Source organism: Streptomyces atratus (assembly GCF_900119365.1).
Lineage (GTDB): Bacteria > Actinomycetota > Actinomycetes > Streptomycetales > Streptomycetaceae > Streptomyces > Streptomyces atratus_B.
This window is the reverse complement of sequence record NZ_FPJO01000012.1, coordinates 1-56,312: the sequence shown is the minus strand read 5'-3', so window position 1 is coordinate 56,312 and position 56,312 is coordinate 1. Positions and strand designations below refer to the sequence as shown.

The window sequence follows — 56,312 nt, the reverse complement described above, 5'->3', positions numbered from 1 at the left end:
AGCGCCGTCATCCGGCCGAAGTCGCCCCGGTGCGCCGCCTCGACCGCGTGCCAGCCGAAGCGGGTGGCGAGCACCCGGTCGTACGCGGTCGGCGTGCCGCCCCGCTGCACATGGCCGAGAATGACCGGCCGGGCCTCCTTGCCGAGCCGGGTCTCCAGCTCGATGGCCAGCCGGTTGCCGATGCCCTGGAAGCGCTCGTGGCCGTACTGGTCGATCTCGCCCTTGGCGTACGGCATGGAACCCTCGGCCGGGTGCGCGCCCTCGGCCACGCAGATGACCGCGAACTTCTTGCCGCGCGCGAAGCGTTCCTCGACCATCTTCACCAGGTCCTTGACCTGGAAGCGGCGCTCGGGCAGGCAGATGCCGTGCGCGCCGCCCGCCATCCCGGACTCCAGCGCGATCCAGCCCGCGTGCCGGCCCATCACCTCGACGACCATGACCCGCTGGTGCGACTCGGCGGTGGTCTTGAGGCGGTCTATGGCATCGGTGGCGACGCCCACCGCGGTGTCGAAGCCGAATGTCCGGTCGGTGGCGGAGATGTCGTTGTCGATGGTCTTGGGGACGCCGACGACGGGCATCCCGGCGTCCGACAGCATCCGGGCGGCGGTGAGGGTGCCCTCGCCGCCGATCGGGATGAGGGCGTCCATGCCGTAACGGCGGCTCAGCTCGGCGCAGTTCTCGGCGGCCTCGCGCAGCCGGTCGCGCTCCAGCCGGGCCGAGCCGAGGATGGTGCCGCCGCGGGCGAGGATGCCGCTGACCGCGTTGAGGTCGAGGGGGCGGAAGTGGCCGTCGAGGAGTCCCTTGAACCCGTCCTCGAAGCCGATGACTTCATCGCCGTGCCCCACGACGGCGCGGTGCACGACCGACCGGATCACTGCGTTCAGGCCCGGACAGTCGCCGCCTGCGGTGAGAATTCCGATGCGCATCGTGCTGTGTCTCCTGCTCGCTAGTGTCGTGCATTTCGGGGGATGTCCACTGATTCCCCCTTACCGTGAGCCACAACGATTGTGGCACGTCAGGTCTGGACCTCGCGCTCCCCTCGGCTCCGGTACGGAGGCTGCGCCCGGCGGGCGGCGTCTCGACCCCCGCGGGTATCGTCAACATGGCAATACCATCCCAAACCGAAAGTGGACGGGAGAGCACGCGTGACGCGCAGCGTGTACGTGACCGGGATCGACCGGGGAGACGGCCGTCAGGTCGTCGATCTGGGAGTCATGGAGCTCCTGACACGTCAGGTGGACCGGGTCGGGGTGTTCCGGCCGCTCGTCCACGACGGACCCGATCGCCTGTTCGAGCTGCTGCGGGCCCGTTACCGGCTCCCCCAGGACCCCGATTCGGCCTACGGGCTGGACTACCACGAGGCGTCCGCGTTCCAGGCGGAACAAGGCACGGACGAGCTGGTCTCCCGGCTCGTCGACCGGTTCCACCAGGTGGCACAGAAGTACGAGGTGGTGCTGGTCCTCGGCACCGACTTCGCCGCCACCCAGCTGCCCGACGAGCTGGCGCTCAACGCCCGCCTGGCCAATGAGTTCGGCGCCTCGGTGATCGCGGTGGTCGGCGGGAAGGGACAGACCGCGGAGTCGGTGCGGGCCGAGGCCCGCAACGCCTACCGCGCCTACGCCGGACTGGGCTGCGACGTCGTCTCGGTGATCGTGAACCGGGTGGCGTCCGAGGACCGCGACGACATCGCGGAGCGGCTGACGGCCACTCTCCCCGTCCCCTGTTCGGTCCTGCCCGACGACGCGGCGCTCTCCGCGCCGACCGTCGCCCAGATCACCTCGGCCCTCGGCGGCACGGTCCTGCTCGGCGACGACTCCGGGCTGGCGCGGGACGCCCTGGACTTCGTCTTCGGCGGCGCGATGCTGCCGACCATGCTGAACGCGCTGACGCCGGGCTGCCTGGTGGTCACGCCCGGGGACCGGGCGGACCTGGTGGTCGGCTCGCTGGCCGCGCACAGCGCCGGCACCCCGCCCATCGCGGGGGTGCTGCTGACCCTGGACGAGCGCCCCGGCGAGGAGATACTCAGGCTGGCCGCGCGACTCGCACCGGGCACCCCGGTCGTGTCGGTGGCCGGCGGATCCTTCCCCACCGCGGCCCGCCTCTTCGCCCTGGAAGGCAAGTTGAACGCCGCGACGCCCCGCAAGGCGGAGACCGCGCTGGGCCTCTTCGAGCGCCATGTGGACACCGGCGCCCTGCTGGAGCGGATCTCGGTGGCCCGCAGCGGCCGCGTCACCCCGATGATGTTCGAACACGAACTGCTGGAGCAGGCCCGCGCAGACCGGCGCCGGGTCGTCCTGCCGGAGGGCACCGAGGAACGGGTGCTGCGCGCCGCCGACGTACTGCTGCGCCGCGACGTCTGCGACCTCACTCTGCTCGGCGACCCCGACGTCATCCGCAAGAAGGCCGCCGACCTCGGCATCGATCTCGTCGGCACCCAGCTCATCGACCCGCAGACCTCCGAGCTGCGCCAGACCTTCGCCGAGCGGTACGCGCAGCTGCGGGCGCACCGCGGGGTCACGGTGGAGCTGGCGTACGACGTCGTCGCGGACGTCAACTACTTCGGCACCCTGATGGTCCAGGAGGGGCTCGCGGACGGCATGGTCTCCGGAGCCGTGCACTCCACCGCGGCGACCATCCGCCCGGCGTTCGAGATCATCAAGACCGAGGCAGCCGGGCGAAGCTCGTCGGGCAGGGCGGTGGCGGGCGACGGGAGGGCGAAGCCGGACGCCTCGATCGTCTCCTCCGTCTTCTTCATGTGCCTGGCCGACAAGGTGCTGGTGTACGGCGACTGCGCGGTCAATCCGGACCCTGACGCGGAGCAGCTCGCCGACATCGCGGTGCAGTCGGCCGCCACCGCCGCCCGCTTCGGGGTGGACCCGCGGATCGCGATGCTGTCGTACTCGACGGGCACCTCCGGCTCGGGCGCCGATGTCGACAAGGTGCGCGAGGCGACGGACCGGGTACGGGCGAGCCGGCCGGACCTCAGGATCGAGGGCCCGATCCAGTACGACGCCGCGGTGGAGCCGAGCGTCGCCGCGACGAAGCTGCCCGGCTCCGAGGTGGCGGGCCAGGCGACGGTGCTGATCTTCCCGGACCTGAACACCGGCAACAACACCTACAAGGCCGTGCAGCGCTCGGCGGGCGCGGTGGCCGTCGGGCCGGTGCTCCAGGGGCTGCGCAAGCCCGTCAACGACCTGTCCCGCGGCGCGCTCGTCCAGGACATCGTCAATACCGTGGCCATCACGGCGATCCAGGCGCAGGGCAAGGAGTGAACGGATGACCATCCCGACCACCGAGGGCTCCGCCGGGACGGGCGCGTACCGCGTGCTGGTCCTCAACTCGGGCTCCTCGTCGGTGAAGTACCAGCTGCTGGACATGAGCGACCGCACCCGGCTCGCGGTGGGGCTGGTCGAGCGGATCGGCGAGGAGACCTCCCGGCTGGTGCACACCCCGCTGGTCGGCGGTGGCGCCGAGCGGCGCGAGCGCACCGGCCCGATCGCCGACCACGAGGCGGCGCTCAAGGCGGCGGCGGAGGAACTGGCGGCCGACGGGCTCGGCCTGGACTCCCCGCAGCTCGCGGCGATCGGCCACCGGGTGGTGCACGGGGGGCTGCGGTTCACCGAGCCCGTGGTGATCGACGACGAGGTGCTGAAGGAGATCGAGCGTCTGATCCCGGTGGCCCCGCTGCACAATCCGGCGAACATCACCGGTATCCGTACCGCCCGGGCCATGCGGCCGGACCTGCCGCAGGTGGCGGTCTTCGACACGGCCTTCCACACGACGATGCCGGAGTACGCGGCGCGGTACGCGATCGACACGGAGACCGCCGACGCGCACCGCATCCGGCGCTACGGATTCCACGGCACCTCGCACGCGTACGTCTCCCGCAGGACCGCCGAGCTCCTCGGGCGCACCCCCGAGGAGGTCAATGTCATCGTGCTGCACCTGGGCAACGGCGCCTCGGCCTCGGCGGTGGCCGGTGGCCGGTGCGTGGAGACCTCGATGGGGCTGACCCCCCTGGAGGGGCTGGTGATGGGCACCCGCTCCGGGGACATCGATCCGGCCGTCACCTTCCACCTCATGCGGGTCGCGGGGATGTCGGCGGACGAGATCGACGCGCTGCTCAACAAGAAGAGCGGTCTGGTCGGCCTCTGCGGCGACAACGACATGCGGGAGATCCGGCGCCGGATCGACGAGGGCGACGAGCGCGCGGCGCTGGCGTTCGACATCTATGTGCACCGGCTGAAGAAGTACATCGGCGCCTATTCGGCGGTCCTCGGCCGGGTGGATGCCGTGGTGTTCACGGCGGGGGTCGGGGAGAACTCGGCACCGGTGCGGGAGGCTGCCGTCGCCGGTCTCGAGGAGCTCGGCCTGGCAGTGGACGCGGACCTGAACGGCGTGCGGTCCGACGAGCCCCGGCTGATCTCGCCGGACTACGCGCGGGTCGCGGTCGCCGTGGTGCCGACGGACGAGGAGCTGGAGATCGCCGTCCAGACCTTCGCGCTCGTCGGACAGGCCCGCGGCGCCCTGGGACAGGTCCACAACTGAGCACCCCCGCGCCCCTTTGTACCTTCCACCAGACGGAATATTCCGTAGCGAAACAAACCGATAGGATCCGCCGCATGCGCCGTTCCAAAATCGTCTGCACACTCGGTCCCGCCGTCGACTCCCACGAGCAGCTCGTCGCTCTGATCGAGGCCGGCATGAGCGTGGCCCGTTTCAACTTCAGTCACGGCAGCCACGAGGAGCACCAGAGTCGTTACGACCGGGTCCGCAAGGCCGCCGCCGAGACCGGCCGCGCGATCGGCGTGCTCGCCGACCTCCAGGGCCCGAAGATCCGCCTGGCCAAGTTCGCCGAGGGCCCGGTCGAGCTGGTCCGCGGGGACGAGTTCACGATCACCGCGGAGGACGTCCCCGGTGACAAGTCGGTCTGCGGTACGACCTACAAGGGCCTGCCCGGCGACGTCACCAAGGGCGACCCGATCCTGATCAACGACGGCAACGTCGAACTGAAGGTCGTCGCGGTCGAGGGCCCCCGGGTGAAGACCATCGTCATCGAGGGCGGTGTCATCTCCGACCACAAGGGCATCAACCTGCCCGGCGCGGCGGTCAACGTCCCGGCCCTGTCCGAGAAGGACGTCGACGACCTGCGGTTCGCCCTGCGGATGGGCTGCGACCTGGTGGCGCTCTCCTTCGTGCGGGACGCCAACGACATCAAGGACGTCCACAAGGTGATGGACGAGGAGGGCCGCCGGGTCCCCGTCATCGCCAAGGTCGAGAAGCCGCAGGCCGTCGAGCACATGGAGGGCGTCGTCATGGCGTTCGACGGTGTGATGGTCGCCCGTGGCGACCTGGCCGTCGAGTACCCCCTGGAGAAGGTCCCGATGGTGCAGAAGCGCCTGGTGGAGCTCTGCCGGCGGAACGCCAAGCCGGTGATCGTCGCGACCCAGATGATGGAGTCGATGATCACCAACTCGCGGCCGACGCGCGCCGAGGCGTCCGACGTCGCCAACGCGATCCTGGACGGCGCGGACGCGGTCATGCTGTCGGCCGAGTCCAGCGTGGGCGCGTACCCGATCGAGACGGTCAAGACGATGTCGAAGATCGTCGTCGCCGCCGAGGAGGAGCTGCTCTCCAAGGGCCTGCAGCCGCTGGTGCCGGGCAAGAAGCCGCGCACCCAGGGCGGTTCGGTGGCCCGCGCGGCCTGCGAGATCGCGGACTTCCTGAACGGCAGGGCGCTGGTCGCCTTCACCAAGTCCGGTGACACCGCCCGCCGGCTCTCCCGCTACCGCGCGGCGCAGCCCATCCTGGCGTTCACCACGGACGAGTCCACCCGCAACCAGCTCGCGCTGAGCTGGGGCGTCGAGGCCCACGTCGTGCCGCACGTGGACAACACGGACGCGATGGTCGACCTGGTCGACGGCGAGCTGCTGAAGCTGGGCCGCTACAACGAGGGCGACACCATGGTCATCACGGCCGGCTCGCCCCCCGGCATCCCGGGCACGACCAACATGGTCCGGGTGCACCACGTCGGCGGCGGCGCACGCGACTGACGCGTCCGGCACCTGTGAGCACGACTGTGGGCCCCCGGACAGGCTCCAGAGCCTCTCGCTTGGATCATGCCGGGCTCGCGGGGTCCGGCCTGATCCAAACGAAAGACCCTACCTGTTGCCGCCGGTGAAGTAGTTGTGCAGCCCGGGGACCTTGAGCGTCCCGCCGAACTGGCCGGCCTGGGTCACCTTGACCTTGGTGAAGAAGGCGAAGGGGACGTTGAGCGGAGGCGGTGTCTCCGGGCTGAACGTCACCGGGATGAGACCGAAGAGGTTGCCCTTCAGCTCCTCCGTGTACATCGTCACCGTGCCGTTGCGGATGGTGGACTTGGAGCCCTTCCGCGCCTCGACATGGGCCGTCGTACCGGCCGGACCGACGGTCTTCTGGTGGAGGTTGTCGATGTCGATGGAGCTCGCGGTGAACTTCAGCGCCTTCTTGACGGTGCCGTCGTACGTCTTCACCTCGACGATGCCCTTGTAGTCGAGCCCGTTGAGGGTGAGCATCGAGCTCTCCAGGATCCACGGGTCGTTCGGGAGCAGCGGGATGCCCGTCTCCAGATCGGCCGCGGCGAGCGCCTTCGGGTCGGCGGTCGGACACGGGAAGCGCTCCTTGGCGCCGTCCGGGATGTCCTCGTCCTTCTTGGCGTCGAGCCCCTTGACGCTGTCGTCGAGCTCCTCGACCGTCTTGCCGGCCTTGCCCGCGGCCTCGCGGATCGCGGAGGCGGTCTTGTCGGCCGTCTCCTTCGCCGCGTCGGTGGCCTTCTCGACGGGCTTCTCGGCGGGCTTCTCGGCGGGCTTCTCGGCGGGCTTCTCGGCGGTGTCGGTTGCCGACGGCTTCGGGGTCGCGGTGCTCGCGCTCGGGGACGGGCTCGCCGTCTCCTTGTCCGGTCCGTCGAAGAGGTCCCTGAGCGCGTCGCCGACGCCCAGCGGGTCGAGCGGGTTCCTCGTCTCCGTGGGAGTGGGCGAGGCACTCGGCGTGGCAGCGGGGGCCTCGGCCGCGGCGGCCTTCGTCTGCGGCTCGGCCTTGTCGCTCGCGGACGGGGTCGCCGAGGGCTTCGGGGTCGCCGCGTCGCCCTTGTCACCGGAGTCGGTGGCGGACGGGGACGGGCTCGGCGACTTCGACACGGACGGCGAGGGCTCCTCGCTCGGCTCGTCGGAGCGGGTCACACAGGGGCCGGGCGCGAAGGGGATGTCCGAACTGTCGTCGGCCAGCGCGAGCTTGGGGGTGAGCCCCATGCCCACGAAGACGGCCGTCGGCATCGCGGCGAGCGCGAACGCCTTGCCCGCGGGAATGTGCAGCTTCGTCAGCAACGACTTCCTGGGAGCCGCGTGGCGCGGTCCGCTTCTCGTACCGGGGCCCTCCCCGGCCGAGTTCAGCTCCGTCTCGTCACCCCGCACGATGCCTCCCGCCGTCGACCTCAACTGTCGTGTCGTACTGCTCCGGCTGCTGCTGGGGCACCGCTGCCGTGCTGTGGAACTCAGGTCCGGACCCCTGCGTCCCGGGGCCGGTCTCCCCGGACTTCGCCCCCGCCACGCCGGCCGGCACGAGCTCGGGCCCGGGCGCCGGTTCGCCCGGGGCCCAGGAGACGGAGAGCGCTCCGCCCAGCAGGGCGAACAGGAAGCCGACCAGGAATCCGCCGATGTTGGCGACCGGTATCGAGATCAGCGCCAGCAGGATCGCGGCGACTCCGGCGAACACCCTCACGATGTGGTGGAACCACATGGTGAGGCCCAGCGTGACGAGCAGGATCCCGATGATCAGGGAACCGGCACCGGCGGTCGTGGACATCGCCAGCGTGACGTTGCCGAGGTGCATGTTGGCGTACGGGAAGTACGCGATGGGCAGACCACCCACCATGGTGAACAGGCCCGCCCAGAAGGGCCGGTTACCCCGCCAGGTGCGGAATCCCCGCCAGAAGACGCGGAGGTAGTGCTCGTTCTGCCCTGTGGACTCGGGGCTCATGGAAAACAGCTCCCTGGAACCGGTACTGCTGTGAGAAGAGAAAGGGTGGGCAGCCGGAGGCCCGTTGAGGGCACCCCGGCCGCCCGGTCGAGCGCTTAGTAGCACTCCTTGACGCCCGACTTCAGCCGCAGGCTCAGGTCGCTGAGCTTGAAGGTGCCTGCGGTGGTCGCCCACGCCGTCTGCTTCACGCCGGTCAGCTTCGCCACCTCGGCGCGCTGCGCGAAGCCGTTCGGGTTCGCCCGGGTCTTCGGCTGGATGCCGATCGACTCAGGGTTGTTCGGGTTCTTGAGGGAACCGGCGGCAACACCGATGTCGATGTTCGTGAACTCGGCGTCCGCGTCGAGCTCGGCGATATCCAGGTACAGATTGGTCGCCTCGACCGGCTTGTTCGGGTCAGTACCCGCGTGCAGCTGCAGCGTGACATTGCCGAGGCCGAACGGAAGGTTCGGAGTGACCACCGACTGGCACATGTTGGTGATCGTGGCATCGCTGAAGCCCGACACGGCAACAGCGTGAGCCTCGTCCTCGCCCTCAAGGCTCTTACCGGTGGCCACCGAGCCGTACTGCACGAAGTTGTGGCCGACGAGACTGTCCGTACGCACCTTGAAGCTCTGGCCGGACACGCTGAAGGACGCCGCGAGGGCACCCTGCGCGAGACCGACACCCACCGCCGCGGTCGCGACGACGCTCGGCACCATGACGAGAGCGAAACGCTTCCATCTGGTGCCGCCACGAACCTGGGAACTCATATTTTTTCCTCCTTCTCGGACGTACATCTCCGGTCCGGGCCTGGGCCCGTCCTGGGATGGGAGAAGTGCTACGTCCTCGGCAAGGAGAGCGCCTGCGCACGGAGGCATGAACCGCGTCCGAATCACCGGCGATCACCCCCGAGCGACAACCACTGGCCACGCAAGCGCGCGACCTGTTCGGACAGGCCCTGCCGGACGACAGGAACCCCCCTGTCCGGAACCGGCGCCACTGCGCCGGCCCACTCGGTGGGGACCCAACGGGGCCGCCGCACCGACTGGCAGCCGGGCTGGCGTTATTGGACCGAGCGTGGCCGATCGTGGTGCATTCCCGCCCGTGGCACAAGGGGGTTCGTTACTCGCTAGTAACGGCCCGATAACCGATGCGCGACCGGCTGGTACCGCCCGGCCACACAGGGTGGTGCCGGACCGAAGGACGAAAGGGAGGATCGGGTCGTCAATACGGACAGATCCCAGTGCGCGATTTACTGCGAGTAACAGGCCCTCGCTTTATCAAGATTTGGTAAAGCAGAGGCGTCTCTTATCGCCCGATCGCGAAAACGGCCGCGGTCCCCCGAAGGGCACCGCGGCCGCTTGTCACATCAGAACAAGACCCGCGCCAGCGCCGCACGCGCGGCGCCGACCCGTGGATCGTCGGGGCCGATCACCTCGAACAGCTCCAGCAGCCGCACCCGCGCGGTGTCCCGGTCGTCACCGAAGTTGCGCCGCACCGTCTCGACGAGCCGGCCGAAGGCGTCCTCGACATGACCGCCGACCAGATCCAGATCGGCGGCGGCGAGCTGCGCGGTGACATCGGCCGGGTTCGCGGCGGCGTCCTCACGGACCCGCTGCGCGTCCATGTCCTTGACGCGGGAGAGGAGTTCGGCCTGGGCGAGGCCGAGCTTGGCCTCCGTGTTGGCCGGGTCGTCGGACAGGACGTTCTTGTACGCCTGGACGGCACCGGCGAAGTCGTCGGCGTCCAGGGCCTGTACGGCGGCTTCGAGCAGGGCGTCGTACGGCCCCGCGGGCGCCTCGGCCGGAGCCTGGTCGGCGGCCTCGGCGGCGGCGTCCTGGTCGACCACGATCCCGGTGAGCCCGAACCGCTCCTCGCCGACCTGGATCAGCTGGTCCAGCGTCTGCCGGATCTGGGCCTCGGGAGCCGCGCCCTGGAAGAGCGGGAGGGCCTGCCCGGCGACGACGGCGAAGACCGCCGGGATTCCCTGGATGCCGAACTGCTGCATCAGCATCTGGTTGGCGTCGACATCGACCTTGGCCAGCACGAAGCGGCCCTTGTACTCCAGGGCCAGGCGCTCCAGGAGCGGACCCAGCTGCTTGCACGGCTCGCACCACTCGGCCCAGAAGTCGATGACGACCGGGACCTCGGCGGAACGCTGGAGGACCTCGTTCTCGAAGCCCGCCTCATCGACATCGATCACCAGGGCGGAGGGCGGTACGGCACCGCCGCCACCCTGCCGGGCGGCCTCGGCACGGGCCTGCTCCGCCTTCACCTTGGCCTCGCCGGCCGCCTTCACCGCGGCGAGGTCGACGACGCCGCTCATGGACATGTTCCTAGGCTGCATACGTACATCCTCCCCCCTTGGTGCGCCGATCCGGAAAGCGATACGGAAACCGCGCCCGTCCGCCACCCCCGCCGGAGTGCGAGGTGCACGGACAGACACGGCCCGAGGGCCCCTGAAAGACCCGTTCCGGCGCCGGGTCCCCACCCGGTGCCTGTGGCTGTCAATCGGTTGCGGCGTCACGACGGCACGGCCGTCGTCCTTACGCTACGCCCCGTAGCGTAACTGCCCGGTACCCCTCGCGCACAGGTGCGTTCGGTGATCTGTCTCACGGCGATCGAGACCGGCCCGTTCTACTTACTGACCGGTATGGTCGCGGCATGCTGAGCCGCAGCCACCCCAAACCCCTTCGAACGGGACGCCCGCGCAGCGCCGCGGCCGATGAAGCGATCCTGGAGGCGACCAGGGCCTCCCTGGTCGACCTCGGCTGGTCGAAGCTGACGATGGGCGATGTGGCGACGCGGGCCGGGGTGGCCAAGACGACCCTGTACCGGCGGTGGGCGGGCAAGAACGAGCTGGTCGTGGACGCCGTCGCGGTCCTCTTCGACGAGCTGGAGATGCCCGATCTGGGCAGCCTGTCGGCCGATGTTCAGGCGGTGGTGCTGCAGTTCGCCGCGCTGCTGGAACGGCCGGAGACCCGTACGGCGCTGATGGCGGTGGTCGCGGAGTCGACGCGCGACGAGGCGCTGCGCACCCGGATCCGCGACTCGATCGTGGACCGGCAGAAGCGGCTGGTGCTCCAGGGCCGTCAACGGGCCCAGGAACGGGGGGAGTTGCCCGTCGAGGAGGATGAGGAGGCGGCGTCGGCGACCGCCGACCTGATCTTCGACGTGATCGCCGGCGCGGTCGTGCACCGGGCACTGGTGAGCGCCGAGCCCATCGATGCCGACTGGGCCCGGCGCTTCACCGCACTGCTGCTCGCGGGGCTGGAGGCGGCGGCCTCCTCGTAGGACCTTCCGTCAGAAGCCGGGCGGCTCCGTGTAGGTGCCCCACTCCTCGCGCAGGACGCCGCAGATCTCACCGAGGGTCGCCTCGGCCCGCACCGCGTCGAGCATCGGCGCGATCATGTTGGAGCCGTCGCGGGCGGCGGCCAGCATCGCGTCCAGCGCCGACTTCACCCGGGCGTCGTCCCGGGCGTCCTTGCGGTCTCCGAGCACCCGGACCTGCTCGCGCTCGACCTCGTGGCTGACCCGCAGGATCTCCAGGTCGCCGGTGACCGAGCCGTGGTGGACGTTGACGCCGACGACCCTCTTGTCGCCCTTCTCCAGCGCCTGCTGGTAGCGGAAGGCGGACTCGGCGATCTCGCCGGTGAACCAGCCGTCCTCGATGCCGCGCAGGATGCCGGAGGTGATGGGCCCGATGGGGTGCTGCCCGTCCGGGTGGGCCCGGGTGCCGCGCTCCTTGATCTGATCGAAGATCTTCTCGGCGTCGGCCTCGATCCGGTCGGTGAGCTGCTCGACGTACCAGGAACCGCCCAGCGGGTCGGCCACGTTGGCGACGCCGGTCTCCTCCATCAGCACCTGCTGGGTGCGCAGCGCGATCTCGGCGGCCTGCTCGGAGGGGAGCGCGAGGGTCTCGTCGAGGGCGTTGGTGTGCAGCGAGTTGGTGCCGCCGAGGACCGCGGAGAGCGCCTCGACCGCGGTGCGTACGACGTTGTTGTACGGCTGCTGGGCGGTGAGCGAGACACCGGCGGTCTGGGTGTGGAATCGGAGCCACTGCGCCTTGTCGGTCTTGGCGCCGTAGGTCTCCTTCATCCAGCGGGCCCAGATCCGGCGGGCCGCGCGGAACTTGGCGATCTCCTCGAAGAAGTCGAGGTGCGCGTCGAAGAAGAAGGAGAGACCGGGCGCGAAGGTGTCGACGTCCAGACCGCGGGAGAGGCCGAGCTCCACGTAGCCGAAGCCGTCGGCGAGGGTGTACGCGAGCTCCTGCGCGGCCGTCGCCCCGGCTTCACGGATGTGGTAGCCGGAGACGGAGAGCGGCTTGTAGGCGGGGATGTCGCGGGCGCAGTGCTCCATCAGGTCGCCGATGAGGCGCAGATGGGGCTCGGGCTGGAAGAGCCACTCCTTCTGCGCGATGTACTCCTTGAAGATGTCGGTCTGGAGCGTGCCGTTGAGCACGCCCGGGTCGACGCCCTGGCGCTCGGCGGCAACCAGGTACATGCAGAAGACGGGCACGGCCGGGCCGCTGATCGTCATGGACGTCGTGACATCGCCGAGCGGGATGTCCTTGAAGAGGACCTCCATGTCGGCGGCGGAGTCGATGGCCACGCCGCAGTGCCCGACCTCGCCGAGCGAACGGGGGTCGTCGGAGTCGCGGCCCATCAGCGTCGGCATGTCGAAGGCGACACTGAGCCCGCCGCCGCCAGCGGCGAGGATCATCTTGTAGCGCTCGTTGGTCTGCTCGGCGTTGCCGAAGCCGGCGAACTGGCGGATGGTCCAGGTCCGGCCGCGGTAGCCGGTGGGGTAGAGCCCCCGGGTGAAGGGGTACTCGCCGGGCCAGCCGATCCGCTCGAATCCCTCGTACGTGTCCCCGGGGCGGGGGCCGTACGCGGGCTCCACGGGATCCCCGGAGAGTGTGGTGAAGTCCGCGTCACGCTTGCGGGCCTTGTCGTAACGGGCCTGCCAGCGGCGGCGGCCTTCCTCGATCGCGTCAGCGTCCATACCATCGAATTTACTAGGACGTCCTAGTAAATGTCGATGGCAAACCGCCCGGTGCTTCGCACGGGGCGGTTCGGGCGGCGCGGACCGGGGCCTTTCGTTTGGATCAGGCCGGATCAGGGAGCGGGGTCCGGTGCGTGCGATCGCAAGGCGGAGGAGGGAGTCGACGCGGAGCGTCGGCGACCGACGACAACGCGGCGAGCGCGCGTGCCGGACCCCGCGACCCCGGCCTGATCCAAACGAAAGGCCCTAGGGTCCTGCCGGGTCAGGCCTTGGCGGTCGCGGGGGCGCCGTCGACGATCAGCGGCTCGACCTCGCGGACGACCTTGCGCTCGACGAAGAACGCGGCCGTCGGGATGGTGCCGGAGACCAGCACCCAGAGAAGCTTGCCCATCGGCCACTTCGCCTTGGAGCCGAGGTCGAAGGCGAAGATCAGGTAGATGATGTAGAGCACACCGTGGATCTGGGAGACGACGAGCGTCAGGCCCTCGCCCTTGTCGAAGCCGTACTTGAAGACCATGCAGGTGCAGAGCACCAGCAACATGACGGCGGTGACGTAGGCCATCACCCGGTACCGGGTCAGCACACTGCGTTTCATGGCACCGAGCGTAACCGGACGGCCGGGGCGATCTTGCAGCGGGCCGGGCTCTCGAAACGCCGTTCTACGCCCCGTGCTTCTTCCGCTACGCCTCTTCGAAATCCTGGGCGGCGATCCGCAGCGGGCGCAGCATGGCGAAGATCTCCGCGCACTCCTCGGCGTCGTACACACCGAGCCCGAACTCCATGTCGACCAGGTCCTTGGTCGCCGCCTCGACGACCTCGCGGCCCTTCTCGGTGATGGAGGCGAGGGTGCCGCGGCCGTCGTTGGGGTTGGGGCGCTTGGCGACCAGGCCGGAGCGCACGAGCCGGTCCACGGTGTTGGTGACGGAGGTGGGGTGGACCATGAGCCGCTCGCCGATCTTGGACATCGGCAGCTCACCAGCCTTGGAGAAGGTGAGCAGCACCAGTGCCTCGTACCGCGCGAAGGTCAGTCCGTACGGTTTGACGACCGCGTCGACCTCGGCGAGCAGGATCTGCTGGGCGCGCATGATCGAGGTGATCGCCCCCATCGAGGGCACGGGGCCCCAGCGCTGCTGCCAGAGTTCGTCGGCGCGGGCGATGGGGTCGAAGGGGAGACTGAGCGGCTTCGGCACGGCACCGACCTTACCCACTGGTCATATGCTGGTCAGCCCCGTCTCGAACTTCGGTCCGAACAGGGCGGGCGGGGGCGGTCCTCCTGACCTCCAGGACGAGCGGAAGCAGACAGAGGGCGCCGACCGCACCGGCTCCGGCGACCACCTGGTGCACGGGGAGGAACTCGGCAGCGAGCCCGGCGAGGGCCATGCCGACCCCCTGGAGCGTCATCAGCCCGGCGGTGAGCAGGGTCATGGCCCGGCCGCGGAGCGCTTCCGGTACGGCGGCCACGAGCCACTGGTCGAGGCCGATGACGTAGGCCGATCCCGCCCCGGCCAGGGCCAGCGCGAGCACGGCCACGGCCATGCCGGGGCGGAACCCGTACACCACCAGCGGCAGCAGCCCCGCGGCGGCGACCGGCAGCACGATCAGGGAGCGCCGTCGGGGGGTCAGCGCGGTGCCCACGTACAGCTCGGCGGCGATCTGTCCGACCGGCATCGCACACATCAGCATGCCGAGCGCGACCGGTCCCACGCCGATCTCGTCCGCGTACGGTGCGGCGAGCGCCTCCGGTGCGACGACGAACATCGGGGGCAGCCAGAACAGCAGCATCAGCCCGCGGATCCTGCGGTCGGCGAGGACGGTGCGGGCGCCGGAGAGCGACTCCCTCAGCAGGGCGCCGCCGCCGTCGCCGCCGGACCTGGCCGGCCGGGCGCGGGTGCCGAAGCGGAGCAGGGCCGCCGAGCAGAGGAAGGTCACCGCGGTGACCGTGATCGCGCCGCGCGGGGACAGTGCGGCGAGCAGCACACCGCCCAGACCGAAGCCGGCGAGCAGCGCGCTCTGCGAGACGATCCGAAGCAGCGAGCGGCCGAGGACGTAGAGATCGCCCTCGCCCAGGATGTCGGTGAGCGCGGCCATCCTGGTCCCGGTGAAGACGGGTGACACGGCGGCGATCACGCAGCGCAGCGCGAGCAGTCCGCCGACCGGGGTGCCCGGCAGCACCATCACGGTGACGCAGCCCGCGCAGATCAGATCGCAGACGACGAGGACGCGGCGGGCGGGATACCGGTCGGCGACCCCGGCGAAGAGGGTGCCTCCGACGAGGTACGGGAGCAGGCCGAGCGCGAAGGTGAGGGCGCTGAGCAGGGGCGATCCGGTGAGGCCGTACACGAGGACGGTCAGCGCGAGTTCGCTGACGACGACGCCGAGCAGGGAGAGCAGATGGGCGAGGAAGACCGCCCGGAACTCCCGCACCGCGAAGACCGGACCGTAGCCGCGGGAAGCGGGAGACACGGGGGACGCGGTTGTCGCCTCCGCCACGTCTCGCGGGTGGTCCATCGGGTTTTCGGCGTCTGTCGGCATGGACGGCATCCTGCTGGGCCGGGGCGCTTCCTCCGTAGACTTTCGGCCCACACCGAAAGTCGGCGAGCGGGGGCCGCGTTATGCCGTTCCATCTCCATCTCGACGAGAGCGACCTGCTCCGCTGCCGGTTCGCGCTCTCACCGCTCTGGGAGACCCAGGCCGCCGTGCGGGTCCTGGCCCAGCCCGAGCGGCACGGCTACCACCTGCCGTGGCTCCGGCTGATCCGGGGCGCGGCCGCCGGGCTCGATCTCTCTCCGCTGTGGCTGCTGATGGCGCGGCACGGGCACAACCCGGACTTCTTCAGCCCGCCGCCGTCCGGACCGGCCACCACCTTCGAGGAGGAGATCACGGGCGTGCGGTCCGTCGATCCCGAACTCGCCCGCCAGGACCTCGCGCTGGCACTGGCGGACCGGCCGGAGGTGCTGCACTCCCCCGCCGGGCGGGCGATGCTCGCCGATCCGGCCCGGACCGCCCGGGAGCTGGCCGATCTGCTGGAGCGGGCCTGGCGGGTGCTGGTCGAGCCGCACTGGCCGCGCCTGCGCGCCCTGCTGGAGGCGGACATCGCCTACCACTCGCGGCGGCTGGCCGCGGTCGGTTTCGAACGGTTGCTGGGTGAGCTGAGCCCCCAGCTGAGCTGGTCGGAGTCGACGCTCACCATCGTCGGGACGCGCGGCCGGCACACCCGGGTCCTGGGCGGGCAGGGGCTCGTCCTGATTCCCAGCGTCTTCTGCTGGCCGGACGCGGTCAGCGGCTTCGAGCCGCCGTGGCAGCCGGCGATCATCTACCCGGCGCGCGGGATCGGCGGGCTGTGGGCGGAGTCCGCCGACCGCACCCCGCAGGTGCTCGCCCGGCTGCTCGGCCGGGGGCGGGCCGATGTGCTGTGCGCGCTCGACGAGCCGGTCGGCACCAGCGCGCTCGCACACCGGCTGGGCCTCGCGCCCTCCTCCGTGTCGGAGCATTTGTCGGTGCTGCGCGCGGCCGGGCTGCTCACCTCGCGCCGGTACGGACATCAGGTGCTGTACGAGCGGACGCCGCTCGGGATCGCCCTGGCGGTACCGGCGGAGCACGGCGGGCAGGAATGAGACGAGCCCCGGCCGAGTGGGCCGGGGCTCGTCGGATGCGGGACGGACGTCAGTCCGCGAGGTACCGCTCGACCGTCTCGACCTTGGAGGTCAGTCCGTCGGTGACGCCGGGGCGGATGTCGGCCTTCAGCACGAGGGAGACCCGTCCGGCGCGGGCCTCGACGGCGGCGACGGCCCGCTTGACGACGTCCATGACCTCGGCCCATTCGCCATGTGCGCCGATGTCGTCGCGCGCGATCACCCGTGCCCCTCCGGGTGTCGCTTCATGTAGACGTTGCAGTCGGACACGGTGGTCATGTCTCCGCCGGTGCGCGCACGGTCCCGCACGTTCGCGAGTTCTGTGCAGCCCGGACACCCCTCCACCGGGGTCGGCTCCAGCTCCGTACGTAACGGCAGTTCCACCGGCATGGTCTGGTAACGCGTCGGTTCGGTTGTCATGCCAAGCGACGCTAGAGATCACCTCAACCAGCAGCAATGGCAGTTCCATTCAAGATCAACAGGAAGTGTCACGCAGTGTCACGTGGGCAGCCCCACCGTGTCAGCGAGGGAGCGCATTTCCTCCGTGAGCGTCCGCCGCTTAGCCACGATGTGACCGAGGATGTCACGGGCGTAACGCTGGTTCGGTAGCCACTGAGGGGCAGCCTCGCGGACGCTGGCCAAGGTCTCGACGGCTTGCCCGTACCGCCGTGTCCTGGCGTACGCGTTGGCCACGTCGAGCAGATGACGGTTGCGGTTGTTCGACGTGGGGCGGAATCCTCCCGTCGGAATCTTCGCGGCAAGCTTGAGCACCACATCCGGACGGTCCAAGACCATGGCGTTCTCGGTCCGCCTGAGCGTCACCGTGACGGGGCCGAACGCTCGCAGGAAGTCATCACTCGGGGCGAATTCCCGTCCCAGGGCTACAGCGGCGGAGTGGGCGAGCCTCAGAGCGTCTTCAGCCTCTTCCGTGCGGTTGTCCCGTACAGCGGCAGCCGACAGGCGCAGCAGCAGCCAACCCCACGCGCTGAGTTCATCCGGGGTGGCTCGCGAAAGCCGGGGTTCCGTGTCGTCGGCCCACTGGGTGGCCAACTCCCGCGCTTCGCTGAGCTTGCCCTGTCGCAGCAGCAGCCAGCACATCGTGCTGACCGTGGACGCGCCCTGTAGACGGTCCGCAGAGCCGTTCAGCGCGGTCCCCAGACACCGCTCGGCGGCTTCGAACTGGCGGGTCTGTGTGAGAAGCCAACCGGTGAGCTGCAACAGCCGCACACGGACGGTGCGTCCCTGGGGGGTGAGCTGCGCCACTGTGTCGGCATCCCGCAACAGTGGGGGCAGCACCGTCCGCAACTCCGTGAACCGGTCTCCGGAGAACAGGGGTACGGCGGCACTGAGCGCGTCGCGCACCCCTTCCACGGTTGGCGGTTCGTCCATTTCGAACGTGTCCCTCAACGGGGCTGCAAGCGCCTCTCTGACGGTTGCCCACTGGTCAAGGGTGGCTGCGTTCGCTCCGTCTTCCGCCGACTCCACCACAAGGCGCATGGTGGGCACCCCGAGCGACGCAGCGAGGCGACGCACGGTCTCCAGGCGCGCATCCTGTCGCTCACCCTGTTCGAGCTTGCGGATGAGCGATACAGACACGCCAGACTCGCGTGCTAGTCCCTGTTGGGTCATCCCTCGACGCTTGCGAACGTCTCTGAGCCGGTCACCCAAGTCGGCAGGCATGAGCCGAGAGTACGCCCCTGTACACGCTGCCGTAGGGCGCTCGGCCGGTGGGTACCGTCGCGGTTGGGGGCACTTCCGGGCCAGACATGAGAGAGACCGCCCGCTCTGTCAGTGGACGGTCTCTCGGGTTGAGGTCGGATCACTCCGCGTCGGCAAGCGCCCGGTACAGCGTCGCACGGGACACACCCACCGCCTTGGCCACCGCCGTGACGCTCTCTCCCTTCGCGCGGCGTGCCTTGGCAGCCGCAAGCTTGTCGGCATCCATGACCGCCGGACGTCCACCCGTACGGCCCTGAGCACGGCCAGCGTCGAGACCCGCGCGCGTCCGTTCCTGAATCAACGACCGCTCGAACTCCGCCATGGCGCCCACGACTTGGAGCATGAGACGGCCGTCCGGGGTGTTCGGATCGATGCTCGCCAGCGCACCCGTGAGCACCTTGAACCCGACACCCCGCGCGGCAAGAGCGTCCACCATGTTCACCAGGTCGATCAGCGAGCGCGCGAACCGGTCCAGCTTCCACACACAGGGTGTCTCCGGGGCGGACGTAGTCGAGAACGGCCGTCAGTTCCGGACGCTCGGTGTTCTTCCCGCTCGCCCTCGACGGAGGTGAACATGGCGTCCGTGCGGTTGGGCAGTCCGGACTCGCGGACGACCCGGACGGCGTCGGCGACGTACTCGGCGACGTCCTCGCCGACCCCCAGCGGGCTGACCGAGAACGCGACGATCACGGGCTGACCACGCCCTCGCGGCGGGCGCGGGCGGCGATGACTCCGTCGGCCTCGTAGCGCTTGAGCAGCTTGTCGCCGTACAGACCGCCGAACGGCAGCAGCGCGAGCAGGAAGAAGAACGCCACGCGCTTCAGCGGCCACTTGGTCTTGGACCAGACGTCGAGCAGCAGGACGGCGTAGATCACGAAGAGCACACCGTGCACGATGCCGAGCGGCATCATCAGGAAGTCGATGTCGGAGACCCGGCTGAGGACCGAGCCGAAGATGATCAGGGCCGGGAAGGAGAGCGCCTCGGGAATCGAGATGAGGCGCAGCCGGTGCAGGGCGGTAGCGGTCTTGATGTCCACGGGGGCACCTTCGGTGGGAGGACGGTGACAGCTTGTGAATATGGGCACAAGCTCGCCCCATTGTGGCATCGGCGTGCGCGGCGCTCGGCGCCGGGGGCCGGATGTGCCGCCGGGGATACGTCCCGGTTGCGTACGGGTCCGGTACCGGATGCGTATCAGGGGCGGTTCAGGGGCCCGGATCCTCCCTCGGGCCCTGTCCCGGCCGGGGGGCCTGCCGTTAACGTCGCTCCGTGGCAATGTTCCGACTCCAAGGCAGCAGAACGCTCGCCGTCGACCTGGCCGGCGACGCCGTCAAGGCGAAGAACGGTTCGATGGTCGCCTACGACGGCCGGATGACGTTCAAAAAGATGACCGGCGGCGGTGACGGGCTGCGCGGCATGGTGACCCGGCGCCTGACCGGCGAGCAGATGTCCGTGATGGAGGTGACCGGCCAGGGCACCTGTTACTTCGCGGACCGGGCGAGCGAGATCAACCTCGTCTCGCTGCACGGCGACAAGCTCTACGTCGAGGCGAGCAATCTGCTGTGCACCGACGCCGGTCTGCGTACCGGAACCACCTTCACCGGCCTGCGCGGTGGGGCGAGCGGCAACGGCCTGTTCACCACCACCGTCGAGGGCACCGGTCAGGTGGCGATCACGTCGGACGGTGCGGCGGTGGCGCTGCGGGTCTCGGCCCAGTACCCGCTGTTCGTCGACCCGGGCGCCTACATCGCCCACCAGGGCAGTCTCCAGCAGCACTTCCAGTCCGGGGTGAACTTCCGGACGCTGATCGGCGAGGGTTCCGGGGAGTCCTTCCAGATCCGGTTCGAGGGCGAGGGCGTCGTCTACGTCCAGCCGAGCGAGCGGAACACCATCGGGGGCGACGTCTGATGCCATTCCGTGAGATCAACGCGAAGATGGTCGAGGCGACGGTGGTTCCCGGCCAGAAGATGTACAGCCAGCGGGGCGCGATGCTCGCCTACCGCGGCGAGGTGTCGTTCACGCCGAACATCCAGGGCGGCCAGGGCGGCGTGATGTCGATGATCGGCCGGCGGGTGGCGGGCGAGTCGACCCCGCTGATGACGGTCGAGGGCAGCGGAACGGTGATGTTCGGCCACGGCGGCCATCACATCCAGGTGATCAATCTGAGCGGCGACACCCTGTACGTGGAGGCCGACCGGCTGCTCGCCTTCGACGGGACGCTCCAGCAGGGCACGATGTTCATGGGCTCGCAGGGCGGCGTGATGGGCATGGTGCGCGGCCAGGTGACCGGGCAGGGCCTGTTCACCACCACGCTCAAGGGCCACGGCGCGGTCGCGGTGATGGCCCACGGCGGGGTGATCGAGCTGCCGATCGCTCCCGGCCGCGACGTGCATGTGGACCCGCAGGCGTACGTCGCGCACCACGGCGACGTACGGAACAAGCTCTCGACCGCGCTCGGCTGGCGCGACATGGTGGGGCGCGGCTCCGGCGAGGCGTTCCAGCTGGAGCTGAGCGGAAACGGCGCGGTGTACGTCCAGGCCTCGGAGGAGAAGCTGTGAGCACGCCCGTGGTCTTCGACCCGATGACGCTGCCGTCGGACGACAACGTCAACTCGTACACCTTCTGCGTGGAGCTCAAGGGGAGCCAGTGGTTCCTGCAGAAGGGCAAGATGATCGCCTACTACGGGCGGATCGATTTCAACGGCATCGGTCACGGCCGCTTCGAGCGGCTGATCCGTACGAGCTTCCACTCGCCGCTGCACGCGAGCGACTGGGTGGTGGCCGAGGGCAGCGGCAAGATGCTGCTCGCGGACCGGGCCTTCGATGTGAACTCCTACGACCTGGACGAGGGGAACCTGACGATCCGGTCGGGCAATCTCCTCGCGTACCAGCCGTCGCTGGCACTCAAGCAGTCGATCGTGCCGGGTTTTCTGACTCTGATCGGTACGGGGAAGTTCGTGGCCGCCTCCAACGGTCCGGTGGTCTTCATGGAGCCGCCGCTGCGGGTAGACCCGCAGGCCCTGGTGGGCTGGGCGGACTGCCCCTCGCCGTGCCACCACTACGACCACGGCTACATGACGGGCGTACTGGGCGGGCTGCGGTCGCTGACGGGCCTCGGGGGCACTTCGGGCGAGGAGCACCAGTTCGAGTTCGTCGGCGCGGGCACGGTGCTGCTCCAGTCGACGGAGGTCCTGATGGCCGAACAGCCGGCGGGTGCGGTGCCGGGTCAGGCCGGGGTCCCGGGCGGCGGGAGTCAACCTGGCGCCACACCCCGTATGCCCGGTCAGCTCGGGGACCTCCAGCGTCGCTTCGGTTTGTGAACGGTAGTCTGCGGAGTGTGACGTCGAACGTCCGCACCCCGCTCCCGGACCCGTATCCGGACGGGTGCCGACCGTCACACCCCCTCTACTTCGTCCGGCTTTCAACTTCTTAGGTAGAATCCATATATGGAGACCGAGACGGCCACCCGCTGGCTGAACGACGCGGAGCAGTGCGCCTGGCGCACCCACCTGGACGTCAGCAGGCTGCTGATGCACCAGCTGGAGAAGGATCTCCAGCCTTTCGGCCTGACCAACAACGACTACGAGATCCTGGTCAACCTCTCGGAGTCGGACGACCAGCGCATGCGGATGAGTGACCTCGCCGCCGCGACGCTGCAGTCCAAGAGCAGGCTCTCGCACCAGATCACCCGCATGGAGACCGCGGGCCTGGTCCGCAGGGAGCACTGCGAGTCCGACCGGCGCGGCCTGTACGCGGTCCTCACCGAGGACGGCGCGGAGACGATGCGCAAGGTGGCACCGCACCATGTGGCCTCGGTCCGCAAGCACTTCATGGACCTGCTGACGCCGGAGGCGCTGGCGAACCTGCACGCGGCACTGACCCCGGTCGCGGAACACCTCCGGGGACGACGCGGCAAGGTGTGACCCGGCGCCGGGCGGCGGTCAGCGGGCTCCGGGCAGCCAGAGCTCGAACCGGGCGCCGCCCTCCCGCGCACCGTCCACCGTCAGCCGCCCGCCGTGCCGGACGGCCACGTCCCGGGCGATGGCCAGGCCCAGGCCCGCGCCGCCGTCGTCCCGGGTGCGGGCGTCGTCGAGCCGTACGAAGCGCTCGAAGATCCGCTCACGCTCCTCGGGCGGCACTCCCGCCCCGTCGTCGCTGACGGCGACGACCACACCGCCCCGTTCCGCCGCGCGCACCGAGACCGTCACCGTGCTGCGCGCATGACGCTCGGCGTTGTCCAGCAGATTGCCGATCACCCGCGCCAACTGCCCGCGCGAACCGGCCACTTCGAACCGCCCCTGGTCCGCCCCGGGGTCCGGCACCGACACCGACACCGCGATCCGGTCCCCGGTGCGCTGCGAGACCTCCTCGCGGACCAGCGCGCCCAGGTCCAGCGCCGCGAGGCCCGGCCGCTCCCCCGCGTCCAGCCTGGCCAGCAGCAGGAGATCGGCGGCCAGCGCCTGGAGCCGTACGGTGTCGGCGACCGCGCCCGGCACGTCCAGCAGCTCCGGATGGGCCGCGCCCACCTCCAGCTGGGTGCGCAGCGAGGCGATGGGGCTGCGCAGTTCGTGCGAGGCGTCCGCGACGAACCGCCGCTGCCGCTCGACGGAGGCCTCCAGAGCGGTGAGCGTCTCGTTGGTCGTACGGGCCAGCCGGGCGATCTCGTCGCGCGAGCCGGGCTCCGGCACCCGCCGGCTCAGGTCCTCGGAGGCGGTGATCGCGGCCATCTCGCGCCGGATGCCCTCGACCGGGCGCAGCGCCCGCCTGGTCACCAGCCAGGTCACCGCGGCGACGACGAGCAGCAGCACCGGCAGCCCGATCAGCATCGCGCCGCGCACCGTGCCCACGGCCTCCTGCTCGGCGGCCAGCGGGGCGCCCGCGTGGACGGTCAGGGTCACCCCGGCGGGGGTGGTCGCCTGCACGGACGCGAAACGGTAGTCGGCCGTTTCGCCGTCGACGGTGGCGGTGCCGTTGCCGAAGTCCGGTTCGTCGGAGTCGACTTCACCGCGGGCGGGGGCGGGGGCGGGGGTGTCGTCGTCATCGCTTCCGTCGCCGCCCCCGTTGTCGTCGTCGCTCCCGCCGCCGGACCCCCCGGCGGTCGGTGACGGGACCGGTGTGACCCGGTCGGTGCCGGTGCCGGAGATCGCCTGGAGGTCCTTGGAGACGGCGACCACCCGTCCGTCCTCGTCGGTCACCTGGACCGGATGGTCCTCCTCGTCGCGCATCTCCAGCCGGTCGTACGGCACGTCGAGGGCCAGCTGCCCGGCCACTTCCCGGGCCACCACCTCGGCCTGGAGTCCGGCCTGGTCGGTGAGGTTGGCGCGCAGGACGAGGAGTACGGAGAGCCCGGCGCCGATCAGCGCGAGGGCGACCACCACGGTGGCGCCGAGCGCGGCCCTGGCCCGTACCGATCTCACAGCGCCTCCAGCCGGTATCCGGCGCCGCGCACCGTGCGGATGGCGGCCGCGCCGAGCTTGCGGCGCAGCGCGCTCACGTACACCTCGACGATGTTCGGGTCGCCGTCGTAGGCGAAGTCCCAGACGTGTTCGAGGATGTCCGCCTTGCTCACCACCTGGCCGGACCGCAGCGCGAGCTGTTCCAGCACCGCGAACTCCTTGGTGGTGAGGGTGATTTCGGCCTCGCCGAGGTGGACGCGGCGGGCGGCGGTGTCCATCCGCAGGGCGCCGACGGTGACCACCGGCGAACCGGAGCCGCCGCCCCGGCGCCGCAGCAGCGCCCGGATCCTGGCCACCAGCACGACGTACGAGAAGGGCTTGGTCAGGTAGTCGTCGGCCCCGGTGTCGAGGCCCTCCGCCTCGTCGTACTCCCCGTCCTTCGCGGTCAGCATCAGGATCGGCGTCTCGTGCCCGGCGGCGCGCAGGGCGGCGCAGACGCGGTAGCCGTTCATCCCGGGCAGCATGATGTCGAGGACGACGAGGTCGTACGCGCCCTCGGCGGCCCGGTGCAGCCCTTCGAGGCCGTCGTGGACCACGTCCACGGCGAAGCCCTCGGCGGTGAGCCCCGCGGCCAGGGCCGTCGCGAGCCGCTTCTCGTCCTCCACGATCAACAGGCGCATGCGCACAGGGTCGCAAACCGAACCTGAAGACGCCTTCAGGTGGCTTCAGGCTGCGTTCAGCATCACCCCGGCAATGTGGTCCTCGTCGAAACCGGCCACCCGATCGGGGAGGAACCCTCATGAAGCGCAAGATCGTCATCGCCGCCGTCGCCGCGGCCGTGCTCGCCGGCGGCGGGGCCGCCACGGCGGTCGCCTTCGCGGACGACGACAGCCACGACCGCGGGACCCGGCCCGGCGCGGCGAGCGGCGACACCGCCCGCATCGGCGTCGGCGACGCCGTCTCCGCCGCCGTCAAGGCCGTCCCGGGCACGGTCACCGAGGCCGAGCTGGACGACGAGGACGGCGGGCTCGTCTGGGAGCTCGACGTGTACGGCTCCGACAACGCCTGGCACGACGTGACGGTGGACGCGGGCAACGGCAAGGTGCTCGGCAAGCACGTCTCCGACGATGACGACGACCGCGACCGGCACGCGCCCCGCTCGGCCCGGGTGTCGCTGGACGCGGCGGTCGACGCCGCGCTGAAGGCGAACCCGGGGACGGTGACCTCGGTCGACCTGGACGACGACCACGACGGCCGGAACGGTGGAGCGCTGCACTGGGAGGTCGACGTCCGCGGCAAGGACGGGAAGCAGCACGAGCTGAACGTCGACGCGGGCACGGGCACGGTGACGGTGGACCGGTCGGACGACGGCCACGACGACGACCGCGATGGGGACGCCGACTGACGGCGCCTCCCGGCGGACCGTCAGGGCGCGTACCCGGAGAGAACGCTTCCGTCCTCGAAGCTCAGGAAGAGCACGTCTCCCTTCGCGAGAAGGGAGACCGTTTCCGGGTCGACCCTGCTGTTCGAACCATCCGGCCAGCCGGAGTACGCCTTCCTGTTGGCCGGGCTCTCCTGACTGCCTCGGGCGAATTCGTAGGACTCCAGGAATCCCTCCGTGACAAGGTAGGCGTGGTCGCCGACGATGACCGGTGCGCCCGAGTAGTCCACCGCGTCGGGCGTCGCCCAGTTCTGCCGTCCGTCGGCAAGACCGAACGCATACACCCGTTCCTCGGCGCTCAGCACGACCGTGCCGTCCCGGGTGACGGCGGGCCGGTAGGCGATGTCCACTCCGTCCGCGACGGTCCGGCGGTTCTGCGGGGCGGTCACATCGACGACCGTCAGACCGTTCGGCCCCGCACAGAGCAGTGCCCTCCCCTTCAGGACCGGCGTGCGGCAGGTGACGTCCCCGGGCCCGGTGCTCCCCGACCGCGCCCCGTCCGTGCCCTTCAGGACGGTGACGGCGTCGCCGACCGCGACGAGCCGTCCGTCGGCGAAGAGCAGTTCCCCTTCGTCGGCCGGATCGTCCCACGGCTTGTCCCACTTGCGGGTGTGCGTACCGGTGAGCTGGTGGGCGAAGATCCGGGCCGCACCCGTGCCGGTGGTCCTGGTGGCGTAGTACAGGACTCCGTCCGACTGGACGGAGTCGGTCACCCGTGCACCGCCCGCCAGCGGCTCCCGCCACTTCTCGGCGCCGTCGGCGAGGCCGAGCGCCACCAGGGCACCGTCCTCGAAGGCGTAGACGGTGGTGCCGGTCACTGCGGCCACCGAGGCCGGTCCGGTGCCCGCCCTTCCCGGCCCGGTCTGCCACCGCCGCTTGCCGTTCGCCGCGTCCAGCACGGTGATCCGCTGCGGGCCGCCACAGACCAGGGACGTGTCCGCGAGTACGCACTCGACGCGGCCGTTCGCGATCCTGACGTGCCACGGCTGCCACCCCTCGGGCTTCCCGGAGACATCCGCGGCGGCCGCCCCGAAATCGCCGGTGCGACCCGCGTCCGCGCCCGGAACGACGGCGGGCCCGGCCTCCGTCCGCACGGCATCGGAGGCCGAAGCGGTCGGCTGCGCGCCGCCACCACCGGCTCCGCCCGACTTGTCGCCGCCCCCGCTCCCCTCTAGGAGTCCGGGCAGCAGCACCGCGCCCAGCACCACGCACACCACCGTGGCCGCTGCCGCCAACGCGATCCACAGTCCCTTGTTGCCCCGTCGGTCACCCGGTACGGCCACCGGCGTCGGGGCGAGGGCGGGCCCGCCGGGGTGCGGGGCGGCGGGCGGGGCCGGCGGTGCGGCGGCGGACGGCGCGGCCGCCTCCGCGACGGCGCGCGCCCCCGCCGCATGCGCGGCGAGCTGCCCCCGGATCGCTTCGGTCCAGGGGAAGGGCTCCCTGATCGCCCGGCCTTCCGGGAGCAGCATGTCGGCCAGTTGGCGAGGCGTCGGCCGGGTCCCGGCCTCACTGCGCAGGCACTCCTCGATCACCGCGCGCAACTGAGGGGGTACGCCGGACAGTTCGGCCTCGCCCTGGGCGATCCGGAAGATCACGGCGGCCATGTCGGAGTCGTCGAACGGGCCCCGGCCGGTCGCCGCGAAGGCGAGCACCGCACCGAGGCAGAAGACGTCCGACGCGGGTACGAGCGCCCGTGAGCCGTTGACATGCTCGGGCGAGATGTAGCCGGGGCTGCCCACGACCACCCCGGTCCGGGTGAGCTGGGTGGCGTCGAAGGCCTGGGCGATCCCGAAGTCGATCACCTTCGGCCCATCGGCGCCGAGCAGCACATTGCCCGGCTTGAGGTCGCGGTGGAGTACGCGTACGGCGTGCATGTCGGCGAGTGCGCGGGCGAGACCGGCACCCATCTCGCGCACCACCGGCTCGGGCATCGGCCCGCTGCGGATCACCGCCTCGGCGAGCGAGGGGCCGGGGACGTACTCGGTCGCCAGCCAGGGCAGCCGGCCGCTCGCATCGCCGCCGACGAGGGATGCGGTGTGCGGACTTCGTACGGCGCCAGCCGCGTCGATCTCACGGCGGAAGCGGATGCGGAAGCCGTCGTCGAGGTCGAGATCGGCGCGTACGGTCTTCAGCGCGACCAGCCCGCCGAGCGGGTCCGGCGCACCGGCGGGCCGGGCGAGATACACCTCGCCCATGCCGCCCGCGCCGAGCAGCCCGAGAAGCTGGTACGGGCCGATCAGCCGGGCTCTGCCGGGCGGAAGCGGCTCGATCACTGCGCGGCTCCTCTGCCGTTCGTCGGACGGTTCACTCGGGCAGCGGTACGGAGACCGTGGTGCCGTCGTCGTACACGACATGCACGACGCCACCGACCGGCAGCACCTGCGGGTCGAGCAGTTCCTGCTCCAGATCGATACCGTTGGTGACGCTGTCGTAGGTCGGTGTCCTGGTCGGGCCAGGAGCGCCCGGAACCGGGGTCCTGGACTGTGGCCCCAGGGATCCGTCGGAGCGGATCGGGACCGTGTGGAGCGTTGTGCTGTCCGCCCAGACCAATGTGTCGGCAACGATCAGCGGGTCGGACACCGGGTTGCTCATGCCCTGTGCCGGCTTCCCGCCGAGCGGGAACCTGCCGAGGATCCGGCTGCCGTCGCTGCTCACGACCACGAGTTCGCCGTGCACGCCTTCGCCGCTCCTGCGAAACGTGATGACCCGGTCGTCCAACGCGGTGAGCGTCGCCTCGGCAACGAGCTCGGGGTTCACCGGCACCCGCCCCAGCGTCTTGAGCGTCCCCGCCGACAACCGCAGCAGATGCATGTCATTCCCGAAGCCCGAAGGGTCTTCGTTGGTGAAGTAGGCCGTACAGAAAGCGGAACCACCGCGCACCCGTAGGTCCCCGCACCCTGAGTTGGTCGGCTCGCCGGCCCCCTGAACGGCCTCGCCACCGGCTGTGCCGAGCAGGGTGCCGTCCTTCGGCCGGAAAGCCTTCGGCGCCTCCTCACCCATGGCGTACACCACGCCGTCATCGGTGGCGACCGGCCAGAAGTTGCCCCCCTGGGCATTGGAGACGCCCTGCGGGGACAGCGGCTTTCGCCACTTCTCGGCGCCGGTTTTCAGGTCGTAGGCAGCGAGGGACGCGTTGTCGAACGTCGGTGCGGTGGAGGCGAAGACCAGGCCGTCGGCCACGAGCGGCGCACTCTCCAAGTTGTGCGCGCCGCCGGACCGGGCCTCCCAACGGACCTTGCCGGTCCTGGCGTCCAGCGACTGCAGCCGGTCACCCGCCGCAAGCAGGACGGCGTCGTCGTACACGACGGGACGGGTGGCACCGGCCGGCATGAAGAACTGTCCACGGGGCCCCCAGCCCGCCGGGCGGGTGGTCTCCCCCGCGTCCAGCGTCCACAACCGGTGCCCGTCCGCCGCCGACAGCGCCTCGTACGTACCGTCCGTCTTCCGGCAGACCACGACGTCCCGGCCCGCGGAACAGCCGACCGGTGCCCCGGAGAACTTGCCCTTCCAGGACTTCACCCACCCCGCCGGACGGACATCGCGGCCGTACGGGACCGTGCCCGAGGCGTCCGGGCCACCGTTCTCGTCCACGCCCGCCACGATGCGGACGGCGGGTGAACCGTCGGCTCGCGCGGTCCCTCCGGGGGTCCTCTGGTTGTCGCGCCAGGCCAGGATTCCCCCTGTCGCCGCGCCCAGCACGATCAGCGCGGCGAGGGCGGCGCCCAGCGCGCGCCGGGAGCGGCCCGGGGGTGGGGCGAGGCCGGGACCCTGGGTGGGGGCGACGTGCAGCCCCGGGGTGAAGTCGGTTCCCTGGGTGGGCAGCTGATGAAGCGCGGGCCGGCTGTCGGCGGTCACCTCGGTCGGGGTGTACCCGGGCAGCAGCGGGCCGCCCAGCGCGACGACCCGGGCCAGTTCGCGCCCGTGCTCGGCGATGTGCTGCGCCACCGGGTCCGGCCACCGGTCCGCCGCGCCGGGGTCGAGCAGCTCCGCGAGCCCGGCGGCGGCCGGGCGGGCGGCCGGGTCGGCCACCAGGCAGCGGTCCAGTACGGCCCGCAGCGCGTCCGGAACGTCGTCGAGATCGGCCTCGACGTACTTGACCCGGTAGAGCACGGCGGCGACCGGTCCGTCGCCGAAGGGGTCGCGTCCGGTGACGGCGTGGCAGAGCACGGAGGCGAGACAGAAGACGTCCGAGGCGGGGACGACGCGTCCACTGCCCGCCACGTGTTCCGGGGACATGAAGGACGGGCTGCCGACCATGCGGCTGGTGGTGGTGAGCGGGGTCGCACCGGAGTCGCGGGCGATCCCGAAGTCGATCAGGCGGGGGCCGTCCGCCGCGAGCATCACATTGCCGGGCTTCACGTCGCGATGGACGATCCCGGCCGCGTGCACGGCCGCCAGGGCGCGGGCGAGTCCGGCGCCGAGCATCCGTACCTCGGCCTCGTCCATCGCGCCCGCCCGGCGGACGGCGGCGGACAGGTTCGGCCCGGCCACGTATCCGGTGGCGAGCCAGGGCACCTCGGCGTCGGCGTCCCCGTCGAGCAGCGGGGCGAGATGGGGTCCGGCGACGGACCGGGCGACGGTGATCTCACGGCGGAAGCGGCTGCGGAATCCGGGGTCCTTGGCCACGTCGCGGCGGACCGTCTTGACGGCGACCGGCTCACCGTCGCCGTCCCGGACGCCGAGGAAGACCTCCCCCATGCCGCCCGCGCCGAGCCTGGCCCGTATTCCGTACGGACCGATCCGTCTCGGCGAGTCTTCCCGCAGCGGACCCAGCATGCGCCACTCCCCCCGTCGGTACGCATGAATCGGCGGGCGCCCCCGTGCGTATCCGGCGGTAATCCTGCCACGGACACGTCATCCGCGGCAGCGCCGGGCGGGACGACCGGGACGGATGGCCGGGCGGGTCCGGAAGCGGCCCGCACGCCGCTCCCGGACCCGCCCGGCCGTCCCTTCGGATCACACCTCGCCGGTGAGTCCCGCCACCAGTTCGTCCGCCGCCGCGTACGGGTCGAGGCCGCCCGCCACGATGCGCTCGGCGAGCGCGCCGAGGTGGCGGTCGCCGTGCAGATCACCGATGCGCTCGCGCAGCCGTGTCACGGCGATGGTCTCGACCTCGCGGGCCGCACGGGCCGTGCGCCGCTCGGCGAGCACCCCGTGCTCCTCCATCCACGCCCGGTGCTTCTCCAGCGCCTCGACGACCTCGTCGATGCCCTCGCCCCGGGCGGCGACCGTCTTCACGATCGGCGGCCGCCAGTCGCCGGGGCCCCTCGATTCACCGAGGCCCAGCATGTGGTTGAGCTCGCGCGCGGTGGCGTCCGCGCCGTCCCGGTCGGCCTTGTTGACGACGTACACGTCGCCGATCTCCAGGATTCCGGCCTTCGCCGCCTGGATGCCGTCGCCCATGCCGGGTGCCAGCAGGACGACGGAGGTGTCGGCCTGGGAGGCGATCTCCACCTCCGACTGGCCGACGCCGACCGTCTCCACGAGGATCACCTCGCAGCCCGCCGCGTCCAGCACCCGGATCGCCTGCGGTGCCGACCAGGCGAGACCGCCCAGATGGCCGCGGGTGGCCATGGAGCGGATGTAGACGCCCGGGTCGGAGGCGTGCTCCGACATCCGGACCCGGTCGCCGAGGAGCGCCCCGCCGGAGAACGGCGAGGACGGATCGACGGCCAGGACGCCGACCCGCTTGCCGGCCCGCCGGTACGCCGAGACCAGCGCCGACGTCGATGTCGACTTGCCGACACCGGGCGATCCGGTCAGGCCGACGACGTACGCGTTGCCCGTCAGCGGCGCCAGGGCCGCCATCACCTCGCGCAGCTGCGGCGACGCCCCCTCCACCAGGGAGATGAGCCGGGCCACGGCCCGCGGCCGGCCCGCACGTGCCTGCTCGACCAGGGTGGGGACGTCCACCATCACCGCTCCGTTCACTCGCTGCGTGCTCTACGTGTACCGCGTACTGCCTGTTACTTGCCCGGAACGCGGATGATCAGTGCGTCGCCCTGGCCGCCGCCGCCGCACAGCGCCGCCGCACCGGTGCCGCCGCCGCGCCGCTTCAGCTCCAGCGCCAGGTGCAGCACCACGCGGGCGCCGGACATGCCGATGGGGTGGCCCAGTGCGATGGCGCCGCCGTTGACGTTGACCTTGTCCGGGGTGACGCCGAGGTCCTTCATCGACTGGACGGCGACGGCGGCGAACGCCTCGTTGATCTCGATCAGGTCGAGGTCCGCCACCTCCAGGCCCTCCTTCTTGAGGGCGTGCTTGATGGCGTTGGAGGGCTGCGACTGGAGCGAGTTGTCCGGGCCCGCCACATTGCCGTGGGCGCCGATCTCGGCGATCCAGTCCAGGCCCAGCTCCTCGGCCTTGGCCTTGCTCATGACGACGACCGCGGCGGCGCCGTCGGAGATCTGCGAGGAGGTGCCCGCGGTGATGGTGCCGTCCTTGGCGAACGCGGGGCGCAGCTTGCCGAGCGACTCCACGGTGGTCTCCGGGCGGATGCCCTCGTCCTTGGCGAAGAGGACCGGGTCGCCCTTGCGCTGCGGGATCTCGACCGGGGTGATCTCGGCCTCGAAGAGGCCGTTCTTCTGGGCCGTCGCGGCGCGCTGGTGCGAGAGGGCGCCGATCTCGTCCTGGTCGGCGCGGCTCAGCCCGAGACGGGAGTTGTGCTTCTCGGTGGACTCACCCATCGGGATGTTCTCGTAGGCGTCGGTCAGACCGTCGTACGCCATGGAGTCGAGCATCTCGATCGCGCCGTACTTGTGGCCCTCGCGGGACCTGGGGAGCAGGTGCGGGGCGTTGGTCATGGACTCCTGGCCGCCGGCGACGACGACGTCGAACTCACCGGCGCGGATCAGCTGGTCGGCGAGGGCGATCGCGTCGAGCCCGGAGAGACACACCTTGTTCACGGTGAGCGCGGGGACGTTCATCGGGATGCCCGCCTTGACGGCGGCCTGGCGCGCCGGGATCTGGCCCGCGCCGGCCTGCAGCACCTGGCCCATGATCACGTACTCGACCTGGTCGCCGCCGATGCCGGCCCGGTCCAGCGCGGCCTTGATGGCGAAACCGCCGAGGTCGGCGCCGGAGAAGCTCTTCAGCGAGCCGAGGAGGCGGCCCATGGGCGTACGCGCGCCCGCGACGATCACTGAGGTGGTACCGGTCGTTCCAGACATGAGGGGCGCCCCTTGGGATGAGGAGTGAACGAGGGTTTACTTGAATGTACTGAGCGGTACCTCGCCCGTCATCCGGCAGCGGGTGTGACGGCGCGCACGTTGCGTAACCATCCGTGTGGCGCTGCACTGGTTCCATGCTGACGCGAATCGATCACATCGGGATCGCCTGTTTCGACCTCGACAAGACCGTCGAGTTCTACCGCTCGACCTACGGGTTCGAGGTGTTCCACTCCGAGATCAACGAGGAGCAGGGCGTACGGGAGGCCATGCTCAAGATCAACGATACGTCCGACGGCGGCGCTTCCTACCTCCAGCTCCTGGAGCCGACCCGGGAGGACTCGGCCGTCGGCAAGTGGCTGGCGAAGAACGGGGAGGGCGTCCACCACATCGCCTTCGGCACCGCGGATGTCGACGCCGATTCCGCGGACATCCGGGAGAAGGGGGTCAGGGTGCTGTACGAGGAGCCCAGGACGGGTTCGATGGGATCCCGGATCACCTTCCTGCACCCCAAGGACTGCCACGGAGTCCTCACCGAACTGGTCACGTCCGCAGCGGAGCACTGACCTCCGGATACCCGGCCCGGTAGAGTGGGCTGTTCCGGGCCGGGGCCGGGTCGGGGCCGCGCCGCGTCCCCAGCCGTTGATCTGTCACCATTCCCCGGGGGACCGTTCACCGGTGAACGGTACTCGTTGGAGAGTTGCGACCAGGGGACGGATGGGACCGCGCAGTGCGGGGCTACGAACGCCAGGAGAGCCACCGAGCTGAAGACGACCATCTCTCGCGGTTCGAAGCCGAGATGGACCGGCTGAAGACCGACCGGGAGAAGGCCGTCCAGCACGCCGAGGACCTCGGTTACCAGGTCGAGGTCTTGCGCGCCAAGCTGCACGAGGCTCGGCGCAATCTCGCGACCCGTCCCGCGTACGACAGCGCGGACATCGGCTACCAGGCCGAGCAGTTGCTCCGTAACGCCCAGATCCAGGCGGAGCAGCTGCGGACCGACGCCGAGCGGGAGCTCCGCGACGCCCGCGCGCAGACGCAGCGGATCCTCCAGGAGCACGCCGAGCACCAGGCCCGGCTCCAGGCCGAGCTGCACAACGAGGCGGTGCAGCGTCGCCAGCGGCTCGACCAGGAGCTGGCGGAGCGCCGCCAGACCGTCGAGTCCCATGTCAACGAGAACGTCGCCTGGGCCGAGCAGCTCAGGGCCAGGACGGAGTCCCAGGCCCGCCGGCTGCTGGAGGAGTCGCGGGCCGAGGCCGAGCAGTCCCTGACGGCCGCGCGCGCCGAGGCGAGCCGGCTGGCGGAGGAGACCCGGCAGCGGCTGGGTTCCGAGGCGGAGTCGGCCCGGACCGAGGCCGAGGCGATCCTGCTGCGCGCCCGCAAGGACGCCGAGCGGCTGCTGGCCGCCGCCTCCAGCCAGGCGCAGGAGGCCACCAGCCACGCCGAGCAGCTGCGTACGTCGACGACGGCCGAGACCGAGCAGACCCGGCAGCGGACCGCCGAGCTGAACCGGGCCGCCGAGCAGCGCATGCAGGAGGCCGAGACCCAGCTGCGCGAGGCCCGGCTGGAGGCCGAGAAGGTCACCGCCGAGGCGAAGGAGGCCGCGGTCAAGCGGCTGGCCGCCGCCGAGTCGCAGAACGAGCAGCGCACCCGTACGGCCAAGTCGGAGATCGCCCGGCTGGTCGGCGAGGCGACCAAGGACGCCGAGACGCTCAAGGCGGAGGCCGAGCAGGCGCTCGCCGACGCGCGGGCCGAGGCGGACCGGCTGAAGTCCGAGGCGTCCGAGAAGGCCCGCACGGCCGCCGCCGAGGACGCCGCGGCCCAGCTCGCCAAGGCCGCCAGGAGCGCCGAGGAGGTGCTGACCAAGGCGTCCGAGGACGCGCAGTCCACCACCCGGGCGGCGAGCGAGGAGGCCGACCGGATCCGCCGCGAGGCGGAGGCCGAGGCGGACCGGCTGCGCGGCGAGGCCGCCGAGCAGGCCGATCAGCTCAAGGGCGCGGCCAAGGACGACACCAAGGAGTACCGGGCCAAGACGGTCGAGCTCCAGGAGGAGGCGCGCAGGCTGCGCGGCGAGGCCGAGCAGCTGCGCTCCGAGGCGGTCGCCGAGGGCGAGCGGATCCGCGGCGAGGCCCGCCGCGAGGCCGTCCAGCAGATCGAGGAGGGCGCGAAGACCGCCGAGGAGCTGCTGGCCAAGGCGAAGGCGGACGCGGAGGAGCTGCGCGGCACCGCGGGCACCGAGAGCGAGCGGGTCCGCGCCGAGGCGGCCGAGCGGGCCGGTGCGCTGCGCAAGCAGGCCGAGGAGGCCCTGGAGCGCGCCCGTGCCGAGGCCGAGCAGCTGCGTACCGACTCCGAGGAGCAGGCCGGCGCGACCACCACCGCGGCGGAGCAGGCGGCGTCCGAGCTGCGCGAGGAGACCGGGCGCGCGGTCGCGGCCCGGCAGGCGGAGGCGGCCGAGGAGCTGGCCCGGCTGCACACCGAGGCGGAGACCAGGGTCGCCACCGCCGAGCAGGAGCTCACGGACGCGCGCGCCGAGGCGGAGCGCATCCGGCGCGAGACGAACGAGGAGTCCGAGCGGCTGCGCGCGGAGGCCGCCGAGCGGATCCGGACGCTGCGCGAGCAGGCGGAGACCGAGGCGGAGCGGCTGCGTGACGAGGCCGCGGCGGACGCGTCGCAGTCGCGTGCGGAGGGCGAGTCCGTCGCCGTACGGCTGCGCTCCGAGGCCGCGGCCGAGGCCGAGCGGCTGAAGTCCGAGGCGCAGGAGAGCGCCGACCGGGTGCGGTCCGAGGCCGCTGCCGCCGCGGAGCGGGTCGGCACGGAGGCCGCCGAGGCGCTGGCCGCCGCCCAGGAGGAGGCCAACCGGCGCCGCCGGGAGGCGGAGGAGACCCTCGACGCGGCGCGCACCGAGGCGAATCAGGAGCGCGAGCGGGCCCGCGAGCAGAGCGAGGAGCTGCTCGCCTCCGCCCGCAAGCGGGTCGAGCAGGCGCAGGCCGAGGCGCAGCGGCTGGTCGAGGAGGCGGACAGCCGGGCGACCGAGCTGGTCTCCGCGGCCGAACAGACCGCCCAGCAGGTGCGGGAATCGGTCAGCGGGCTGCAGGAGCAGGCCGAGGAGGAGATCGCCGGGCTGCGCTCGACCGCCGAGCACGTCGCGGAGCGGACGAAGTCCGAGGCGCAGGAGGAGGCGGACCGGGTCCGCGCCGACGCGCACGCGGAGCGGGAGCGGGCCGGCGAGGACGCGGCCCGGATCCGCCGGGAGGCGCAGGAGGAGTCCGAGGCCGCGAAGGCGATGGCCGAGCGGACCGTCGCGGACGCGATCGCGGAGTCGGAGCGGCTGCGGGCGGACACCGCCGAGTACAGCCAGCGGATGCGTACCGAGGCCTCCGACGCGCTGGCCTCGGCCGAGCAGGACGCGGCGCGCAGCCGCGCCGAGGCCCGCGAGGACGCCAACCGGATGCGTTCCGACGCCGCGGCCCAGGCCGACCGGCTGGTGGGCGAGGCGACGAGCGAGGCCGAGCGGATCGGCACGGAGTCGACGCAGCAGGCCACCCAGCGCGTGGAGGAAGCGACGCAGCAGGCCACCGCGCTGGTCGACGAGGCGAAGCAGCAGGCGGCCCGGCTGTCGGACGAGGCCGCGGACGAGGCCGAGCGGCTGCGCGCGGAGGCGGCGGCCACCGTCGGCTCGGCGCAGGAGCACGCGGCCCGTACCCGCGAGGAGTCGGAGCGGCTGCGCGCCGACGCGGAGTCGGCGGCCGAGCAGATGCGCGCGGAGGCCCGCCAGGAGGCGGACCGGCTGCTCGACGAGGCGCGGGAGGCTGCGGCCAAGCGCCGGGCCGACGCCGCGGAGCAGGCCGATCAGTTGGTCAACAAGGCGCAGGAGGAGGCGCTGCGCGCCGCCACCGAGGCCGAGGAGCAGGCCGACACGATGGTCGGCGCGGCCCGCAAGGAGGCCGTGCGGATCACCTCGGAGGCGACCGTCGAGGGCAACTCCCTGGTGGAGCAGGCCCGTACGGACGCGGACGAGCTGCTGGTCGGCGCTCGCCGGGACGCCACGGCGATCCGGGAGCGGGCCGAGGAGCTGCGGGCCCGGATCGAGGGCGAGATCGAGGAACTGCACGACCGGGCCCGGCGGGAGACCTCCGAGCAGATGAAGACGGCGGGCGAGCGCGTCGACAACCTGATGAAGGCGGCGACGGAGCAGCGCGACGAGGCGGCGGCCAAGGCCAAGGAGCTGCTGGCGGACGCCAATTCGGAGGCGAGCAAGGTCCGGATCGCCGCGGTGAAGCGGGCCGAGTCGCTGCTGAAGGAGGCCGAGCAGAAGAAGGCCACGCTGGTCCGCGAGGCCGAGAAGCTGCGGGCCGACGCCGAGGCCGAGGCGAAGCGCACGGTCGACGAGGGCAAGCGCGAGCTCGATCTGCTGGTGCGCCGGCGCGAGGACATCAACACCGAGATCTCCCGCGTCCAGGACGTGTTGGAGGCGTTGGAGTCCTTCGAGACGCCGGCGGGCGGTGGCAAGGGCTCGGGCGGCTCCTCCGGTAACGTCAAGGCCGGGGCCGCGGCGGGCACTCGATCGAGTGGCAAGTCGTCCGAGGGGTAGTCGCCTTGTCAGTTCCCGTGCTTCGACAGGAACGTTCAACCCTCCGAGTGGCAAGAGTTGCGGGGGTCAGCCACTCAAAAGGGGTGTCATTCTCCAGACCAAAAGGGCATCCGCTCGATGACACGCCGTTCCGGCCCCTAGGATTCCCCCTAACACCTCACCGGTCTCATTCGACAGGAACCCCATGAGCGACCCTTCCTCCCCCTTCGGCTTCGAGCTCGTGCGACGTGGATACGACCGCGGTCAGGTGGATGACCGCATTACCAAGCTCGTCGCCGACCGTGATAGTGCCCTGACCCGCATCACGTCTCTGGAGAAGCGCATCGAGGAGCTCCACCTCGAAACGCAGAACGCCCAGGCCCAGGTCAACGACGCGGAGCCGTCGTACGCCGGTCTCGGCGCGCGTGTGGAGAAGATCCTCCGCCTGGCCGAGGAGGAGGCGAAGGACCTGCGCGAGGAGGCCCGTCGCGCCGCCGAGCAGCACCGTGAGCTCGCCGAGTCGGCCGCCCAGCAGGTGCGCAACGACGCCGAGACGTTCGCCGCCGAGCGCAAGGCGAAGGCCGAGGACGAGGGCGTCCGGATCGTCGAGAAGGCCAAGGGTGAGGCCGGCTCGCTGCGCACGGAGGCTCAGAAGGACGCCGCGCAGAAGCGCGAGGAGGCGGATGCCCTCTTCGAGGAGACCCGCGCCAAGGCCGCCCAGGCCGCCGCGGACTTCGAGACCAACCTCGCCAAGCGCCGTGACCAGTCGGAGCGCGACCTCGCGTCCCGTCAGGCCAAGGCCGAGAAGCGTCTCGCCGAGATCGAGCACCGCGCCGAGCAGCTCCGCCTGGAGGCCGAGAAGCTCCGTACGGACGCCGAGCGCCGGGCCCGCCAGACGGTGGAGACCGCGCAGCGCCAGTCCGAGGACATCGTGGCCGACGCGAACGCCAAGGCCGACCGGATCCGCAGCGAATCGGAGCGCGAGCTGGCGGCGCTCACCAACCGCCGCGACTCGATCAACGCCCAGCTGACCAACGTCCGCGAGATGCTGGCCACGCTGACCGGTGCCGCGGTCGCCGCCGCCGGCACCCCCGCCGACGACGAGCCGGTCACCCGTGGCGTCCCGGCTCAGCAGGGCCGCTGACCCCGGGTACAGCTACCTCTCGCGCGCCCGGTTCCACCCCTTGTGGTGGCGCCGGGCGCGCGGCCGTTCTAGCGTGAACGCATGATCGAGCTCGATGGCCTCACCAAGTGCTTTGGCAACAAGGTTGCCGTCGACCGGCTCTCCTGCCAGGTCAGACCAGGAATGGTGACGGGTTTTCTGGGGCCCAACGGGGCGGGCAAATCCACGACGATGCGGATGATGCTCGATCTCGACAACCCGACCAGTGGTTCGGTGCGCATCGACGGCAAGCACTACCGCGACCTCGAAGAACCCCTGAAGTACATCGGGGCGCTGCTGGACGCCAAGTCGATGCACGGCGGGCGCAGCGCGTACAACAATCTGCTCTGTCTCGCCCAGAGCAACCGCATCCCGGAGAGCCGGGTCGCGGAGGTCCTGGACACCGTGGGTCTGACCGCGGTGGCGAAGAAGAAGTCGAAGGGGTTCTCCCTCGGCATGGGCCAGCGGCTCGGGATCGCGGCGGCGCTGCTCGGCGACCCGCAGGTGCTGCTCTTCGACGAGCCGGTCAACGGCCTGGACCCCGAGGGCATCCACTGGATCCGCAATCTGATGAAGTCGCTCGCCGCGGAGGGCCGGACGATCTTCGTCTCCAGCCATCTGATGAGCGAAATGGCCCTCACCGCCGACCATTTGATCGTGATCGGCCAGGGCCGGCTGCTCGCCGACACGTCGATGGCCGACTTCATCCACCAGAACTCCCGCAGCTACGTACGGCTGCGCTCGCCGCAGCAGGAGCGGCTGCGCGACGTACTGCACGAGGCGGGCCTGATCGTGATCGAGACGGGAAGCGGCACGCTGGAGATCGACGGCGCCACGACCGAGGCACTGGGCGAGCTCGCCGCGCAGCACCGGATCGTGCTGCATGAGCTGAGTGCCCAGCGGGCCTCCCTGGAGGAAGCGTTCATGCAGATGACGGCGGACTCCGTGGAGTACCACGCGCACTCGGACCATGCCGCGGCGCCACCGCCCGCGGGCCCGCAGTGGGGCGAACACTGGAACCAGCGGACCGGTGACAACGCCGGCAAGGAGGTGTGACGACGATGGCATCGGTACCCGCGGTCCTGACCTCCGAGTGGACCAAGATCCGTACGGTCTCCTCGACCGTCTGGACGCTGATCTCCGCGTTCGTCGTCACCGTCGCGATGAGCGCGGCGCTCTGCGCCCTGATGAACGCCCAGTTCGACGACCTCCCGATGGCGGAGCGGGCCACCTTCGACCCGACCCTCATCAGCTTCTCCGGCATGGTCCTCGGCCAGCTGGCCATGGTCGTCTTCGGTGTGCTGGTGGTCGGTACGGAGTACAGCTCCGGCATGATCCGCACCTCGCTGGCGGCCGTGCCCCAGCGCGGTTCCTTCCTGTTCAGCAAGGTCACGGTGGCCGGTCTGCTGGCCCTGGTGGTCGGCATCGCGACCAGCTTCGTCTCGTTCTTCCTCGGGCAGGCGCTTCTCGGCGAGCACCACACGGACATCGGCGCGGACAACGTCCTGCGCGCGGTCGTCGGAGGTGGCATCTACATGGGCCTGATCGGGATCTTCTCGATGGGTGTGGCGACGATGCTGCGCAGCTCCATGCTGTCGCTCGGCATCCTGATGCCGTTCTTCTTCCTGGTCTCCCAGATCCTGTCGGCGGTCCCGGGGGCGAAGAAGGTCGCCCGCTACTTCCCCGACCAGGCGGGCTCCAAGATCATGCAGGTGGTGCCCGATGCCATGAACAGCAACCCGGCTCCGTACGGGCCGTGGGGAGGGCTCGGGATCCTGGTCGCCTGGGTGGTGGCCGCGCTGATCGGCGGCTATCTCATGCTCAAGAAGCGGGATGCGTGACCGTTCGCCCGGTCCGAAGGACGACGCGCGCCCGCAACGGCTTGGCCGGAACCGTCAATGCCTGGATATCCTCCTAAGTCTTACGGGGGCGTGCGGCCGCTCGGCCTGGGCCCCGACGACAGCAGTGAGTCGATGGGGCTGAAGCATGATCGAGGCAGTCGGCCTGACAAAGCGCTACGGCGCGAAGACGGCCGTGTCCAACCTTTCCTTCCAGGTGCGGCCGGGTACCGTCACCGGATTCCTCGGTCCCAACGGGTCGGGCAAGTCCACCACCATGCGCATGATCCTGGGCCTGGACCAACCGACCTCCGGTCATGTGACGATCGGCGGCCACCCCTTCCGCAGCCTGCCGAACGCCCCGCGCCAGGTGGGCGCCCTGCTGGACGCCAAGGCGGTGCACGGCGGGCGCAGCGCCCGTAATCACCTCCTCTCGCTCGCCCAGCTCGCGGGCATCCCGGCCGCCCGGGTCGACGAGGTGCTCGGCGTCGTCGGTCTCCAGGACGTCGCACGGAAGCGGTCCAAGGGCTTCTCGCTCGGCATGGGCCAGCGGCTCGGGATCGCGGCGGCGCTGCTCGGCGACCCGCAGGTGCTGCTCTTCGACGAGCCGGTCAACGGCCTGGACCCCGAGGGCATCCTCTGGGTCCGCAATCTGATGAAGATGCTGGCGTCCGAGGGCCGTACGGTCTTCGTCTCCAGCCATCTGATGAGCGAGATGGCGCTCACCGCCGACCATTTGATCGTGATCGGCCGGGGGCAGCTGCTCGCCGACATGAACGTCAAGGAATTCATCTCCGCCAACTCGGCCGACTTCGCCCGGGTCCGGGTCGCCGACGGCCTCGCGGAGCGGCGCGAGAAGCTGACCACCTCGCTCACCGAGGCGGGCGGCCGGGTCATGTCCGAGCCGGACGGGGCCCTGCGGGTCACCGGGCTTCCGCTGCCGCGGATCAGCGAGGTGGCGCACGAGTCGGACGTCCGGCTGTGGGAGCTCTCCCCGCACCAGGCCTCGCTGGAGGAGGCGTACATGCGGATGACCCAGTCCGTCGTGGACTACCGCTCGACGGCGGACCAGAAGGCGGGTCTCCAACAGCCGGCGGCCCACGGGCACGGGCAACCGGGGTACGAACCGCCGCAGCCACCGGTCCCTCAGGTGCCGCAGCAGAACTGGTACGCCCCGCCGCCGCCCGGACAGAACCCGTCCGCGGCGGCCCCGGCCGGGCCCGCCGCGGCCACCGCAGACCTGACCAAGCGCGACACCAGCGAGGACGCCCGATGACAACGCCGCCGACCCCGCAGGCGCCGTCCCAGCGGCAGGCCCCGGCCCCGCAGCACAGCCCGCAGACCGCACCGGCCGGTCCGTACACCTCGCCGATCCCGGTGCGCCGGGCCACCCTCGGCGATGCGATCGCCTCCGAGTGGACCAAGATCCGCTCGGTGCGCTCCACGATGTGGACGCTCGGCGTCATGATCGTGCTGCTGCTCGGGATCGGGCTGCTGGCCACGCTCGCGGTCAACACCGTCGATTCCGATCTGGGCTCGACGCCGGTGCTCAGCCTCGGCTTCTTCGGGGTGCTGCTGGGCTCGATCTGTGTGATCACGCTCGGTGTGATGACCATCGCGTCGGAGTACGGCACGGGCATGATCCGTACGACGCTGACCGCCTGCCCCAGCCGTGCCCGGGTGCTGGGCGCGAAGGCGATCGTCTTCTTCCTGCTCACCTTCGTGATCACGACCGTGACGACCGCGCTGGTCGCGGTGATGCAGACGGCGTTCATCGAGAGTGCGGCGCCCAGTGGCGGCGACTGGCTGCGCGCGACGGTCGGGGTCGGCCTCTACACCGCGACGCTGGGACTGCTCGCCCTCGCGGTCGGCGCCCTCATCCGGCACTCCGCCGGTGCGATCACGATCATGATCGGGGTGGTGCTGCTGCCGCTGGTGCTGGCCATGTTCATGTTCGCGGAGTCGCTCTCCGACCTGCGGCTGGCGCTCTTCCAGTACTCGATCCCGAGCCAGCTCAGCGCCCTGTACTCCACCTCGGTCGCCGATTCGGGGCCGTCCGGCTGGGACTCGCTGTGGATCATGCTCGGCGTCACGGCCGTGGCCATGATCTGCGCGTTCGTCACTCTGGACCGCCGGGACGTCTGAGCCGTCCCCGCCCGGACGGGCTCAGTAGCGAGGCGCGTTCCTGGACCGCTGCACCTGTGTGGTGCGGCGGTCCTTCGCGTTCCAGCAGGCCTTGTGCCAGTGCCTGCGGTCGTCGATCCCGCCGTACTCGGACCAGGCCACCAGATGCGGGACGCCGGACGGGATCTCCTGGTCGCAGCCGGGGCAGCGGTACCGCTTGCCCGCCGCGCTCGCCCCGCTGACCGGACGGACGGACCACTGCTCGCCCCGCCACTCCTCGGCGCGCCCGCCCCCGCCGTACCGGGCCCCCGGCTCCTCGGCGCTGTCGTGGGGACTCTCGCCGCCTCGGGGGCGGTTGCGGCGCGGGGACACGTGACACCTCACGGGGCAGTCTGGGCAGGTCCCGCCCAGCGTAGGGCCATTTGGCCGACACGGGCGTCCGGCGCCTCGCGGGCGAGGTCCCGGACGGGAGTGAGTTACCGGAAAATCGCAACAACTTGCCGGCGGACCGTGCCTTTGGCACGTGTCAGACGTTGTTGCTCTACAGGGGAGAGCCGCGTCGGCCGCAAGGAGGCAATTGGCGATGCGTGTCGGAACGTTCGTACTGGCAGCCCAGTTTCCGGGGCAGGGGCCGGGGGAAGCGCTGCACCGCGCGATCCGGTCCACCGAGGTCGCGGAGGAATCCGGGCTCGACTCGGTCTGGCTGGCAGAGCATCATTTCGTGCCGTACGGGGTCTGCCCGTCCGCCGTCACGCTGGCCGCGCTGCTGCTCGGCCGCACCCGCAGGATCCGGGTCGGCACGGCGGTGAGCGTGCTGCCGACCCAGCACCCGGTGGCGCTCGGCGAACAGGCCGCTCTGCTCCACCTCACCAGCGGCGGCCGGTTCACCCTCGGCGTCGGCCGGGGCGGCCCCTGGGTGGACCTGGAGGTGTTCGGAGCGGGCCTGGAGGCGTACGAGAAGGGCTTCCCGGAGTCCCTGGAGCTGCTGCTCGACTGGCTGAGCAAGCCGCGAGTGGCCGGGCGCGGGGGGCGGTACGGCTTCCGCGAAGTCGCCGTGGTCCCCCGGGCCGACGAACTCCTCGCCGGGGACGGCGGCGCAAGCACCGGCGGCCCCGAGGTGGTCGTCGCGTGCACCTCTCCGAAGACGGTGAAGCTCGCCGCGGAGAAGGGGCTGCCGATGCTGCTCGGGATGCACTGCGGGGACCAGGAGAAGGCGGACATGGTCGCCCTGTGGCGCTCCACCGCGCTCGCCGCGGGCCGCTCCCCCGAGAGCGTCCGCGAGGCCGGGCACGTGTCCGCCGGGGTGGCCCAGATCGCCGACCGCCCCGAGGACGCGGTGGAGACGCTCGTGAAGGCGATGCCGGGCTGGCTGCGGCAGGGGCTGGACGCGCATGTGACGGTCGACGGCCGGCACCGGGTGATGCGCGATCCGGTCGCGTACACGGAGCTGCTGTGCGCCCTTCATCCGGTGGGCCCGCCCCGGCTCGCCGCCGACCGGCTCGCCGCCACCGCCGAGCGGACAGGCATCACCCGCTTCGCGCTCCTGGCGGAGGGGTCGGGGGATCTGGCGGCCACGGAGGAGAACGTAGCGCGGCTGGGCACCGAAGTGCTCCCGCTGCTCACCTGACAAGTCGTAAGAGGTACGCGGGGCTGCCGCCCCGGAGCGAGTTGCACGCCCGGAACGGCAGCAGAAGCGTTTAGCAGTCCCGAAGTTCGGGCGACTGGTTGAGCAACTGGCCCCTCACCGAGGTGAAGCGGGCCAGACGCTCGTCGACCGAGGCATCCAGCGGGAACACCGCGACGCGGTGGCAGTTCTGGAATGCCAGGCGCACCCCGAAGTGCCGCTGCAGCGCACCGCGTATCGCATCACTCGCGAGCGCGCGCAGCAGCTGACCACGTGCCTGCTCGTTGGGCGGCGGCGTCTGGTTGTCGGCGAACTCCCCGCCGTCGACCTTCAACTGAGCCACCAACGAGCTGATCATCTCCCATGCGTAGGGCAGGGAGGTCCGGACGCAGTCGACGAAGTCGGCTTCGTCGACCTCGCCTCGCTCGGCCTGTTCCAACAGCGCCGGTGAGACGTCGAGCGACATGGGTTCTCCTCTCGCGACCCCGACGCCGGGCCGGGGCCTTACGGGCTGGGAAGGAGGGCGGCGACGCAGCGTACACGGGCGGCGACCTCCTGCTTACACGGTAAGGGTGCAGTCCTGGCCGCACCAGGAGATTGGGAACACAACCGGCCAATAACGAAGGGGCGCAAAGAGGGGCAAGCCCGAACGGCACCCCCCGGAGTCAACCCGGGTGACGGGTGCGACGGGGGGAGAATCGCGTGGAGCACCCCTCGTCGAGTAGCGTTGCCGACCATGCGTCTCGTCATCGCCCGCTGCTCCGTGGACTACGCCGGCCGGCTCACGGCCCACCTGCCCTCCGCTCCCCGTCTGATCCTGGTGAAGGCGGACGGGAGCGTGTCGATCCACGCCGACGACAGGGCGTACAAACCCCTCAACTGGATGTCACCGCCCTGCACCCTCAAGGAGGGCACCGACGACACCGCGGGTATCTGGACCGTGGTGAACAAAGCGGGCGAGAAACTGATCATCACGATGGAGGAGATCCTCCATGACTCGTCCCATGAGCTGGGTGTCGACCCGGGTCTCATCAAGGACGGCGTCGAAGCGCATCTGCAGGAGCTGCTCGCCGACCGGATCGAGACACTCGGCGAGGGTTACACCCTGATCCGCCGCGAGTACTTCACCGCCATCGGGCCGGTCGACATCCTGTGCCGGGACGCCGACGGCCAGACGGTCGCCGTGGAGCTGAAGCGGCGCGGCGACATCGACGGTGTGGAGCAGCTGACCCGCTATCTGGAGCTGCTCAACCGCGATCCCCATCTCGCCCCGGTGAAGGGCGTCTTCGCGGCCCAGGAGATCAAGCCGCAGGCGCGGGTGCTGGCGACGGACCGCGGGATCGGCTGTGTCGTTCTCGACTACGACGCGCTGCGCGGCATCGAGGACGACAAGCTGCGGCTGTTCTGACCCTTCCCGCTCTCCGACTCCGAACGCCGGACGTGTGTGTCACGTCCGGCGTTCGCCGGTTCCGGGGCGGCTCAGGCCGCCGACGGGCTGCTCTCCGCACTCGCCGCCGCCGATGGCGAGGAGGAAGAGGAGGAGGAGGACGGCCCGCCCGCCGAGTCGGAGGTGTCGGGTGAGGACGGCTCGGGTTCGGTGGCCGTGTCCGTCGGGGTCGGGGAGCCGGTGTCCGTCGGACTCGCGGTCGGACCGGTCGGCTTCGGCGTCGTGGGCGAATCGGACGGCTTGTGCGACGCGGACGGCTTGTGCGACGACGGCTTGCCGTTGGACGGGGTGTCCGACGACGGGCTGCCGCTCGGTCCCGAGGGGTCCGGGGACGGCGTACCGCTGCCGCTCGGCGTGATCGCGCCGCCCGAGGGGCCGGGCGTCGACGCGCTGCCGCTGGGTGAAGCGCCGCCGGGCGTCGATCCGTCCGCCGGGCTGTCGGCCGGGACCTCGTCCTCGCCGTCGTCCTGGCTCCGCGACTGCTCGGTAGTGACGTCCTGGTTCCCCTGGACGTCGTCGTCGCCCGAGGTCAGCCCCAGCGCCACCACCGTGCCGAGCACACCGGTCAGGAGTACGCCCGCGGCCGTGGCGACCAGGTTGCGCCGGGCCCCGGCGAGCAACGCGAAGCGTCCCTTCCCGGCGGCCCCGGCGGCCTTGGGGGTGCCCTGCGGCGAGATCACCGTGGCGGCGGCCTCGTACGGCCCCGACAGCGTCTGCGTCACCGACGGCGTCGCACGGATGGGCGACGTCGGCGCCTCCTCGGTCCGCGGGACGGGCAGCTCGTCACCCGGCGGGGTGAGGACCACGGGCAGCGGGCCGCCGGCACGGTCCGCGACCAGCGCGAGGGCGCGCCGTCCGGCCACCGCGCCCGACTTGTCGGCGAGCGCCCCGCGCATGCCGATCGAGGTCTCCAGCTCGGCCCTGGCCCGGTCCGGATTGCCGGCCAGCAGCGCCAGGACACCCAACTCGTGGTGGAAGTACGCCTCTTCGGCGACCTCTCCGGCGAGCCTGGCCGCCTCCTGGCCGATCCGCAGCGCCCGCTCCCAGGCTCCCCAGTGCAGCCCCGCCGCGAAGGCCGGAGAGGCGCTGCGGGCCAGCAGCACGGCCACGCTGGTCTGTCCCGCCCCGTCGCCGGGCACCAGCTGTGCCATCGCCGCGACGACCGCGTCGCCCTCGGCCGTGACCCGCTCGGGAGTGACCGAGGGGTGACCGGCCCACCAGGCGTAGTGCTGAGCCGCGGTCCGCGCCCGGTCGGTGGCGTCCTCGCCGTATCCCGCGGCCTCCAGCTGGGTCACCACACCGGCGGCCAGCCGGTAGCGGGGGCCGACCGGGGAGAGCAGCCCGCAGCCGGCCAGCTCGCCGAGCGCGGCGTCCGCGTGGGTGTCCCCGATGAGCGCCGGCAGATGCGCCTGGTGCGGCACCTCGCCGCCGAGGGCCACCGCGAAGCGCAGGGTGTCGCGGGCGGACGCGCTCAGCCGTGAGGCGAGCAGCGGGGCGGGGGCCGCGCCCTCCCCGAGGCTGGGCAGCGGAATGTGGACGCCGTCGACGTCCTGGTCGTACCCGAAGGGGACTTCCGCGGGCCGGCCGTCGCCGCCGCCGAACACGCCGTACGCCTCGGGGTCGGTACGCAGCATGTCGCGCTGGCGCAGCAGGGCGCCCGCCTGGACGAAGCGCAGCGGCAGCCCCTCGGACTCGAACCAGAGGTCCCCCGCCCAGTTCGCCTCCTCCTCGGTGAGCGGGCGCTCGACGGCCCGCTCCAGCAGGTCGACCGCGGCGCTGCGGCCGAGGCCCGCGAGGAAGACCTCTTCGAGGTGCGATTCGGTGGTGGGCGCGGCGACGTCCGGGACCGTCGCGAACAGGAAGGCGCACTCCGGTGTCGCGTCGAGCAGCTCCTCCAGCGCGGCCCCGCCGAACTCCAGGTCGTCGAGGAGGACGACGGCGCCGATGCTCCGGACCTTTTCGAGCAGCCCGGCGCGGTCGGGGCGGTGCAGCGGCGATTCGTGGACGGCCTCGAAGAGCCCGTACAGCAGGTCGGTGGCGGTGCGCTTGTAGCCGTTGAGCCGTACGACTCCGTCCGGCGCGAGGTCCGCGCAGTCGGCCGCGACGGCGTCCAGCAGTGCCGTACGGCCGGATCCGGCCGGCCCGGTGAGCCGCACCGAGCGCCCCTGGGCCAGCAGGCGCACCAGCCGTTCGCGTTCCTGTGTGCGCTCCAGGAGCGGCAGTTGGGGGGCGGGCGGGCCCGGCGGTACGGGCGGTGCGGTGGCGCGTTCACGGTCGGCGCGCCCGGCCGCGGTGCGCCGGGCCGGGGGGCCGGGCTGCTCCCCCGGCGGGCACAGCTCGACCTCGCTGCCGTCGACCGGGTTGACGGTGAGGAGGTACTCACCCGATATGAGCCGGACGACGCGTGCCTGCGGCGGCGTCGGGTGACCAGGGTCCGGGGTCAGCTGGTCGCGGGCCGGCCGTCTGCGGCCGGGCCCCTCACCGAAGCCGTCGTTGTCCCGGCCGTACTGTTCCGGTCCCCGGTGTGTCGGGTCCATCGCCAAAGCCCCCAGACGCGTCGCGCACGATTGCCCCTCCGGCCTCGCACGCCCCGCTGTCGCTTCTGGTCCGGTGTCCGCCCGGTGGGTTCGTCAATCGGCGGACGGCCGAACCCTAGACCGTCGCCCGGTGTCCGCGCACAGTCGGGGGGTCACGCCGCCCGAAGCGCACGTTCTCGTGCGGATTGCGCGCTTTCGGCCGCGGCACACGCCACTACACGCGCGGCAGCGAGTCCGCGGCGATTCCGCCCTCGATGGCCAGGATGCGGTGCAGCCGGGTCGCCACCAGCAGGCGCTGCATCTGCGGCGGCACGCCGCGGAGCACCAGCCGCCGCCCGGCCCGTCCGGCCCGGCGGTGCGCGCCCATGATGACGCCGAGTCCGGTGGCGTCCCAGGAATCCAGCTCGGTCAGGTCGAGCACCAGGTCGCCGACGCCGTCGTCGAGGGCCGAGTGCAGGGCCGTACGGGCGTCCGCCGCGCTTCGGACGTCGAGGCGGCCCCCGACGACCAGCTCGGCGTGGTCGCCCCTGATGTGCATATGCGCTCCCCTGGAATGCTCCGTAGCAAGGTTCGTCTGTCTGTTCTGTCTCTTCCACAACTGACTGCGGTGGAGACAGGGAAGTTTCCGTCTGTAAGCGAACCGATACCGATTTCACTCCGGGGAGTGACTGAGGCACGGTGAGGGCCCACTCGGAACCACTGCTTCCGGGAGACTCCCCCGGTCCTCCGGGCCCGACCGACGGGCAGATCAGGCAACCGGAGGACCGAAAACGATCAGTACGTGTAGAAGCCCTGCCCGCTCTTGCGGCCGATGTCACCTGCATCCACCATCCGGCGCATCAGCTCCGGTGCGGCGAACTTCTCGTCCTGCGACTCGGTGTAGATGTTGCTGGTGGCGTGCAGCAGGATGTCGACGCCGGTCAGGTCCGCCGTGGCGAGCGGGCCCATGGCGTGGCCGAAGCCGAGCTTGCAGGCGATGTCGATGTCCTCGGCCGAGGCGACACCCGACTCGTACAGCTTGGCGGCCTCGACGACGAGCGCCGAGATCAGCCGGGTGGTGACGAAGCCGGCCACGTCACGGTTGACGACGATGCAGGTCTTGCCGACGGACTCGGCGAACTCCCGTGCGGTGGCGAGGGTTTCGTCGCTGGTCTTGTAGCCGCGGACGAGTTCGCAGAGCTGCATCATCGGGACCGGCGAGAAGAAGTGCACACCGACGACGCGCTCGGGGCGCTCCGTCACGGCCGCAATCTTGGTGATCGGGATGGCGGAGGTGTTGGAGGCGAGGACGGTGTCGTCCCGGACGATCTTGTCGAGGGCCCGGAAGATCTCGTGCTTGACCTCCAGCTTCTCGAAGACGGCCTCGACGACGACATCCGCGTCGGCGACCGCGTCGAGGTCGGTGGTGGTCGTGATGCGGGCGAGCGCGGCCTCGGCGTCGGCCGCGTCCAGCTTGCCCTTGGAGACGAACTTGTCGTACGAGGCCTTGATGCCGTCGCGTCCACGGGCCAGGGCTTCGTCGGTGACGTCGCGCAGCACCACGTCCCAGCCCGCCTGGGCGGAGACCTGCGCGATGCCGGACCCCATGAGTCCGGCTCCGATGACGGCGAGCTTCCTGGCCACGTGTGCACCCCTTGGTTTCTGTTCGCCTCTGCAGCTGGTCCCTGCACGGCCGGTCTCAACGGTTGTTCATATGCTCTCCGGCGGAGATTAGTACCCGTGAGGGGCGCTGGGGCCATGAAGAGATGCGCGTCACGTCTCACATGACGGACATCACACCGGCACAGCTCATTCGGCAGCGCGTCGGGCGTAGTTGAGGACCTTTTCGCCCAGGAGGTCCTCGATCTCGTCGAGCACGACGAGCGCGTCGCGCGAGACCTCGGCCGCCTTGCGCCCGGCCAGCATCTCCCGGCTGATGTGGCCGACGAGGGCTCCCTCGATCCAGGCGAGCTGACCGCCGACCAGGTCCGGCAGCGGATCGTCCGCCGGTGCGCCGGTCTCCTCGCGCAGGGTCGCGACGACGGCCTCCAGGACCTCCTGCTGGAGGCGGGAGAGACGGGCCTGGAGGGTGGGCGCCTCCTCGACGACGCGCATGAAGTCGGCGAAGCCGTCCATCAGTCCGAGCTCCGGCGACACCGCGACGACCAGGGCCCGCAGCTCCCGCAGCACCGCCTCGGCCGCCGACTCACCCTTGTCGCGGGCGCGGACGAAGCGGGCCACCCGCTGGGTGACGCCCTTCATCCGGTCGAGGAAGAGGTCCTCCTTGGCGGGGAAGTAGTTGTAGACCGTGTTCACGGAGACGTCCGCCAGCTCGGCGATCTCGGCGACGGTCACCGTCACGAAACCGTGCTCCAGGAACAGCCCGGTCGCGAGGTCCGAGATGTGCTGCCTCGCCTGGCGCTTCTTGCGTTCCCTGAGTCCCTCGGCCATCCACCCATCGTAGGCCCGGTGCCTGAGCCTGAAAAATTGGTGTCATTGTATTTTTTCAGCGACTCTGTTTTTGTGGTCGCTATGCCAATCATCAGTACGGCCGGGCTCGCCCGGACCTTCGACAGCGGGAGCGGGCCGGTGCACGCCGTGCGGTCCGTCGGCCTGACGGTCTCGGCGGGCGAGATCGTCTGCCTCCTCGGCCCCAACGGGGCGGGCAAGACCACCACTCTGCGGATGCTGACCACCCTGCTCGCCCCCACCGGCGGCGCGGCCACCGTCGCCGGGCACGATCTGGCCGACGACCCGGCCGGGGTAAGGGCGAAGTGCGGATACGTCGCCCAGTCGGGCGGGGTCGACCCGCACCTCACCGTGCGGGAGGAACTGGTCACCCAGGGGCGGCTGTACCGGCTGAGCAGGGCGGAGGCGGGCGAGCGGGCCGCGGAGCCGGCCCGTCTGCTCGGCCTCGACGATCTGCTCGACCGGAAGGCGGCCCCCCTCTCGGGCGGTCAGCGCCGGCGCCTGGACATCGCGATGGGCATCGTCCACCGCCCGCCCGTCCTCTTCCTCGACGAACCCACCACCGGCCTGGACCCGGGCAGCCGCTCCGACCTGTGGGACCTGGTGCGCGGGCTGCGCGACGTCCACGGCACGACGGTCGTCCTCACCACCCACTACCTCGACGAGGCGGACGCGCTCGCCGACCGGCTGATCGTGATCGACCGGGGCGTGGTCGTGGCCGAGGGCACCCCGGCCGCGCTCAGGACCGAGTACGCCGGCTCCCCCGCCGCCTCGCTCCAGGACGCCTTCCTCTGCCCGGGGTGCTGATCGGCTTCGTGTTCGTCGGTCTGCTCACGGTCGCGCTGGCCTCGCTGTCGTACGCGCCGGCCATGAAGGTCACGACGCCGCAGGAGTTCGGGCCCGTCATCAACGCGGTGGCCATGCCGGCGATGCTGCTCTCCGGCCTGATGCTGCCGATGACGCTGGGGCCGGCGTGGCTGGACATCACGTCGCGCTTCACGCCGCTGCGCTACCTCGTGGACGCGGTGCGGGACGCGTACGTGGGCTCGTACGCCACCTCGCACATGCTGTACCGGGCACTGGTGGCGGTCGCCTTCGCGGTCGCGGCCACGGCGGTGGGCGCCCGGGTCTTCCGCCGGGTGGGGCACTAGCCTGGCGGCATGGTCAATCTGACACGTATCTACACGCGCACCGGCGATCAGGGCACCACCGCCCTCGGCGACATGAGCCGTACCGCCAAGACCGATCTGCGGATCTCCGCGTACGCCGACACCAATGAGGCCAATGCCGTCATCGGTACCGCGATCGCGCTCGGGCAGCTCTCCGAGGACATCGTGAAGGTCCTCGTCCGCGTGCAGAACGACCTGTTCGACGTGGGCGCCGATCTGTCGACCCCGGTCGTCGAGGACCCGAAGTACCCGCCGTTGCGGGTGGAGCAGAGCTACGTCGACAAGCTGGAGGCGGACTGCGACCACTTCCTGGAGCAGTTGGAGAAGCTGCGCAGCTTCATCCTGCCCGGCGGTGCGCCCGGGGCGGCGCTGCTGCACCAGGCGTGCACGGTGGTCCGGCGCGCGGAGCGGTCCACCTGGGCGGCGCTGGAGGTGCACGGCGACGTGATGAACGCGCTGACCGCCACGTACCTCAACCGCCTCTCCGACCTGCTGTTCATCCTCGCGAGGACGGCGAACAAGGAGGTCGGCGACGTGCTGTGGGTGCCGGGCGGGGAGCGGTAGCCACCGGGGGCCGGAGCAGCCGGACGGGCGGGCCCGCCCGTCCGGCTGCTCAGCGCCCGGCCGGCTCGCGTTTCGGGAACAGCGTGTAGCCCCCCGCGATGACCACGTTGATCCCGATGACGAACAGCATCTTCTGCTGCCACGCCTGGAGCGTGGAGACATCGCCGTCCCCGCCCACGTACCAGACGGCGGCCTGGAGCAGCGCCAGCGCGGTCACCGCCGCGACCGTCCAGCGCGCCGCGACCTTCCACTCGTGCACCGCGCGCGCCATGCCGTACTTCGGCGGCCGCACCGGCGGCGGTCCGCCCGCGAAGCGGTGGGCGACCCGGGCGTCGACCCAGCGGATCGTGGAGTGGCCGAGCCCCACCGTGAAGCCGATGTAGACCGCGGCGAGCCCGTGCTTCAGGTCGGGCTGTGCCCCGTTCTTCAGGTCGATGGCCGTCACCACCAGCAGCACGACCTCCAGCAGCGGTTCGCACAGCAGCACGGCCGCACCCAGCCTCGGCTTCTTCGCCAGGTACCGCAGCGCGAGCCCCGCGGCCAGCAGCACCCAGAAGGCGACCTCGCAGAGCACGATCAGCATGACGATCACGGCACTTCCCCTTCCCGTTCCCTCCAGCCTCCCGGCCCGGCCGCGAGGAATCGTCGTCGGCAGTGACGAACCGCGACTGCATCCTTCGATGTACTCGCTCCTCACCCCCGGTAGGGAGGTCCGGGCGCGGGCCGCCGTGTTGGATGGGAGGGTGTTCTCTCTCGCCCGGCCGCACCGCCACGACGTGCTCATGGCCGCCATCGGACTCCTCGGCGGCCTCGTCCTGTGGGCGCTCGGCCTGCACATACAGGGCGAGCGGGCCTTCGTCGCCCCATGGGTCTCGCTGCTGCCGCTCGCCGTCGTCTCGGTGCTCGAACTGGTCCGCAGGACTGCCCCGCAGCCGGCCCTGGTCATCGGCACGCTCGCGCTGGTCGCGGACCAGTTCACGGTCGGGAACCTGGCGACGGTCCTGATGTTCACGGACCTCATGTACGCGGCCGTGCTGTACGGGAAACCGTCCGCCGCCCGCCGTATCCCGGTGACCACGTTCCTGATCACGATCGGGATCACCGTCGGATTCCTCGCCTGGTTCCGCAACCCCCAGGCGCTGCTCATCGGCGTCGTCACCGGCATGGTCTCGTTCCTGCCCGCCCTCACCGGGGTGAGCGTCCGCAACCACCGCGACGCCGCCGAGACGGCCCGGCTGCACGCCGAACAGACCGCGCTGCTGGCCGAGATGGACCGGGCCCAGGCGGTGACCGCCGAACGCACCCGGATGGCCCGCGAACTCCACGACATGGTGGCCAACCACCTCTCGGCGATCGCCATCCACTCCACCGCCGCGCTCTCCATCGACGACCCGGGCACCTCGCGCGAGGCGCTCGGCGTGATCCGGGAGAACAGCGTCGACGGCCTCGCCGAGATGCGCCGGCTGATCGGGCTGCTGCGCACCGGCGGCGGGGCCCTGGAACCGGCCGCCTCGCCCACTCTCGCCTCGCTGGACGCACTGGTCGAGCAGACCCGTACGAGCGCCGCGCCGAGCGGCCTGACCTGCGCCTTCGAGGACACCCGGGAAGAACGGGAACCGCTTGCCGCGCCGGTCGAGCTGGCCGCGTACCGGATCATCCAGGAGTCCCTGACGAACGCGCTCAAGCATGCCGCGCCCGGCCCGGTCGCCGTGCGGCTCGGGCAGTCCGGGCGGCTGCTCACAGTGGAGGTCAGCAGTGTGCTCGGGGACCGCCCCGGGCCGCGCGCACCGGGTTCGGGGGCCGGCCTGGTGGGGATGCGGGAGCGGGTGGCGCTGCTGGGCGGCGCGATCGAGGCCGGTCCGTCGGCCACCGGCGGTGGTACGAAGATCTGGCGGGTACGGGCCGAACTGCCCGTGGAGGAAGGGGTATCGAGGACATGACGATCCGGGTTGTGGTCGCCGAGGACCAGTCGGCCGTCCGGGCGGGGCTGGTGCTCATTCTGCGCAGCGCGCCCGACATCGAGGTCGTGGGCGAGGCCGGGGACGGCGAGGAGGCGGTGCGCCTGGCCCGCGAACTCCGGCCGGATCTGGTGCTGATGGACATCCAGATGCCGCGGCTGGACGGGGTGTCGGCGACCGGTCAGGTGGTGGCCGAACGGCTCGCGGACGTACTGGTGCTGACGACCTTCGATCTCGACGAGTACGTCTTCGGGGCGCTGCGGGCGGGGGCCGCGGGCTTCCTGCTGAAGAACGCCGAGGCGCGCGAACTGCTCGATGCCGTACGCACGGTGGCGCGCGGCGAGGGTCTGATCGCTCCGGCCGTGACGCGCCGTCTGATCGCCGAGTTCGCCGGGACCGCCCCCGTCCGGCCGGCGAAGGGACCCGACCTCTCGGTGCTCGACGTTCTCACCCGGCGGGAACGGGAGGTTCTGGGCTGCCTGGGCAAGGGCCTGTCGAACGCCGAGATCGCGGTCCGGCTCTCCATGGCGGAGGCGACGGTGAAGACCCATGTGAGCAGGTTGCTGGGCAAGCTGGAACTGCGCAGCCGGGTCCAGGCAGCCGTACTCGCACAGGAGTTGGGCATCTGACGTTTAGCAGCGCACTTTGGTCCAGACCTCTTGACGATTGGTCCAGACCTTCCTAATCTCACCGAGCACACTGCGGTGAGCACGCCATGACAAGGCGCGCTCAGGGCGGCGCAGGGTTTGCAGTCCACGGACCACCCCCCGATTGTCCGGACCTCACCCGAGGAGCACCGTTGAGCACTGAAACCCCCCTACGCCGGACCCGATTCAGACTCGGGACCGGAAGAGCCACCAGATCCAGAGCGGTCGCCGGTATCACCGCGCTGCTGCTTCCACTCGCCGCGATGGTCGGCCTTGCCTCCCCCGCCGAGGCCGCCACCTCGGCGACCGCGTCCTTCGTCAAGAAGTCCGACTGGGGCTCCGGCTTCGAGGGCCAGTGGACGGTGAAGAACACCGGCACCACCGCCCTGTCCTCCTGGACCATCGAGTGGGACTTCCCCTCCGGCACCGCGGTCGGCTCCGCCTGGGACGCCACCGTCACCAGCTCCGGCACCCACTGGACCGCCAAGAACCTCGGCTGGAACGGTTCGGTCGCCCCCGGCGCCTCCGTCAGCTTCGGTTTCAACGGCACCGGCCCCGGCGCCCCCACCGGCTGCAAGCTGAACGGCGCCTCCTGCGACGGCGGCAGCGTCCCCGGCGACAACGCCCCCTCGGCGCCGGGCACCCCCACCGCGAGCGCCGTCAACGACACCTCGGCCAAGCTGAGCTGGACCGCCGCGACCGACGACAACGGCATCAAGAACTACGACGTGCTGCGCGACGGCGCGGTCGTCTCGACGGTCACCGGTACGACGTACACCGACTCCGGCCTCAAGGCCGGCACCGACTACTCGTACACCGTGCAGGCCCGTGACACCGCCGACCGGACCGGTCCGGTCAGCGGCGCGGTCAAGGTCCGCACCACGGGCGGTGGCGGCAACCCCGACCCCGGCACCGGCGGCAAGGTCAACCTCGGTTACTTCACCGACTGGGGTGTCTACGGCCGGAACTACCACGTCAAGAACCTGGACACCTCGGGTTCCGCCGCGAAGATCACGCACATCAACTACGCCTTCGGCAACGTCCAGGGCGGCAAGTGCACCATCGGTGACTCCTACGCCGACTACGACATGGCGTACACCGCCGACAAGTCCGTCGACGGCGTCGCCGACACCTGGGACCAGCCGCTGCGCGGCAGCTTCAACCAGCTGCGCAAGCTCAAGGCCAAGTACCCCCACATCAAGGTCCTGTGGTCCTTCGGCGGCTGGACCTGGTCCGGTGGCTTCGGTGAGGCCGCGAAGAACCCGGCCGCGTTCGCCGAGTCCTGCTACAACCTGGTGGAGGACCCGCGCTGGGCCGATGTCTTCGACGGCATCGACATCGACTGGGAGTACCCCAACGCCTGCGGCCTGACCTGCGACACCAGCGGCCCCGCCGCGCTCAAGGGCCTCACCACCGCGCTGCGCTCGAAGTTCGGCAGCAACAACCTCGTCACGGCCGCCATCACCGCCGACGGCTCCGACGGCGGCAAGATCGACGCCGCCGACTACGCCGGCGCCGCCCAGTCCCTGGACTGGTACAACGTGATGACGTACGACTTCTTCGGCGCCTGGGACGCCAAGGGCCCGACCGCCCCGCACTCCCCGCTCACCTCGTACAACGGCATCCCGAAGGCCGGCTTCAGCTCCGCCGACGCCATCACCAAGCTGAAGGCCCAGGGCGTCCCCGCCTCCAAGATGCTGCTCGGCATCGGCTTCTACGGCCGCGGCTGGACCGGCGTCACCCAGGACGCACCCGGCGGCACCGCCACCGGCGCCGCCCCCGGCACCTACGAAGCCGGCATCGAGGACTACAAGGTCCTCAAGAACAGCTGCCCGGCCACCGGCACCGTCGCCGGCACCGCCTACGCCCACTGCGGC

General features: G+C 71.1%; 50 protein-coding genes and 3 pseudogenes (1 of these 53 running past the window's edge). 25 read left to right on the top strand and 28 right to left on the bottom strand.

Annotated elements, in window-relative coordinates; all coding sequences use genetic code 11:
* On the bottom strand, positions 1–926 hold the 5' portion of the coding sequence (locus BT364_RS21060) for an ATP-dependent 6-phosphofructokinase (RefSeq protein WP_072486771.1). Its footprint begins 100 nt before the window's first position; the window shows 926 of its 1,026 coding nt (coding positions 1–926); it begins with the start codon at positions 924–926; the stop codon falls past the left edge of the window.
* Positions 927–1,145: 219 nt separating this feature from the next.
* Here BT364_RS21060 and pta point away from each other — a divergent pair, with 219 nt between their 5' ends.
* The 3 genes from pta (at position 1,146) to pyk (ending at position 6,053) form a co-directional block, all read left to right on the top strand.
* Positions 1,146–3,272 (top strand): phosphate acetyltransferase, encoded by a 2,127-nt coding sequence (gene pta, locus BT364_RS21055; protein WP_072486770.1) that lies wholly within the window; start codon positions 1,146–1,148, stop codon positions 3,270–3,272.
* Positions 3,273–3,276: 4 nt separating this feature from the next.
* A complete protein-coding gene (locus BT364_RS21050) occupies positions 3,277–4,548 on the top strand; it encodes an acetate kinase (protein ID WP_072486769.1) in 1,272 nt (423 codons plus the stop codon).
* Between the two features lie 74 nt (positions 4,549–4,622).
* Positions 4,623–6,053, top strand: coding sequence for a pyruvate kinase (gene pyk, locus BT364_RS21045; RefSeq protein ID WP_072486768.1), 1,431 nt, complete (start codon positions 4,623–4,625; stop codon positions 6,051–6,053).
* Positions 6,054–6,161: 108 nt separating this feature from the next.
* Here the strand turns inward: pyk and BT364_RS21040 are convergent, their stop codons facing one another.
* The 4 genes from BT364_RS21040 to BT364_RS21020 form a co-directional block, all read right to left on the bottom strand.
* On the bottom strand, positions 6,162–7,448 hold the full coding sequence (locus BT364_RS21040) for a hypothetical protein (protein ID WP_072486767.1): 1,287 nt from the start codon (positions 7,446–7,448) through the stop codon (positions 6,162–6,164).
* Positions 7,438–8,013 (bottom strand): DUF6114 domain-containing protein, encoded by a 576-nt coding sequence (locus BT364_RS21035; RefSeq protein ID WP_072486766.1) that lies wholly within the window; start codon positions 8,011–8,013, stop codon positions 7,438–7,440. The genes BT364_RS21040 and BT364_RS21035 overlap by 11 nt, the downstream gene beginning before the upstream one ends.
* 95 nt (positions 8,014–8,108) lie before the next feature.
* Positions 8,109–8,762 carry a DUF6230 family protein gene (locus tag BT364_RS21030; RefSeq protein ID WP_072486765.1) on the bottom strand — a complete coding sequence of 218 codons (654 nt, stop codon included), beginning with the start codon at positions 8,760–8,762 and terminating at the stop codon, positions 8,109–8,111.
* Between the two features lie 599 nt (positions 8,763–9,361).
* A complete protein-coding gene (locus tag BT364_RS21020; RefSeq protein WP_072486764.1) occupies positions 9,362–10,339 on the bottom strand; it encodes a tetratricopeptide repeat protein in 978 nt (325 codons plus the stop codon).
* A gap of 317 nt (positions 10,340–10,656) precedes the next feature.
* Between BT364_RS21020 and BT364_RS21015 the strand changes: the two genes are divergently transcribed.
* A complete protein-coding gene (locus tag BT364_RS21015) occupies positions 10,657–11,286 on the top strand; it encodes a TetR/AcrR family transcriptional regulator (RefSeq protein WP_072486763.1) in 630 nt (209 codons plus the stop codon).
* A 9-nt stretch (positions 11,287–11,295) separates the two neighbouring features.
* On the opposite strand, the gene BT364_RS21010 is transcribed toward BT364_RS21015, so the two are convergent.
* The 4 genes from BT364_RS21010 to BT364_RS20995 form a co-directional block, all read right to left on the bottom strand.
* Complete coding sequence (locus BT364_RS21010; RefSeq protein ID WP_072486762.1) at positions 11,296–12,996, bottom strand: coenzyme B12-dependent isobutyryl-CoA mutase large subunit; 1,701 nt, start codon at positions 12,994–12,996, stop codon at positions 11,296–11,298.
* A 262-nt stretch (positions 12,997–13,258) separates the two neighbouring features.
* Positions 13,259–13,591 (bottom strand): DUF3817 domain-containing protein, encoded by a 333-nt coding sequence (locus BT364_RS21005; RefSeq protein WP_072486761.1) that lies wholly within the window; start codon positions 13,589–13,591, stop codon positions 13,259–13,261.
* An 85-nt stretch (positions 13,592–13,676) separates the two neighbouring features.
* The gene (locus tag BT364_RS21000) at positions 13,677–14,186 is read right to left on the bottom strand and encodes a MarR family winged helix-turn-helix transcriptional regulator (RefSeq protein ID WP_072486867.1); all 510 of its coding nucleotides are present in this window, start codon (positions 14,184–14,186) and stop codon (positions 13,677–13,679) included.
* 10 nt (positions 14,187–14,196) lie between these two features.
* Entirely contained in the window at positions 14,197–15,528 is a 1,332-nt protein-coding gene (locus tag BT364_RS20995) for an MFS transporter (RefSeq protein WP_072486760.1), read from the bottom strand.
* A gap of 80 nt (positions 15,529–15,608) precedes the next feature.
* Between BT364_RS20995 and BT364_RS20990 the strand changes: the two genes are divergently transcribed.
* Positions 15,609–16,610 (top strand): ArsR/SmtB family transcription factor, encoded by a 1,002-nt coding sequence (locus tag BT364_RS20990; protein ID WP_072486759.1) that lies wholly within the window; start codon positions 15,609–15,611, stop codon positions 16,608–16,610.
* A 49-nt stretch (positions 16,611–16,659) separates the two neighbouring features.
* On the opposite strand, the pseudogene BT364_RS20985 reads toward BT364_RS20990, so the two are convergent.
* The 6 genes and pseudogenes from BT364_RS20985 to BT364_RS20960 all read right to left on the bottom strand — a co-directional run.
* A pseudogene (locus BT364_RS20985) lies at positions 16,660–16,821 on the bottom strand (thiamine-binding protein); the annotation flags it as partial.
* A 26-nt stretch (positions 16,822–16,847) separates the two neighbouring features.
* Positions 16,848–17,048, bottom strand: a complete 201-nt coding sequence (locus BT364_RS20980) for a hypothetical protein (RefSeq protein ID WP_072486758.1) — start codon at positions 17,046–17,048, stop codon at positions 16,848–16,850.
* Positions 17,049–17,126: 78 nt separating this feature from the next.
* Positions 17,127–18,308: a helix-turn-helix transcriptional regulator gene (locus BT364_RS20975; protein ID WP_072486757.1), complete on the bottom strand. Its 1,182-nt coding sequence runs from the start codon at positions 18,306–18,308 to the stop codon at positions 17,127–17,129.
* Between the two features lie 139 nt (positions 18,309–18,447).
* A complete protein-coding gene (locus BT364_RS20970; RefSeq protein WP_072486756.1) occupies positions 18,448–18,831 on the bottom strand; it encodes a recombinase family protein in 384 nt (127 codons plus the stop codon).
* Between the two features lie 59 nt (positions 18,832–18,890).
* Positions 18,891–19,037, bottom strand: a pseudogene (locus BT364_RS40240) (thiamine-binding protein); the annotation flags it as partial.
* Positions 19,034–19,384 carry a DUF3817 domain-containing protein gene (locus BT364_RS20960; RefSeq protein ID WP_072486754.1) on the bottom strand — a complete coding sequence of 117 codons (351 nt, stop codon included), beginning with the start codon at positions 19,382–19,384 and terminating at the stop codon, positions 19,034–19,036. The pseudogene BT364_RS40240 and the gene BT364_RS20960, both read right to left, overlap by 4 nt.
* Before the next feature lie 236 nt (positions 19,385–19,620).
* On the opposite strand from BT364_RS20960, the gene BT364_RS20955 reads away from it, so the two are divergent.
* The 4 genes from BT364_RS20955 to BT364_RS20940 all read left to right on the top strand — a co-directional run bounded on the left by BT364_RS20955 (position 19,621) and on the right by BT364_RS20940 (position 22,267).
* A complete protein-coding gene (locus BT364_RS20955; RefSeq protein ID WP_072486753.1) occupies positions 19,621–20,253 on the top strand; it encodes an AIM24 family protein in 633 nt (210 codons plus the stop codon).
* A complete protein-coding gene (locus BT364_RS20950; RefSeq protein ID WP_072486752.1) occupies positions 20,253–20,903 on the top strand; it encodes an AIM24 family protein in 651 nt (216 codons plus the stop codon). Before BT364_RS20955 ends, BT364_RS20950 begins: the two co-directional genes overlap by 1 nt.
* Positions 20,900–21,664 carry an AIM24 family protein gene (locus tag BT364_RS20945; protein WP_072486751.1) on the top strand — a complete coding sequence of 255 codons (765 nt, stop codon included), beginning with the start codon at positions 20,900–20,902 and terminating at the stop codon, positions 21,662–21,664. The genes BT364_RS20950 and BT364_RS20945 overlap by 4 nt, the downstream gene beginning before the upstream one ends.
* A 126-nt stretch (positions 21,665–21,790) precedes the next feature.
* Positions 21,791–22,267 (top strand): MarR family winged helix-turn-helix transcriptional regulator, encoded by a 477-nt coding sequence (locus BT364_RS20940; protein ID WP_072486750.1) that lies wholly within the window; start codon positions 21,791–21,793, stop codon positions 22,265–22,267.
* Between the two features lie 18 nt (positions 22,268–22,285).
* Here BT364_RS20940 and BT364_RS20935 read toward each other — a convergent pair whose 3' ends face one another.
* Together BT364_RS20935 and BT364_RS20930 are read right to left on the bottom strand one after the other, a co-directional pair.
* Complete coding sequence (locus BT364_RS20935) at positions 22,286–23,761, bottom strand: sensor histidine kinase (RefSeq protein WP_072486749.1); 1,476 nt, start codon at positions 23,759–23,761, stop codon at positions 22,286–22,288.
* Positions 23,758–24,420 (bottom strand): response regulator transcription factor, encoded by a 663-nt coding sequence (locus tag BT364_RS20930; protein ID WP_072486748.1) that lies wholly within the window; start codon positions 24,418–24,420, stop codon positions 23,758–23,760. Before BT364_RS20930 ends, BT364_RS20935 begins: the two co-directional genes overlap by 4 nt.
* Positions 24,421–24,539: 119 nt before the next feature.
* Between BT364_RS20930 and BT364_RS20925 the strand changes: the two genes are divergently transcribed.
* On the top strand, positions 24,540–25,145 hold the full coding sequence (locus tag BT364_RS20925) for a PepSY domain-containing protein (RefSeq protein ID WP_072486747.1): 606 nt from the start codon (positions 24,540–24,542) through the stop codon (positions 25,143–25,145).
* Positions 25,146–25,165: 20 nt separating this feature from the next.
* On the opposite strand, the gene BT364_RS20920 is transcribed toward BT364_RS20925, so the two are convergent.
* The 4 genes from BT364_RS20920 to BT364_RS20905 form a co-directional block, all read right to left on the bottom strand.
* On the bottom strand, positions 25,166–27,454 hold the full coding sequence (locus BT364_RS20920; protein ID WP_072486746.1) for a protein kinase domain-containing protein: 2,289 nt from the start codon (positions 27,452–27,454) through the stop codon (positions 25,166–25,168).
* Positions 27,455–27,485: 31 nt separating this feature from the next.
* Positions 27,486–29,957 (bottom strand): protein kinase domain-containing protein, encoded by a 2,472-nt coding sequence (locus BT364_RS20915; protein ID WP_072486745.1) that lies wholly within the window; start codon positions 29,955–29,957, stop codon positions 27,486–27,488.
* 180 nt (positions 29,958–30,137) lie between these two features.
* Positions 30,138–31,097 (bottom strand): methylmalonyl Co-A mutase-associated GTPase MeaB, encoded by a 960-nt coding sequence (gene meaB / locus BT364_RS20910; RefSeq protein ID WP_177328182.1) that lies wholly within the window; start codon positions 31,095–31,097, stop codon positions 30,138–30,140.
* Between the two features lie 50 nt (positions 31,098–31,147).
* Positions 31,148–32,350 (bottom strand): acetyl-CoA C-acetyltransferase, encoded by a 1,203-nt coding sequence (locus BT364_RS20905; RefSeq protein WP_072486743.1) that lies wholly within the window; start codon positions 32,348–32,350, stop codon positions 31,148–31,150.
* A 134-nt stretch (positions 32,351–32,484) separates the two neighbouring features.
* Between BT364_RS20905 and mce the strand changes: the two genes are divergently transcribed.
* The 7 genes from mce (at position 32,485) to BT364_RS20870 (ending at position 42,062) form a co-directional block, all read left to right on the top strand.
* Positions 32,485–32,913: a methylmalonyl-CoA epimerase gene (mce, locus tag BT364_RS20900; RefSeq protein ID WP_072486742.1), complete on the top strand. Its 429-nt coding sequence runs from the start codon at positions 32,485–32,487 to the stop codon at positions 32,911–32,913.
* A 164-nt stretch (positions 32,914–33,077) separates the two neighbouring features.
* Entirely contained in the window at positions 33,078–36,938 is a 3,861-nt protein-coding gene (gene scy / locus BT364_RS20895) for a polarized growth protein Scy (RefSeq protein WP_072486741.1), read from the top strand.
* A gap of 184 nt (positions 36,939–37,122) precedes the next feature.
* Positions 37,123–38,061: a coiled-coil domain-containing protein gene (locus BT364_RS20890; protein ID WP_072486740.1), complete on the top strand. Its 939-nt coding sequence runs from the start codon at positions 37,123–37,125 to the stop codon at positions 38,059–38,061.
* A gap of 81 nt (positions 38,062–38,142) precedes the next feature.
* Entirely contained in the window at positions 38,143–39,135 is a 993-nt protein-coding gene (locus BT364_RS20885; RefSeq protein WP_072486739.1) for an ABC transporter ATP-binding protein, read from the top strand.
* A gap of 5 nt (positions 39,136–39,140) precedes the next feature.
* A complete protein-coding gene (locus BT364_RS20880; RefSeq protein ID WP_072486866.1) occupies positions 39,141–39,920 on the top strand; it encodes an ABC transporter permease in 780 nt (259 codons plus the stop codon).
* Positions 39,921–40,065: 145 nt separating this feature from the next.
* Positions 40,066–41,193 carry an ABC transporter ATP-binding protein gene (locus tag BT364_RS20875; protein WP_072486738.1) on the top strand — a complete coding sequence of 376 codons (1,128 nt, stop codon included), beginning with the start codon at positions 40,066–40,068 and terminating at the stop codon, positions 41,191–41,193.
* A complete protein-coding gene (locus BT364_RS20870; protein ID WP_072486737.1) occupies positions 41,190–42,062 on the top strand; it encodes an ABC transporter permease subunit in 873 nt (290 codons plus the stop codon). The genes BT364_RS20875 and BT364_RS20870 overlap by 4 nt, the downstream gene beginning before the upstream one ends.
* Before the next feature lie 21 nt (positions 42,063–42,083).
* On the opposite strand, the gene BT364_RS20865 is transcribed toward BT364_RS20870, so the two are convergent.
* Entirely contained in the window at positions 42,084–42,413 is a 330-nt protein-coding gene (locus BT364_RS20865; protein WP_072486736.1) for an ATP/GTP-binding protein, read from the bottom strand.
* A 211-nt stretch (positions 42,414–42,624) separates the two neighbouring features.
* Between BT364_RS20865 and BT364_RS20860 the strand changes: the two genes are divergently transcribed.
* On the top strand, positions 42,625–43,668 hold the full coding sequence (locus BT364_RS20860; protein ID WP_072486735.1) for an LLM class flavin-dependent oxidoreductase: 1,044 nt from the start codon (positions 42,625–42,627) through the stop codon (positions 43,666–43,668).
* A gap of 70 nt (positions 43,669–43,738) precedes the next feature.
* On the opposite strand, the gene BT364_RS20855 is transcribed toward BT364_RS20860, so the two are convergent.
* On the bottom strand, positions 43,739–44,131 hold the full coding sequence (locus tag BT364_RS20855) for an SCO5389 family protein (protein ID WP_072486734.1): 393 nt from the start codon (positions 44,129–44,131) through the stop codon (positions 43,739–43,741).
* Positions 44,132–44,401: 270 nt separating this feature from the next.
* Between BT364_RS20855 and nucS the strand changes: the two genes are divergently transcribed.
* Entirely contained in the window at positions 44,402–45,073 is a 672-nt protein-coding gene (nucS, locus tag BT364_RS20850) for an endonuclease NucS (protein ID WP_072486733.1), read from the top strand.
* Between the two features lie 71 nt (positions 45,074–45,144).
* On the opposite strand, the gene BT364_RS20845 is transcribed toward nucS, so the two are convergent.
* The 4 genes from BT364_RS20845 to BT364_RS20830 all read right to left on the bottom strand — a co-directional run bounded on the left by BT364_RS20845 (position 45,145) and on the right by BT364_RS20830 (position 50,079).
* A complete protein-coding gene (locus BT364_RS20845) occupies positions 45,145–47,649 on the bottom strand; it encodes an ATP-binding protein (protein ID WP_072486865.1) in 2,505 nt (834 codons plus the stop codon).
* A 214-nt stretch (positions 47,650–47,863) separates the two neighbouring features.
* Positions 47,864–48,187, bottom strand: coding sequence for an STAS domain-containing protein (locus tag BT364_RS20840; protein ID WP_072486732.1), 324 nt, complete (start codon positions 48,185–48,187; stop codon positions 47,864–47,866).
* Positions 48,188–48,423: 236 nt separating this feature from the next.
* Entirely contained in the window at positions 48,424–49,272 is an 849-nt protein-coding gene (locus tag BT364_RS20835; protein ID WP_072486731.1) for a 3-hydroxyacyl-CoA dehydrogenase family protein, read from the bottom strand.
* 165 nt (positions 49,273–49,437) lie between these two features.
* A complete protein-coding gene (locus BT364_RS20830) occupies positions 49,438–50,079 on the bottom strand; it encodes a TetR/AcrR family transcriptional regulator (RefSeq protein WP_072486730.1) in 642 nt (213 codons plus the stop codon).
* Positions 50,080–50,160: 81 nt separating this feature from the next.
* Between BT364_RS20830 and BT364_RS43125 the strand changes: the two genes are divergently transcribed.
* The 3 genes and pseudogenes from BT364_RS43125 (at position 50,161) to BT364_RS20815 (ending at position 51,830) form a co-directional block, all read left to right on the top strand.
* Positions 50,161–50,904 carry an ABC transporter ATP-binding protein gene (locus BT364_RS43125; protein WP_072486729.1) on the top strand — a complete coding sequence of 248 codons (744 nt, stop codon included), beginning with the start codon at positions 50,161–50,163 and terminating at the stop codon, positions 50,902–50,904.
* Positions 50,880–51,248, top strand: a pseudogene (locus BT364_RS20820) (ABC transporter permease); the annotation flags it as partial. The gene BT364_RS43125 and the pseudogene BT364_RS20820, both read left to right, overlap by 25 nt.
* A gap of 9 nt (positions 51,249–51,257) precedes the next feature.
* Complete coding sequence (locus BT364_RS20815; protein ID WP_072486728.1) at positions 51,258–51,830, top strand: cob(I)yrinic acid a,c-diamide adenosyltransferase; 573 nt, start codon at positions 51,258–51,260, stop codon at positions 51,828–51,830.
* A gap of 49 nt (positions 51,831–51,879) precedes the next feature.
* Here BT364_RS20815 and BT364_RS20810 read toward each other — a convergent pair whose 3' ends face one another.
* Positions 51,880–52,422: a hypothetical protein gene (locus tag BT364_RS20810; RefSeq protein WP_072486727.1), complete on the bottom strand. Its 543-nt coding sequence runs from the start codon at positions 52,420–52,422 to the stop codon at positions 51,880–51,882.
* Between the two features lie 151 nt (positions 52,423–52,573).
* Between BT364_RS20810 and BT364_RS20805 the strand changes: the two genes are divergently transcribed.
* From BT364_RS20805 to BT364_RS20795, 3 genes are all read left to right on the top strand, one after another.
* Positions 52,574–53,770, top strand: a complete 1,197-nt coding sequence (locus BT364_RS20805; protein WP_072486726.1) for a sensor histidine kinase — start codon at positions 52,574–52,576, stop codon at positions 53,768–53,770.
* Positions 53,767–54,417, top strand: a complete 651-nt coding sequence (locus BT364_RS20800) for a response regulator (RefSeq protein WP_072486725.1) — start codon at positions 53,767–53,769, stop codon at positions 54,415–54,417. The genes BT364_RS20805 and BT364_RS20800 overlap by 4 nt, the downstream gene beginning before the upstream one ends.
* Positions 54,418–54,587: 170 nt before the next feature.
* The coding region (locus BT364_RS20795; RefSeq protein ID WP_072486864.1) for a glycoside hydrolase family 18 chitinase at positions 54,588–56,312 on the top strand (1,725 nt) is incomplete at its 3' end.

Excerpts from the sequence above, each read along its gene's own strand:
- BT364_RS21050 (WP_072486769.1), top strand. The coding sequence starts at position 3,277 with ATGACCATCCCGACCACCGAGGGCTCCGCCGGGACGGGCGCGTACCGC.
- pyk (WP_072486768.1), top strand. The coding sequence starts at position 4,623 with ATGCGCCGTTCCAAAATCGTCTGCACACTCGGTCCCGCCGTCGACTCC.
- BT364_RS21035 (WP_072486766.1), bottom strand. The coding sequence starts at position 8,013 with ATGAGCCCCGAGTCCACAGGGCAGAACGAGCACTACCTCCGCGTCTTC.
- BT364_RS21030 (WP_072486765.1), bottom strand. The coding sequence starts at position 8,762 with ATGAGTTCCCAGGTTCGTGGCGGCACCAGATGGAAGCGTTTCGCTCTC.
- BT364_RS21020 (WP_072486764.1), bottom strand. The coding sequence starts at position 10,339 with ATGCAGCCTAGGAACATGTCCATGAGCGGCGTCGTCGACCTCGCCGCG.
- BT364_RS21015 (WP_072486763.1), top strand. The coding sequence starts at position 10,657 with ATGCTGAGCCGCAGCCACCCCAAACCCCTTCGAACGGGACGCCCGCGC.
- BT364_RS21010 (WP_072486762.1), bottom strand. The coding sequence starts at position 12,996 with ATGGACGCTGACGCGATCGAGGAAGGCCGCCGCCGCTGGCAGGCCCGT.
- BT364_RS21005 (WP_072486761.1), bottom strand. The coding sequence starts at position 13,591 with ATGAAACGCAGTGTGCTGACCCGGTACCGGGTGATGGCCTACGTCACC.
- BT364_RS20995 (WP_072486760.1), bottom strand. The coding sequence starts at position 15,528 with ATGCCGACAGACGCCGAAAACCCGATGGACCACCCGCGAGACGTGGCG.
- BT364_RS20990 (WP_072486759.1), top strand. The coding sequence starts at position 15,609 with ATGCCGTTCCATCTCCATCTCGACGAGAGCGACCTGCTCCGCTGCCGG.
- BT364_RS20980 (WP_072486758.1), bottom strand. The coding sequence starts at position 17,048 with ATGACAACCGAACCGACGCGTTACCAGACCATGCCGGTGGAACTGCCG.
- BT364_RS20975 (WP_072486757.1), bottom strand. The coding sequence starts at position 18,308 with ATGCCTGCCGACTTGGGTGACCGGCTCAGAGACGTTCGCAAGCGTCGA.
- BT364_RS20955 (WP_072486753.1), top strand. The coding sequence starts at position 19,621 with ATGTTCCGACTCCAAGGCAGCAGAACGCTCGCCGTCGACCTGGCCGGC.
- BT364_RS20950 (WP_072486752.1), top strand. The coding sequence starts at position 20,253 with ATGCCATTCCGTGAGATCAACGCGAAGATGGTCGAGGCGACGGTGGTT.
- BT364_RS20940 (WP_072486750.1), top strand. The coding sequence starts at position 21,791 with ATGGAGACCGAGACGGCCACCCGCTGGCTGAACGACGCGGAGCAGTGC.
- BT364_RS20930 (WP_072486748.1), bottom strand. The coding sequence starts at position 24,420 with ATGCGCCTGTTGATCGTGGAGGACGAGAAGCGGCTCGCGACGGCCCTG.
- BT364_RS20925 (WP_072486747.1), top strand. The coding sequence starts at position 24,540 with ATGAAGCGCAAGATCGTCATCGCCGCCGTCGCCGCGGCCGTGCTCGCC.
- BT364_RS20915 (WP_072486745.1), bottom strand. The coding sequence starts at position 29,957 with ATGCTGGGTCCGCTGCGGGAAGACTCGCCGAGACGGATCGGTCCGTAC.
- meaB (WP_177328182.1), bottom strand. The coding sequence starts at position 31,097 with ATGGTGGACGTCCCCACCCTGGTCGAGCAGGCACGTGCGGGCCGGCCG.
- BT364_RS20905 (WP_072486743.1), bottom strand. The coding sequence starts at position 32,350 with ATGTCTGGAACGACCGGTACCACCTCAGTGATCGTCGCGGGCGCGCGT.
- mce (WP_072486742.1), top strand. The coding sequence starts at position 32,485 with ATGCTGACGCGAATCGATCACATCGGGATCGCCTGTTTCGACCTCGAC.
- BT364_RS20890 (WP_072486740.1), top strand. The coding sequence starts at position 37,123 with ATGAGCGACCCTTCCTCCCCCTTCGGCTTCGAGCTCGTGCGACGTGGA.
- BT364_RS20885 (WP_072486739.1), top strand. The coding sequence starts at position 38,143 with ATGATCGAGCTCGATGGCCTCACCAAGTGCTTTGGCAACAAGGTTGCC.
- BT364_RS20880 (WP_072486866.1), top strand. The coding sequence starts at position 39,141 with ATGGCATCGGTACCCGCGGTCCTGACCTCCGAGTGGACCAAGATCCGT.
- BT364_RS20875 (WP_072486738.1), top strand. The coding sequence starts at position 40,066 with ATGATCGAGGCAGTCGGCCTGACAAAGCGCTACGGCGCGAAGACGGCC.
- BT364_RS20870 (WP_072486737.1), top strand. The coding sequence starts at position 41,190 with ATGACAACGCCGCCGACCCCGCAGGCGCCGTCCCAGCGGCAGGCCCCG.
- BT364_RS20860 (WP_072486735.1), top strand. The coding sequence starts at position 42,625 with ATGCGTGTCGGAACGTTCGTACTGGCAGCCCAGTTTCCGGGGCAGGGG.
- BT364_RS20855 (WP_072486734.1), bottom strand. The coding sequence starts at position 44,131 with ATGTCGCTCGACGTCTCACCGGCGCTGTTGGAACAGGCCGAGCGAGGC.
- nucS (WP_072486733.1), top strand. The coding sequence starts at position 44,402 with ATGCGTCTCGTCATCGCCCGCTGCTCCGTGGACTACGCCGGCCGGCTC.
- BT364_RS20845 (WP_072486865.1), bottom strand. The coding sequence starts at position 47,649 with ATGGACCCGACACACCGGGGACCGGAACAGTACGGCCGGGACAACGAC.
- BT364_RS20840 (WP_072486732.1), bottom strand. The coding sequence starts at position 48,187 with ATGCACATCAGGGGCGACCACGCCGAGCTGGTCGTCGGGGGCCGCCTC.
- BT364_RS20830 (WP_072486730.1), bottom strand. The coding sequence starts at position 50,079 with ATGGCCGAGGGACTCAGGGAACGCAAGAAGCGCCAGGCGAGGCAGCAC.
- BT364_RS43125 (WP_072486729.1), top strand. The coding sequence starts at position 50,161 with ATGCCAATCATCAGTACGGCCGGGCTCGCCCGGACCTTCGACAGCGGG.
- BT364_RS20815 (WP_072486728.1), top strand. The coding sequence starts at position 51,258 with ATGGTCAATCTGACACGTATCTACACGCGCACCGGCGATCAGGGCACC.
- BT364_RS20800 (WP_072486725.1), top strand. The coding sequence starts at position 53,767 with ATGACGATCCGGGTTGTGGTCGCCGAGGACCAGTCGGCCGTCCGGGCG.